Origin of the sequence: Microbulbifer mangrovi, assembly GCF_002009015.1 — a bacterium.
In the GTDB taxonomy this organism is placed as follows: Bacteria; Pseudomonadota; Gammaproteobacteria; order Pseudomonadales; family Cellvibrionaceae; genus Microbulbifer; species Microbulbifer mangrovi.
Window position 1 is genome coordinate 57672 of record NZ_LZDE01000345.1, and the last position, 45982, is coordinate 103653.

Annotated in this window: 40 protein-coding genes; 18 read left to right on the forward strand and 22 right to left on the reverse strand. The window is 57.7% G+C overall.

The genetic code is table 11. From position 1 onward, the window contains the following. Window positions 1-120: 120 nt before the first annotated feature. Window positions 121-288, reverse strand: coding sequence for a hypothetical protein (locus tag B4U49_RS19305; RefSeq protein WP_204903077.1), 168 nt, complete (start codon window positions 286-288; stop codon window positions 121-123). A 507-nt stretch (window positions 289-795) separates the two neighbouring features. On the opposite strand from B4U49_RS19305, the gene B4U49_RS17490 reads away from it, so the two are divergent. The 4 genes from B4U49_RS17490 (at window position 796) to B4U49_RS17505 (ending at window position 4623) form a co-directional block, all read left to right on the forward strand. Further along, a complete protein-coding gene (locus B4U49_RS17490; RefSeq protein WP_078085898.1) occupies window positions 796-2958 on the forward strand; it encodes an extracellular catalytic domain type 1 short-chain-length polyhydroxyalkanoate depolymerase in 2163 nt (720 codons plus the stop codon). Between the two features lie 157 nt (window positions 2959-3115). Further along, the gene (locus B4U49_RS17495) at window positions 3116-3316 is read left to right on the forward strand and encodes a hypothetical protein (RefSeq protein WP_078085899.1); all 201 of its coding nucleotides are present in this window, start codon (window positions 3116-3118) and stop codon (window positions 3314-3316) included. A 124-nt stretch (window positions 3317-3440) separates the two neighbouring features. Continuing rightward, window positions 3441-3992 (forward strand): hypothetical protein, encoded by a 552-nt coding sequence (locus tag B4U49_RS17500; RefSeq protein ID WP_078085900.1) that lies wholly within the window; start codon window positions 3441-3443, stop codon window positions 3990-3992. Between the two features lie 28 nt (window positions 3993-4020). Next, window positions 4021-4623 (forward strand): hypothetical protein, encoded by a 603-nt coding sequence (locus tag B4U49_RS17505; RefSeq protein ID WP_078085901.1) that lies wholly within the window; start codon window positions 4021-4023, stop codon window positions 4621-4623. A gap of 115 nt (window positions 4624-4738) precedes the next feature. Here the strand turns inward: B4U49_RS17505 and B4U49_RS17510 are convergent, their stop codons facing one another. Next, window positions 4739-5254 (reverse strand): nuclear transport factor 2 family protein, encoded by a 516-nt coding sequence (locus tag B4U49_RS17510; protein ID WP_078085902.1) that lies wholly within the window; start codon window positions 5252-5254, stop codon window positions 4739-4741. 123 nt (window positions 5255-5377) lie between these two features. Here B4U49_RS17510 and B4U49_RS17515 point away from each other — a divergent pair, with 123 nt between their 5' ends. Then, the gene (locus B4U49_RS17515) at window positions 5378-5764 is read left to right on the forward strand and encodes a DUF6632 domain-containing protein (RefSeq protein ID WP_078085936.1); all 387 of its coding nucleotides are present in this window, start codon (window positions 5378-5380) and stop codon (window positions 5762-5764) included. 32 nt (window positions 5765-5796) lie between these two features. On the opposite strand, the gene B4U49_RS17520 is transcribed toward B4U49_RS17515, so the two are convergent. Both B4U49_RS17520 and pelA read right to left on the reverse strand, forming a co-directional pair. Continuing rightward, window positions 5797-7434 (reverse strand): sodium:solute symporter family protein, encoded by a 1638-nt coding sequence (locus B4U49_RS17520; protein WP_078085903.1) that lies wholly within the window; start codon window positions 7432-7434, stop codon window positions 5797-5799. Window positions 7435-7500: 66 nt separating this feature from the next. Continuing rightward, window positions 7501-8667, reverse strand: a complete 1167-nt coding sequence (gene pelA / locus B4U49_RS17525; RefSeq protein WP_078085904.1) for a pectate lyase — start codon at window positions 8665-8667, stop codon at window positions 7501-7503. A 133-nt stretch (window positions 8668-8800) separates the two neighbouring features. Here pelA and trxC point away from each other — a divergent pair, with 133 nt between their 5' ends. Beyond that, on the forward strand, window positions 8801-9244 hold the full coding sequence (trxC, locus tag B4U49_RS17530; protein WP_078085905.1) for a thioredoxin TrxC: 444 nt from the start codon (window positions 8801-8803) through the stop codon (window positions 9242-9244). Window positions 9245-9303: 59 nt separating this feature from the next. Here trxC and tmpT read toward each other — a convergent pair whose 3' ends face one another. From tmpT to B4U49_RS17550, 4 genes are all read right to left on the reverse strand, one after another. Next, window positions 9304-9942 carry a thiopurine S-methyltransferase gene (gene tmpT / locus B4U49_RS17535; RefSeq protein WP_078085906.1) on the reverse strand — a complete coding sequence of 213 codons (639 nt, stop codon included), beginning with the start codon at window positions 9940-9942 and terminating at the stop codon, window positions 9304-9306. Window positions 9943-9954: 12 nt separating this feature from the next. Beyond that, entirely contained in the window at window positions 9955-10914 is a 960-nt protein-coding gene (locus B4U49_RS17540) for a hypothetical protein (protein ID WP_078085907.1), read from the reverse strand. A gap of 62 nt (window positions 10915-10976) precedes the next feature. Further along, entirely contained in the window at window positions 10977-11759 is a 783-nt protein-coding gene (locus B4U49_RS17545) for a siderophore-interacting protein (protein ID WP_078085908.1), read from the reverse strand. 1 nt (window position 11760) lies between these two features. Further along, window positions 11761-12219, reverse strand: a complete 459-nt coding sequence (locus B4U49_RS17550; protein ID WP_078085909.1) for a MarR family winged helix-turn-helix transcriptional regulator — start codon at window positions 12217-12219, stop codon at window positions 11761-11763. 121 nt (window positions 12220-12340) lie between these two features. Between B4U49_RS17550 and hrpB the strand changes: the two genes are divergently transcribed. Beyond that, window positions 12341-14893, forward strand: a complete 2553-nt coding sequence (gene hrpB, locus B4U49_RS17555) for an ATP-dependent helicase HrpB (RefSeq protein WP_078085910.1) — start codon at window positions 12341-12343, stop codon at window positions 14891-14893. Between the two features lie 306 nt (window positions 14894-15199). Then, window positions 15200-16720 carry a family 16 glycosylhydrolase gene (locus B4U49_RS17560; protein WP_078085911.1) on the forward strand — a complete coding sequence of 507 codons (1521 nt, stop codon included), beginning with the start codon at window positions 15200-15202 and terminating at the stop codon, window positions 16718-16720. 90 nt (window positions 16721-16810) lie between these two features. Here B4U49_RS17560 and nfuA read toward each other — a convergent pair whose 3' ends face one another. Both nfuA and B4U49_RS17570 read right to left on the reverse strand, forming a co-directional pair. Beyond that, window positions 16811-17413 carry a Fe-S biogenesis protein NfuA gene (gene nfuA / locus B4U49_RS17565; RefSeq protein WP_078085912.1) on the reverse strand — a complete coding sequence of 201 codons (603 nt, stop codon included), beginning with the start codon at window positions 17411-17413 and terminating at the stop codon, window positions 16811-16813. A gap of 99 nt (window positions 17414-17512) precedes the next feature. Next, a complete protein-coding gene (locus B4U49_RS17570; protein WP_078085913.1) occupies window positions 17513-18190 on the reverse strand; it encodes a type 1 glutamine amidotransferase domain-containing protein in 678 nt (225 codons plus the stop codon). A gap of 269 nt (window positions 18191-18459) precedes the next feature. On the opposite strand from B4U49_RS17570, the gene metH reads away from it, so the two are divergent. Together metH and B4U49_RS17580 are read left to right on the forward strand one after the other, a co-directional pair. Then, entirely contained in the window at window positions 18460-22167 is a 3708-nt protein-coding gene (metH, locus tag B4U49_RS17575) for a methionine synthase (RefSeq protein ID WP_239692694.1), read from the forward strand. Between the two features lie 112 nt (window positions 22168-22279). Beyond that, window positions 22280-22492: a DUF2970 domain-containing protein gene (locus tag B4U49_RS17580; RefSeq protein ID WP_078085915.1), complete on the forward strand. Its 213-nt coding sequence runs from the start codon at window positions 22280-22282 to the stop codon at window positions 22490-22492. 116 nt (window positions 22493-22608) lie between these two features. Here the strand turns inward: B4U49_RS17580 and B4U49_RS19500 are convergent, their stop codons facing one another. Continuing rightward, window positions 22609-22743, reverse strand: a complete 135-nt coding sequence (locus B4U49_RS19500) for a hypothetical protein (protein ID WP_275078293.1) — start codon at window positions 22741-22743, stop codon at window positions 22609-22611. Between the two features lie 294 nt (window positions 22744-23037). On the opposite strand from B4U49_RS19500, the gene B4U49_RS17585 reads away from it, so the two are divergent. Both B4U49_RS17585 and B4U49_RS17590 read left to right on the forward strand, forming a co-directional pair. Next, the gene (locus B4U49_RS17585) at window positions 23038-24702 is read left to right on the forward strand and encodes a nitrite/sulfite reductase (RefSeq protein WP_078085916.1); all 1665 of its coding nucleotides are present in this window, start codon (window positions 23038-23040) and stop codon (window positions 24700-24702) included. After that, entirely contained in the window at window positions 24686-25255 is a 570-nt protein-coding gene (locus B4U49_RS17590; RefSeq protein WP_078085917.1) for a DUF934 domain-containing protein, read from the forward strand. The genes B4U49_RS17585 and B4U49_RS17590 overlap by 17 nt, the downstream gene beginning before the upstream one ends. A gap of 22 nt (window positions 25256-25277) precedes the next feature. Here B4U49_RS17590 and B4U49_RS17595 read toward each other — a convergent pair whose 3' ends face one another. The 5 genes from B4U49_RS17595 to B4U49_RS17615 form a co-directional block, all read right to left on the reverse strand. After that, a complete protein-coding gene (locus B4U49_RS17595; protein ID WP_078085918.1) occupies window positions 25278-26342 on the reverse strand; it encodes an ArsA family ATPase in 1065 nt (354 codons plus the stop codon). After that, window positions 26342-26635 carry a cory-CC-star protein gene (locus tag B4U49_RS17600; protein ID WP_193432861.1) on the reverse strand — a complete coding sequence of 98 codons (294 nt, stop codon included), beginning with the start codon at window positions 26633-26635 and terminating at the stop codon, window positions 26342-26344. Before B4U49_RS17600 ends, B4U49_RS17595 begins: the two co-directional genes overlap by 1 nt. Before the next feature lie 71 nt (window positions 26636-26706). Next, window positions 26707-28383: a carbon starvation CstA family protein gene (locus B4U49_RS17605; protein WP_078085919.1), complete on the reverse strand. Its 1677-nt coding sequence runs from the start codon at window positions 28381-28383 to the stop codon at window positions 26707-26709. 161 nt (window positions 28384-28544) lie between these two features. Then, window positions 28545-29249, reverse strand: a complete 705-nt coding sequence (locus B4U49_RS17610) for an MliC family protein (RefSeq protein WP_078085920.1) — start codon at window positions 29247-29249, stop codon at window positions 28545-28547. A 24-nt stretch (window positions 29250-29273) separates the two neighbouring features. Further along, entirely contained in the window at window positions 29274-30497 is a 1224-nt protein-coding gene (locus B4U49_RS17615) for a CaiB/BaiF CoA transferase family protein (RefSeq protein ID WP_078085921.1), read from the reverse strand. Window positions 30498-30717: 220 nt separating this feature from the next. Between B4U49_RS17615 and B4U49_RS17620 the strand changes: the two genes are divergently transcribed. Then, window positions 30718-31068 carry an Mpo1-like protein gene (locus tag B4U49_RS17620; RefSeq protein WP_078085922.1) on the forward strand — a complete coding sequence of 117 codons (351 nt, stop codon included), beginning with the start codon at window positions 30718-30720 and terminating at the stop codon, window positions 31066-31068. On the opposite strand, the gene B4U49_RS17625 is transcribed toward B4U49_RS17620, so the two are convergent. Continuing rightward, the gene (locus B4U49_RS17625; protein WP_158078650.1) at window positions 31065-32450 is read right to left on the reverse strand and encodes a TyrR/PhhR family helix-turn-helix DNA-binding protein; all 1386 of its coding nucleotides are present in this window, start codon (window positions 32448-32450) and stop codon (window positions 31065-31067) included. The genes B4U49_RS17620 and B4U49_RS17625 overlap by 4 nt on opposite strands. A 219-nt stretch (window positions 32451-32669) precedes the next feature. Between B4U49_RS17625 and phhA the strand changes: the two genes are divergently transcribed. The 4 genes from phhA (at window position 32670) to B4U49_RS17645 (ending at window position 37328) form a co-directional block, all read left to right on the forward strand. Next, complete coding sequence (gene phhA / locus B4U49_RS17630) at window positions 32670-33470, forward strand: phenylalanine 4-monooxygenase (RefSeq protein ID WP_078085924.1); 801 nt, start codon at window positions 32670-32672, stop codon at window positions 33468-33470. A 295-nt stretch (window positions 33471-33765) separates the two neighbouring features. Beyond that, on the forward strand, window positions 33766-34236 hold the full coding sequence (locus B4U49_RS17635) for an Lrp/AsnC family transcriptional regulator (RefSeq protein ID WP_078085925.1): 471 nt from the start codon (window positions 33766-33768) through the stop codon (window positions 34234-34236). Between the two features lie 71 nt (window positions 34237-34307). Then, the gene (locus tag B4U49_RS17640; RefSeq protein WP_078085926.1) at window positions 34308-35975 is read left to right on the forward strand and encodes an aminotransferase class V-fold PLP-dependent enzyme; all 1668 of its coding nucleotides are present in this window, start codon (window positions 34308-34310) and stop codon (window positions 35973-35975) included. A 183-nt stretch (window positions 35976-36158) separates the two neighbouring features. Continuing rightward, window positions 36159-37328 carry a cation:proton antiporter domain-containing protein gene (locus B4U49_RS17645; RefSeq protein WP_078085927.1) on the forward strand — a complete coding sequence of 390 codons (1170 nt, stop codon included), beginning with the start codon at window positions 36159-36161 and terminating at the stop codon, window positions 37326-37328. Window positions 37329-37397: 69 nt separating this feature from the next. Here B4U49_RS17645 and B4U49_RS17650 read toward each other — a convergent pair whose 3' ends face one another. The 5 genes from B4U49_RS17650 to B4U49_RS17670 form a co-directional block, all read right to left on the reverse strand. Continuing rightward, window positions 37398-37721 (reverse strand): hypothetical protein, encoded by a 324-nt coding sequence (locus B4U49_RS17650; protein WP_078085928.1) that lies wholly within the window; start codon window positions 37719-37721, stop codon window positions 37398-37400. Between the two features lie 79 nt (window positions 37722-37800). After that, window positions 37801-38133, reverse strand: coding sequence for a DMT family transporter (locus B4U49_RS17655; protein WP_078085929.1), 333 nt, complete (start codon window positions 38131-38133; stop codon window positions 37801-37803). A 159-nt stretch (window positions 38134-38292) separates the two neighbouring features. Continuing rightward, entirely contained in the window at window positions 38293-41442 is a 3150-nt protein-coding gene (locus tag B4U49_RS17660) for an efflux RND transporter permease subunit (RefSeq protein ID WP_078085930.1), read from the reverse strand. Further along, entirely contained in the window at window positions 41439-42743 is a 1305-nt protein-coding gene (locus B4U49_RS17665; protein ID WP_239692695.1) for an efflux RND transporter periplasmic adaptor subunit, read from the reverse strand. Before B4U49_RS17665 ends, B4U49_RS17660 begins: the two co-directional genes overlap by 4 nt. Next, window positions 42743-44155: an efflux transporter outer membrane subunit gene (locus tag B4U49_RS17670; RefSeq protein ID WP_239692696.1), complete on the reverse strand. Its 1413-nt coding sequence runs from the start codon at window positions 44153-44155 to the stop codon at window positions 42743-42745. The genes B4U49_RS17665 and B4U49_RS17670 overlap by 1 nt, the downstream gene beginning before the upstream one ends. A 508-nt stretch (window positions 44156-44663) precedes the next feature. Between B4U49_RS17670 and B4U49_RS17675 the strand changes: the two genes are divergently transcribed. Then, complete coding sequence (locus tag B4U49_RS17675; protein ID WP_078085932.1) at window positions 44664-45851, forward strand: acyl-CoA dehydrogenase; 1188 nt, start codon at window positions 44664-44666, stop codon at window positions 45849-45851. Window positions 45852-45982: the final 131 nt, after the last annotated feature.

The window sequence follows — 45982 nt, forward strand, 5'->3', positions numbered from 1 at the left end:
TGTTTTTGAAAACCTTACCACCAGCTAAACTAACCAATATGAATAGCGCCTTCCCTGAAACGAAAAATGAATGCGTGACGTCCCCATCTAAACTCCATCATTACAAAAAGGACCATTGACTCACATATCCTGCATCTGATTCATCCCCTGCACCTTCTGCTTGATTTCCTGCTCCTCCAGCGACTTCAGCTCTTCCATCAGCTCACGGGCATCCTCAATATCCGCTCTACCGTATAGATAGAGGTAAAGCTCGATCACCTGATCGTGCCGGTCGGTGACAATGCCCATAATCTCTTCCGGCTCAAGATCCTGAAAAGGCGCGTCACAGTGCACGTTGTGCAAAATGGGGTGCTTGTCCGTGTAGTCGTAGCACCAGGTATGCCAGTAGCATCTGGGAGCGGGTGTTTTGGTTCTTGCCAGTACAGTGCTGCAGGCAGTCAGATAGATTCTTGTGAGACTCCCGGGTCCACACCAGTACATCTCTCAGGGTTTCGACTTGCACCTTCACCTCCACCATGAATGAAATCGGCGCGACAAAGGTCGCGTAGGTTGTTCTCCCGCCAGCGGGTTGCAGGTAAAGATCGCAGGGCCGCGGCTGGGCTTTTTGGTACAGCTAGCCCGATTTTGCGAATCAGTAGATATTTTCAGCGCCTCTCTACAACCTTGGTCTAGTGGCCCTCTCCCAACGCGCGCATATGCTGGGGTGGCAAACGTCTTCCGCGCGATTTGCCTGCTGCCTAGCGTGTAATTCGTTTGTGCAGTCAGAACATAATTCAAATAATGAAGGTACTAGCGATGAATCATCAACGAACGTCCAATACGGGCGTCCCTGCCCTATTTCTGTTTTTTCTTTCGACGCTCTTTGCCATGGCCACCAGCGCCGGTAGCTGGCAGCAGGGCCAGTCCCTTGGCGGTTTTAATTCCGTGCATGTGTATACACCCGATTCTGTATCGTCGATCGGCAATGGCAAGGCGCTGCTGATCGTGTTGCACGGCTGTGTGCAGCCCACAAACAATTTCCTCACTGCAAACCTGGAAGTGGCAGCGGAACAGTACGGCATGGTAATCGCGGTTCCAGATGCCATGAACAAGGCCGGATATAGCTGCTGGTCTTATTGGCAGGGAACCAAGTCGCGCTCTTCTGGCGACTATAAGAACCTGATTTCCCTAGCCAATGCCATGAGTGGCGACGCGAGCCGCAATATCGACCCGGACCAGGTGTATATCGCCGGCCTGTCTTCCGGTGCGGCCTTCGCAAATACCACAGCCTGCCTGGCCCCGGACGTTTTTGCTGGTATGGGCATCAGTGCGGGCCCGAGTATCGGCACCTCGTCCAACGGTGCCCTTGGCCCCTGTGAGCAGGCAGACGTGACCGCGCGCTGTAATACCTACGCCGGCAGCTACCAGGGCGATTTCGCCACGCAGATCGCGTCCATCGCCCACGGCGATGCAGATACCACGGTGAACCAGTGCTATAACGAACAGAATTCCGACGGTATGGCAGGCGTTTACGGAGTTGCCAAACTGTCCGGCACCAACACTATCAGCGAGGGCAGTAGCCGCACCGCAGAGGAAACCCTGTGGGAAGATGGGCGGGTTTCCATGCTGTGGCTGAATGATGTCGATCACGCCTGGTCTGGCGGCGAAGGCGCCTCTGGCGGTTACATCTCACCGAACAGCATCAACTATGCCTCCTACCTCGGCCAGTATTTCGCCGCCAACAACAAGCGCGTCGACCGCAATACCGGGCCCGAGATCACGAATCTTGCGGCTAGTGAAAGCAACAGCCTACTCTCAATCAGCGGCAATGCGCTGGATGCGGAAGGCAGCGTCACCGGTGTGGCGATCACCATCAGTAATATGGACAGCGGTACGCCGGTATTGGTGGAGACCCTGAACGTGGCTTCGGTGGATGCTGCTGGCTTCTTTAGCGTTACCAGCGCCACGCTGGTAGACGGCCTGTACCAAGTAAGTGCAGTCGCCACCGATAACGAAGGCGCCGACGGCGATGCGGCTAGCGTCACTACCCGTGTAGGCCCAGAGCCGGCGGCGACGGCACCAGTATTGAGCGATACTGCAGCTAGCGTCAGCGGCCAGTGCGCCACCGTAACCGGCACCGTGGTGGATGCGAACCAGAATCTCCAGAGCGTGGTGGTCGGGTTTGCCAGCGGCAATGTCACCGCGAGCATGTCCGGCAACAGCTACTCCGCCCAGGGTTGCAACCTGCCCGGTGGTGAAAACACCGCAACGGTTACCGCCACCGACAGCACCTCGCTCTCCAGCCAGACCAGTGTCACTTTCAATATCGACGCGGGCCAGACCGGTGATTACAACTTCCATATCAGCGCGGGACATATCACCTGGGGAGTCGGTTACTCGGCCTGCTACCTGGCGTTCGGCACCAGTGAATTCACCATGCGCGAATATCCCTCGGGCAGTGATTGCCAGTGGGTCGCCGATGGTGACAGCAGCTGTGCCGGACCGGTTCAGGCCTGCTCAACAGGTGGCGGCGAGCCGACTACCGATACCGACGGGGATGGCGTGGAAGATGCGCTGGATAACTGCCCGAATACGGCCAATGCCAACCAGGCGGATAACGACAACGACGGTATCGGTAATGCCTGCGACAGTACCCCGGATGGTGAGCCCGTAGATACCGATGGCGACGGCGTGACCGACAGCGTGGACAACTGCCCCAACACCGCCAATGCGGACCAGCTGGACAATGATGGTGATGGCATTGGCAACGCCTGCGACAGCACCCCCGACGGCGATGTGGCCTGCACCGAGTACTCCGCCAGCAACTACAACCATGTGCAGGCAGGCCGAGCCACCACCAATGGCAGCTACGCCTATGCGGTCGGTTCCGGTGATAACCTGGGACTGTACAACGTGTTCGTAACCTCGACGCTGGCCGAGGCTGCTGCTGGTTACTACGTGAAAGGTAACTGCCCCTGATTCCATCCTTGATTGGCGTGCAGTAAAACCCAATCGGCCGTAAAATGTTGGCCCGCCCTGCCCTCGCCCCCTGCGGGTGCTGGGCGGGTACAACACAAGCAGCGAAACATAAGAACAGCCAGTTTCGCACCGCTGCTACTGCCGATAAGGATATCCAATGCTTAAATTTCTGCTCTGGCTCCTGCTCTTCGTACTCTGCTGGCCCCTCGCGTTACTTGCACTTCTGCTGTGGCCATTCGTCTGGCTCCTGTCGCTCCCCTTCCGGCTTGTCGGTATTACCTTCGAAGCCCTGTTTGCCTTCTTGCGTGCAGTGTTGATGCTGCCGGCACGTGTGCTCGGCCACAAACCTCCGGCGTAAAAGAAAAGGTAATCCCTGCAGTACTAGACACTCCTTCCCACCACTCCCGATCGAATCAACACTGCAAAGAAGATTCTCGACTAGGATTCGAAGTGTTTTCCTTAGCACAAATCGAAACCTGAACATGTATGTATCCACCCGACGCGCTTTGAGCGCACTTATATTCGCCCTGGCTAGTGGGCCGGCTTCGCCGATGGCTGCCTTTGGCGCCGGCAACAACAGCCTGTTTGTAGTGGACGCCGCGGACCTTATCGCGAGGGCAGCCGACGCGATTTACAGAGAACGCGATGACATTGAGGATAATGAACTCGTCGCCACCACATCCATGGTATCCATTCACTGCCGGCCCGGACGGGAAGTGCGCATTCCGAGGATCAGTGAAACGCAGTGTCCGGCGCCGAGAGTGATCAGTAGTCCGTGTATCGCAGAGATACAATTCCCCCTGCGCTCCACGATCAAAAGCGATGTCACTGCGTTAAATGACGGACAGTGTGAGGTGCACTTCAGTTACAACTTTGTCAGTGCAGAACAGCTTGAGACTGGCGACTTGATTGTCGGCATAAACCACGGCGGAAGTAGTGGTAGCAGGCAGGGTGACTGCGCGACGCTGAAGCCTTACTTCGAAATTGAAGAGGCAATACGCGTGTATCAATACGCATTAGAGCGCGAACTCTAAATGATCCAGCCATAAAGGCGGCAACGGTATGCCCAATATCCCCACACTAATAAGCGCAGCGATCATGGCGGCCGTTTCAGGCTTTACATATGCAGGCGCCCTCGATACATCGCAAGCCAAGACAGAATCAGCGCGGCAAGCGGTCACAAACGCTGGATCAACAGGAACTAGTTTTGCGGTAGATATTCCGGGATTGATTGAAGCCTCGGTATCAAAAGCCCTTGAGGTGCATGATGAGTTTGAGTACCAAGACTTTGTTATAGAGCAAGAGGACATCCATTTTCATTGTGATAGCGAAGCTCGCTGGCGCTACGTCGATGCCTTTACTCTGGAGTTGCCTGATCAAGCGGGACCGGCATCTCTCTGCGAGGTCCGGTTGAAGCTAATCGTCAAGGATACGCTGGAGCAAAATCGTACGCCTGCAGATGGAACCTCAGAATACTGCTACGACGCTATCGACTTTGAATCCATCAGCGTGACCGTCTACGGGAGCGGCGTGATCGAAACTCACCGGGGACAAGGACAGAGCGGGAGAACCATCTCCTGTGATGAACGGCGTGCGTTTTTGTCGATCGATGAGGCTATCGCCCAATATGTAAGCGCAGAAGCCCCGGATCAGGATTCACCATAGGACTACTGCGGTAAATCGGTCTGACTATTCCGAACTTACCGACAACCTGCCCGAGCCATGAATTGCCAACGCCATCAAACGGCGCACACTACTATTGTCCTGCCACAGGAGACTTTTACTCGCCCTTTGATTGATGCGCCTTGATCATTTTGGTGATCGACTTGGCGAGATCGTTCGGTACCGGAAAATGTAAATTGTACTGGGCTATTTTCCACTGCCCATCTTCTTTCACCAGAACACCACTGCCGCGGCACTCGCCATAGGCTTCACTATCGATTAGCTCGTCAAACCAGGCAACGTCGTTGTGCAGTACGATGGTTCTGTCCCTGGGCACATAGGTCCAGCCCTTGCCCTGGCTGAAATAAGGCCTGACAAATTCCTTGAATTCGGCTGCGGACCAGCGTTCAGTCGCATCTGTGCCAATAAAGACCCCATCATTACTCAATATATTGAAGTAGGCATCAAAATCCGCCTCAGCGGCGGCCCGATGAAACGCATCCAGTTGCGCGCCGACCGCCTTTTCGATCTCGTCCGCAGTCGGATCTGTATTGGCCCATACCGTCCCGGCTTGTACCACAACGGCGAAAAACAATATCCATCCCTTCAGCCACAATGCCGCTCCACTGGCCATAAACAACCCCTCCCCTAAGTATCAGTAGCATTCAACGCACATTCGTCGCCATATTTAATACTCATATGGGCCACCAATGCTATACCGATGGCACACCTAAAGGTGTCTTTAGAGGAGCCGACCGTGCAAGAAGAGCAGAAACTCAAGTATTTGAAAGTTGCCCTAATCGTCTTTGGCCTGATCTTCATTTTCGGGATCTACGCGATGATGATGTGGGTGTGGCCGTCTGGATGGGGCTGGACACCGCGCCAGCCTGAGTACGAACAGATGATTATGGGAGTTTATGCGACCCTTGGCGTATTTTTGATCAGAGCAGCCAAAGATCCTCTGGCCAATGCCAGCCTTATCTGGTTCACCGTGTGGTCCAGCATTGTTCATGGCGCAATTATGCTGGTACAGGCGATTGTCGATGAAACAGAGCGAGCAAACCTGCTCGGCGATGTGCCCGCCCTATTCCTGGTGGCAGCAGTGCTTTGGTACCTGATGCCCAGGGCAACCAGACACAAGTGACCCGGGTACGGCTAAAAGCTGTATATGGGCAACTAGTTACCCATATACAGCAGTAGCGCGAGAAGACCTAAAAACCAAAATAGGAGCCAAACACTGCGCTTGTACCAATTTTTGCGGGCTTCCACGCGCAAATGATGGCGAATTGCGTGTTCATACAGGTCAGTATTTGAAGCCGGAGTAACCGATGTGGCTGTGCCTATACCTGACACTTGGGCCAGTATCCAAGCCACAGCCACCGTCACTGCGAAGCCAATGACATTCCACCACAGCCAGGAAATCTCCGGCAGAAACAACCAGAACAGGCCATTGCTCGCAATCCCGGTCAGCAACCCCGCAATCGCATGTGGGCCACGTACCCGGTGGGCGAGAAAACCGAGGGTAAATACGGCGAGAATGGGGCCGTTGGCAAGGGAACCAATCTTGTTGATCGCCTCCAGCACCGTGGGAGCGATGTCATCCACGAAGAACGCCATCACCAGGGTGATAACACCCCACAGGGTTGTCAGCAGCCGTGACAGGATGAGTTCCTTGTGTGCGCTCCAGCTGCCACGATGAAAGCGTCTCACGAAGTCTTCCATAGTGGTGGCACTCAGTGAATTCAGTACGGAATCCAGGGAAGACATGGCGGCGGCGAACAAGGCCACCAGACTCAAACCCACCAGCCCCACCGGCAAGACATTGATCATGTACAGCGGCACCGAGAGATTGTATTCCGGTCCATTGCCGGAATCCGGTAGTGCAGCGATGAATTCCGGGTGTTGCGCGGCATAGACACCGATACCAACCCCGACCATGCAATACAGTAATACCAGCGGAAACCTCAGAAGCCCGTTGATTAGCAGCGCATTGTTAGTGGCGTCGATGTCACGGGTACTCAATTGACGCTGCACCTGGCTCTGATCGCAGCCGTAATAGGATACATACAGGAAGAGCCCGCCGAATAGCATGGGCCAGAAGGCAAAGGTCTCACCATCACCAAACCCATGGTGCGTAAAGTCCAGCGTGGTTTTGCGCTCCTGGGCAAACGACTGCCACATCTGGCCGAAACCGCCACTGGCGTCCACCAGAAACACGAGCACCAACACCAGCATGGCGGCGAGAATCAGTAGCTGGATGACATCGGAATAGATAACCCCGCGTATCCCCCCCATCACATCGTACACAACGGTGAATACACCCAGTAGAAGTACCGATGCGGTAAACCCCAGCCCGGTGATCAGGTCTATCACCAGCGCAATGCTGTAGACGGTAACGGCGGTGGCAAACGCGCGTACAAACAGAAACAGTCCACTGAGTGTCAGTCGCGTTTCCAGGTCAAAGCGCTGTTCGAGATAAGCATAGACAGACACAAGGTTCAGGTGCCGGAATAGCGGCATCACGAACAGAATCAGCACGACCATGGCGAGAGGCACCGCCAGTTCGTACTGCAACCACAAGAGCCCACCACCCGCAGCGAAAGCGACAAACGCCGGCGCGCCGAGGATACTGTTGGTGGAGCACTGGGTAGCCATGATCGAGAGCCCCACCGGCCAGGGGCCGACGTTGCGTCCCGCTACATAGTAGTCTTCCCGACTCTCCTGTCGGCGCGCCAGCCAGTAGGCCATGACCAGCAGCCCTACGCAGTATGCGGCAATGATCAGCCAGTCAATCCATGTGGAACTCTGATTCATTCGACTCCCTGAATTCGGCTAGCCCCCTCAAGTTCGACTAGCAAGGTATTTTCTGTGGAATCGCGGCTACAGCTCGACGCGCTGCTTCCACGCGGGGTAATCCTCCTGCAACAATCGCTCCGGCCAGTAGCCATACCAGCTGTAACCGGTGCGTCGTTCGATATCCACGTCCGAAAGCTGATAGACCCTTTTACCGTTCCTGTTTGCCAGAAACGGTTCGCTGGTTTTCAGATCGTAGAATCTCGCCCAGATCGGCTTTGCCTGCGCATCGTCGACCACCACTAGATCGTAATCCGCCGCGTGAAAATCAAAACGCTGCCCCGCCTTGTCTACCCGCTCGACCCGGAACCCGCTCAGCTTTACCGATCGCAGCCAGGCAATACCGCCCTGTATAGCGGCAACGGTGTCCGGAGATGGGTTGTCGATAGACATCAGATACTGAAGTACCGGTACTGTTTCCCAGGCCAGGATTCCCGGCAATTCATACGCCCTGCCCTTGACCGGCTTCAGGGCATTTTCGTGATATTGCCCGGCCCAGCCCGTGGGCTTTCCGTCGATACGAATCTGCATTGCCAATAGCAGTTCATCGCCTTTGATTACCGCGCGCGCTGCCTGTTCACGCAGGTCAGCATCGATATATTCGAATGGAGGCGCAGCGGCTGCGACCTCCCTCAGGAAGCCCAACACACCGGGCATCACCTCATCGGCAATTGTGATATGGCGGTAATAGGCCCGCTCGGTGCGATCTGGAGAATGGGCCCAGCCGCCATTGGCATACTGTCGATCCAGCGTATAGCGGAGTCCCTTCAATGCGCCGTCGCGGTATTTGGTTGCGCCGGTTTGCAGGTAGGCGTGTGAGAGGTATTTGATCTGCGGATAAATATTGCGATTATCGAAACTCGCATCAGTAAGACGCTTGTTTTCTATCGCCTGCGCCCTTTCCTCGGCCGTTACAATGCGTAGCGGGTGCTTGTTGGTGGGCCAGCCACCACTCTCGCGCTGATACAGCAGCAGGTTGTCAGCGATCTTGTCGACCTGATGCAATGCATAGTAATGAACACTGCTTTCGCCAGTGCGATCATTCCAGTGTTTGATGGCATCCTGAAAGCCGTCGATGGGAATCGGTTGATAAGCCGTCTCCGCGTGAGACTCCGCCATACCCGCAACTGATAGCATTCCGCAAAATGCCGCGGGAAGGAACGCTGAAAAGCTGCGCATACTGTTCCTGAACATTATTTTTATACTCCAGGTGCTACTTTTAAGCCGATATATCTAGAATACCGGATCAACCAGACCCAAAACCACACCCCAACAAGGGCTAAAATTACCGGCGGCTTAATTAGAGCGTCGTTTCAGGAGACCAATCATGAGCAATAGCGAGCCGATGCAGGTGCTGTGTCCGTCCTGCGCCGCCGTCAACCGGGTCCCTAGCAACCGGCTCGGGGACCGCCCGAAGTGTGGAAAATGCCGCGAACCGCTGATTAGCGGTCAGCCACTGAACGGGTCCGACCGCAACTTCCAGCGAATTATCGAGAAAAGTGATTTACCGGTAGTGGTCGATTTCTGGGCAACCTGGTGCGGCCCATGCCAACAGTTCGCGCCGGTTTTCAGCCAGACGGCCTCGGAAATGGCGACTCGGGCGATATTCGTAAAGCTGGATACCGAGGCCAACCAACAGACTGCCGGGGCCTTTCAGATTCGCTCCATCCCTACCCTGATGATTTTTCATCACGGCCGTGAGCTCACCCGGATATCGGGTGCCCTGCCCAAGGCCCAATTTGTACAGTGGGTGAATCAGCATCTGCCGTAGCGCGCAGAGATTTAAACTCACCCCAACCGGCTACCAGCGCTTCAGGATTGACTCGCAGGTTATTTGGACTCCAGCAGCCAAACCTTTTCCTCTGCGGGACATTTCCCTTTCAGGCCACCCTCTACAGCGACGGTCTGCAGCAAGTTCAAGGTATAAGCCTTAGCGTAGTGCTGTGCGACTTCGCCGTCGCTTACGCAAAATGGTGGACCGGGCATTTCTTCCTGATCGTATTCGAAGGTAATCAGCAACTGGGGGGCGCTGCCCGTCACCTGCACCAGGTGCTGGGCATATCGAGAGCGCATTTCCAGGGGTAACGCCACCAGTGCGGCACGATCATAGACCGCGGCCACAGGTCCCAGGACTTCGTCGGTGAGATGGAATATATCGCCCACAAAGATGTCGATGTCCGGCGCTCGATAGCGCTTCAGGTCTCCAATAATGTCAACCTGAGGTTCCATCTCCAACTGTTCGAACAGCTGGATCACGGCCATTTCACTCAGCTCCGCACCGGCGACGGAATAACCGCGCTCTAGTAGCCACCCGATATCCAGTGTTTTTCCGCACAGGGGTAGAAACAACCGATCGCCCCGCTCCAAATCCAGCCGAGCGAAATGTTCGACCAGTAGCGGGTGGGCCTCACGATTGTGAAAGCCAATTTCGTTCTTTTGCCACTTCTCAAGCCAGAATGATTTTTCCACAACGCTTACCCGTTATCCTGCCAATGATTCACTTACTTCTTCCGGCTCTGTCGCACCACTACGCTGCGGCATACCAACAACGCCATCGGGCAACCCCACCCGCCATACCCGGGGTGGAATTCGATCGCGCCCAGCCGCAGCCGGCCTGCTCGGGTCCCCGGTTACCACGAGCGCACCATCTTGCCACGCCACGTCCACAATCGTGCCGGCCCTGAACGAGAAACGAGCCAGGTCAATACCCAACGGATACGTACTGGTATAGGCACGAAGTATTGAATATCGCGGCCTGCTGCAGTCGCCACCGAAACCATAGCTGACGACGCCGCGGTACACTGCCACCAGCACGCCATCGAAGCCCTCAGGAGTAAAGGTCTTGGGAGGCCTGGAGAAAGTGAAATAGGGATTCTTCTCTAGCAGGACTACGTCAAAATTTTTCTTCGAAACCTGCCACAATCTGCTGTTCCTGTTTTTATCGCCGCGGACATCGCCGGCGACCAGAAACCATTCGTCGTTCAAGCCGGCGACGTAACCAAAGCCGGTAAATGGCGCCTCGCTCAGGTCAGCGATTTCCTGCCCTAAAGTATCGCCGTTGCGCTGATAGATCCTGCTTTCAAACAAAATCCACGGCGCCAGACTATCCGCACCACTCAGTTCATCCACGTAGCGGCGAGGGTCACCATCAAATCGGGTCTCTTCCGATTGCAGCTGCCCGTCCGGGGTAAGCAGCAAGCTGGTCGCCTTCGGAACAGCACCCGGGCCAGATTCATGCTCCCACTCTAGCGGCGACAGCTGATGGGAAACTTCTTTTATCTCCACACCCGGCAATAAAACTCGCAGAACCCTGTCTCGCAGCAGCCCCAACTCGGTAAACTGCGCCACAAATGCCATACGAATAAACACGTATACAAACAGGCAGAAGACTGCTGCTACAACGATAGCAAAACCTTGCCCAATCCATTTTAAAACTTCCATCGACTTCCTTTTCCAGAAACTGACTCAAAAAATTAGCGCGGTAACTTCCTTTTACAAACCGTTCAGCTAACGGCGGTCTCGCCTGCAAACGCTGAGGATATGACTTCATCCTCTCTCTTTACCACCTTGTGCTGGTCCTCACTGAGGCCCGCTTTCCAGTAGCTGGAAATGTACCGCAGGTTAGGTGCTACCGGGCGTTCGCTACGAAAATGATTCCGCAGATGCCGCATGGTTGAGAACTCGGAAGCACACCAGATCGCGGGATCGCCTTCAAGCCATGGCAGATCACGGAGCGTATTCAGCAGCATCTCGCCCGGTGCATTTTGATCGCTATTCACAACCCAGTGAAGCTGAACATTCGGCGGGCAGTGTAACTCCTGGCGATCAGACTCGGACGGGATCTCGATGACCGCATGGCCCCTGGCGTCCTCGGGCAGCAATCCCAGGTTGACGCTGATTGCAGGCAGTGACGTCATATCGCCGAGGAACAGAAACCAGTCCCCGTGCGGATTGATCAGCTTGCGGGCGCCGGGGCCACCGATACGAATACGCTCGCCGGGCTCGGCCTGCAGTGCCCAACTACCCGCGGGGCCAGGATGGCGGTGCACCACAAAATCAATATCAATTTCATTATCGCGCTGATGGCGGATGGTATAGGTACGCATCAGGGGCCGCTGGTTTTCCCCCTGATCAAACAGCAGCTTCACATAGGCGCTCTCCTGCCCGTCCGGAAAGCCCTCCAGCCCCGCCCCGCCGAGGGTAACCCGCAACATGTGCAGGGTAACGTAGCGGCTGGCAATGACTTCAAGCTCTCTGGATTTTGCTTTCGATACGGCGTTCGGCATTTCAGTTACCTCCGTCAGATTCACGGCTCAGGTTTTCCACCATGCGTGCGCTCAGCTCAGCAAACAGTGTCAGTTCCTGAGCACTCAGACTTCTGGTCATGGCGGCTGCGGTTTCGCGCTCCGCCTGCAGCAGATGGCTCATCACCGCACTGCCTTTTTCGGTGGGAAAAAGCAGCTGGCTGCGGCCATCGTCCGGGTTCGGACGCTTCTCAATCAAGCCGTCACTCAACAGTTCTTTGAGCACCCGGGTGATCTGGGCCTTGTCCCGGTCCATGCGCTGGGCGATGGACTGGGCAGTGGAATGCGGATTTCTGCAGATACCTTTGAGGGCGCGCATATGGGTGATCGGCAAACCGAGCTCCCGCTGCGCCACTTCGGCGCGCAGTCGGGACTTATACACGTGCACCAGCCGGTGCAGCGTGTCACTGAGATTGCTATCGCTTTGGCTGCTATTCGGCATAAATTGAACATATCCGCACTTGGTTGACAGCATCAACCATATGGGAAGTAGGTGACATAGTCAACCAACTGGACATCCACGGACGCAGGCAGCGGCAGTTACCACAGGTATAATCGCCGCCATGAAAAGACTCCCGATTCATGAGGTGCTGCCGGAACTGACGGCGGCGCTCGATCACAGCAGTAACGCCGTTCTCCAGGCCCCCCCAGGCGCGGGCAAGACCACCGCGGTTCCCCTGGCGCTGCTTAACAGCCAGTGGCTGGCCGATAAAAAGATCATCATGCTCGAGCCCCGCCGGCTCGCTGCGCGCTCTTCCGCCGCACGTATGGCGGAACTATTGGGCGAACCAGTTGGCGCCACCGTGGGTTACCAGATTCGCGGTGAGCGCAGGATCGGTAAACAGACCCGCATTGTGGTGCTCACCGAGGGCATCCTGACCCGACTGCTGCAGTCGGACCCGGAGCTGAGCGGTACCGCACTCGTGATTTTTGACGAATTCCACGAGCGCAGCCTGCAGGGCGATCTTTCCCTGGCACTCTGCCTGCAATCCCAGGAGTTCTTCCGCGAGGACCTGAAACTACTGGTCATGTCCGCCACACTGGACGCTGACGCGGTAGCCGGCCTGCTTGGTGATGCGCCGATAATTACCAGCGAGGGCCGCGCCTACCCGGTAGCCATCGAACACCTTCCCCACCAGCAGGTTCCTGACAAACCCCGGGAAATACCGGGGCTGATGAGCCGTAAAATCTGCGAGCTGATGGAACGGGAAGACGGCAGCCTGCTGGCGTTCCTCCCCGGCGTGGGTGAAATCCGCCAGGTGGAGAGCAATCTGCGCGAGGCATTGCACGATCGTCCGGATGTGCTAATTGCGCCCCTTTACGGCGACCTGAGTAAAAACCAACAGGATGCTGCCATTGCGCCAGCACCGAGCGGACAGCGCAAGATCGTGCTCGCCACCAATGTGGCAGAAACCAGTCTGACCATCGAAGGAATTCGCATGGTGGTGGACTCGGGCCTGATGCGGGAATCCCGCTTTGACCCCAATACCGGAATGAACCGGCTGGTGACCACGTCTATCTCACAGGCATCCGCCACACAGCGCACAGGCCGTGCCGGACGCCTTAGTAAGGGGGTGTGCCTGCGCCTGTGGAGCGAATCCCGCCAGCGGCAGTTACCGGCAAAAAACAGTCCGGAAATACTTCTCAGTGATCTGGCCCCGGTCATGCTGGAACTGGCCCAGTGGGGCGTGAGTGATGTCAGCGAACTGCGCTGGCTCGACCTGCCACCGCCGGGCCCCACCGCTCAGGCGCGGGTATTGCTGCAAGAGCTGGGCGCAATGGATGGGGCGCTGCGCATCACCGAGCACGGCAAAGCCATGTTGGCACTCGGCACCCACCCGCGCCTCGCCCATATGATGCTGCGCAGTGTCGATCTGCAACTCCAGAACCACGCCTGCCTGCTGGCCGCCCTGCTCTCCGAGCGGGATATCTTTCGCGGCGAGCAGCGCTGGGACCGGGACATCCATAAACGTATGGAGGTGCTGAACGGTTCGGCCAAAAATAGCAGCGCCGATCGCGGGGCGGTGCAACGTATACGTCAGCAGGCAAAAATCTGGCAAGCGCAGTTACCCGGCAGCCCCCGGTCCGATCACCCAATCGATACACCCGACCAACTGGAGGCAACCGGTATTCTGCTCGGCTTCGCCTACCCGGACCGCATCGCCATCAACCGCCGCGATCGCGAGCGACGCTTCCTGCTATCCAACGGTCGCGGTGCACACTTCTCTCACGACGACGAACTGGCCCTGCAGGATTTTCTCGTCATCGCCGATCTCGATGGCCAGGGGCGCGATGCGCGCGTTCAACTGGGGGCGCGCATCAGCAAACAAGCCCTGTATGAATATTTCGATGACCTGATGACAACCCGGGAATCCGTGCGCTGGGACGACAGTAGTGGCCGCGCCATCGCGAGTGTGCAAACCTTTCTCGGCAAGCTAGTGCTGGAAGAAAAGCCGGCAAATGATATTTCCCCGGAACTGATAAGCCGCGCCCTGCTCGATGCCATTCGCCAACGGGGACTCCGCACACTGCCCTGGAATAAAGAAACAGAGAACCTGCTGGAAAGGGTCCGCTTCCTGCACGCGCAGCGCGCTGCCTTTACCGACCTGCTGGAAAACACGGAACTCCCGGACTGGAGTGAAGAGCAGCTCCTCGATTCCCTCGAACACTGGCTGCTGCCGCATCTGAACGGCTTGAACAAAATGGATCAACTGAGGCAACTGGACCTGAAGAATATTCTCCTCGCACAGCTCGACTGGCCAACCCAGCAGCGTCTGGAGCAAATTGTACCCACTCATATTCAGGTACCCAGTGGCTCCCGTATCGCCATCCAGTACGGGGAGACACCACCGGTGCTTGCCGTGCGGTTACAGGAAATGTTTGGCCTTGGGGAAACGCCCGCGATCCTGAACGGCCGCTATCCACTGATGATTCACCTGCTGTCTCCGGCACAGAGGCCGGTGCAGGTCACCCGCGATCTTTCCAGCTTCTGGAAAAACACGTATCAGGAAGTAAAAAAGGAACTGCGGATCAAATATCAGAAACATTTCTGGCCCGATGAACCGTTAACCGCCCAGGCCACCAGTAAAACCAAAAAGCGCATGGATAATCGCTAACCCGCAATAACTGGTACGAAGGAGCCAGGTCGTTCGCGCGGCGATCAACCTGTCACCATCGTGCCACGTCCCGTTTCCCCAACAGTCAACACGCATTTTTACGCCCGTGGATTCGCTCCAAGACAGCGATGTCATCCAACAGGAAAAGCAGGCGCCAATTTTCCATTTTTTCCCGTGCCACTTTGAAATCCGCGCCGTTCTGGGACGCCACCCCGCCATTTTCCCCCGATATTTCCGGGTCCCGCATTCGTTTAGCAATGAAGAATACGGGTTCACCCACCTCACAATAAAAATGAGAAGGCGAAAATGAACATACCGAATTACTCAGACCGTCGCGCAAGACTTCGTTCAGCGTTGGCGGGACTTTGTGCAACCTTTTTGGTTGCCGGAGTCAATGCGGCCACATTCCAGGCGGAAGACTACAGCGCCTTTTACGACACCACGCCGGGCAATACCGGTGGCGCGTATCGCGCCGATGACGTCGATATCGAAGTCACTACGGATACCGGTGGCGGCCACAATGTCGGCTGGGTCGCCGCCGGTGAATGGCTCGCGTACAACAACCTGAATATTCCAACCAGCGGTGAATACACCATCCGCTTTCGCGTCGCCAGTGCCACCGGTGGCACCCTGTCCAATGATCTGAATGGCGGTGCCATCGTACTCGGCAACCTCAATGTGCCGAACACCGGCGGCTGGCAAAACTGGCAAACCATTTCCCATCGCGTACACATCGATGCCGGCACCTACAACCTCGGTGTTTACGCGGTGACTGGCGACTGGAATCTCAACTGGGTCGAGGTGGTCGCGGACAACCCGACCAGCGGGGTCGCCACCATTTATCAGCACTGTAATTTTGACGGTTGGTCAACGGGGCTCGGCGTGGGCAGCTACAACCTGGCAAGCCTCCAGGCCTTGGGCTTCGTGAACGACGATGCGTCGTCCATCCGGGTTTCATCCGGTTACCAAGCGACGCTTTACGAGAACGACAACTTCTCCGGTGCTTCCGTTACGGTTACCGCTGATGATGGTTGCCTGAATAACGAAGGATTCAATGACAACATTACCTCTATCGTGGTGAGCCCCGCGGCCAACAATGGACTGGTCTGGGGAGACGAATTCAACTCCATCAATAGCGCCAACTGGACCTTCGAGACCGGCGGTGGAGGCTGGGGCAACAGTGAGCTGCAGTACTACACCGCCGGCCAAAACGCTTCTATCCAGTACGATGCGCAAGCGGGCAGCAATGTCCTCGTGATCGAGGCGCGTCAGGAAGGCGGACACAACTGCTGGTATGGAGCCTGCCAGTACACATCAACCCGCATGATCACCGCCGGGAAAAAAGAGTTTCAGTACGGACGTATAGAGGCTCGGATCAAGCTGCCACAGACCCAGGGAATCTGGCCCGCATTCTGGATGCTCGGAGGGAACATTCTGACCGGGACCCCGTGGCCCAATTCCGGTGAAATCGACATTATGGAACACGTAGGATATGAACCGACCCTGACCCACGGCGCGCTGCACGGGCCGGGCTATTCAGGCAACACTCCCATCATGGGTACTTATAACGTCGGCCAGAATGTGGATGCGGGCTATCACGTCTATGCCGTCGAATGGAACAACAACGGTATCAGCTGGTACGTGGACGGGAACAACTTCTACAGCGTTTCCCGCGCACAGGTCGAGCAATATGGCCCCTGGGCGTACGACCACCCCTTCTTCATTTTGCTGAACGTCGCTGTGGGTGGAAGCTGGCCGGGCAGCCCGGATGGCAGCAGTGTATTTCCGCAACGCATGTATGTGGACTACGTGCGGGTCTATCAGTAACTGGATAACGGCGGACCTGACAAATTCAGAGCAAAAAAAACCGCGGCCATGCCGCGGTTTTTTTATTCATTAAGCCCGAACGGACGGAACTCAATAATAAGCCTGGGACTTGTCCGTATGGTCGGTGATGTCTTTCACCCCGGCCAGTTCCGGAATTTTTTCCAGCAGGGTTTTCTCGACGCCCTCTTTCAGGGTCATATCCACCATACCGCAACCCTGGCAACCACCGCCGAATTTCAGCACGGCGTACATGTCGTCGGTAACACTCTCCAGGGTCACCTGACCACCGTGGGATGCCAGGCCGGGGTTAACGTCGCTGTAGAGAACGTAGTTGATACGATCCTCAATTGGACTGTCGTCGGTAACCTTGGGCATACGGGAGTTGGGGGCACGGATGGTCAGCTGGCCACCCATCTTGTCCGATGCGTAGTCCACCCGCGCTTCATCCAGATAGGGCACGCTGCGGCCTTCAAAGTAGGCTTTGAAGCCATTCAGCTGCATTTCCAGATCACCCTCTTTCTCTTCACCGGGGCGACTGTAGGCGATGCAGGTCTCCGCGTTCGGGGTGCCGGGATTGGACACGAACATACGGATGGCAATGCCTTCGCAGTCCTGCTTGGCCAGCAGGTCTCGCAGGTACTCCTGAGCGGAATCGGTGATGGTGACGTTCAATTCTGACGGTTGTTCTGACATAAACCTTCTCAATTAACCGGTTTGGCGCAACCGGGCTTCAAATAACCGAGCGCACGGGTCGGGTATTTTACGCCCAACCGCGCTCAAGTTAAACCGGCGTCACGCCAGTGCCCCCAGCAGCGCCCTGGCGGTGGCCTCAGACGAGGCCGGATTCTGGCCGGTAATCAGCAATCCATCGGCGCAGACATGGCTCTGCCAGTCATCCCCTTTCGAGTAGTCCGCGCCGCGCTCTTTCAGCATATCCTCGACCAGGAACGGCACGATATCCGTAAGGCCCACGCCGTCCTCTTCGCTATTGGTGAACCCCGTAACGCGGCGGCCTTTAACCAGGGGCTCACCGCTTTCATCCACCGTATGGCGGAAAACCGCCGGCGCATGACACACCGCGCCCACCGGCTTTTCGGCCCGATAAAAGCCCTGAATGATGGCAATTGAACGCTGGTCTTCGGCCAGATCCCACAGCGGGCCGTGGCCACCCGGGTAAAACACCGCATCAAACCAGTCGGTGTCTACATCATCCAGGGTCTTGGTATTGGCCAGCGCCTCTTGTGCCAGGGGGTCACTCCGGAAACGTCGGGTAGCGGCCGTCTGCGCGTCATCCGCATCACTCTTGGGATCCAGCGGCGGCTGACCGCCCTTGGGAGACGCCAAAGTCACTTCTGCCCCCGCATCCACGAAGACGTAGTAAGGGGCGGCGAACTCCTCAAGCCAGAAGCCGGTCTTCTCACCGGTACCCCCCAGTTCATCATGTGATGTCAGTATCATCAGTATTTTCATTGGACCTCCCGCCCACTCGTTTTCGGGTTTCAATAACTCTAGGCTCACAGGTGGTGATCCGTAAGCGTAAATTCCACCCCCCTCCCCCCTGTGTGTGTAGATCATTTGGTTACATGTATATGCGCAGACGATCTTCCCGGCGCGCCCGACTAGTATGCCCATGCCCTGCTGTAACGCCGCTTTGTGCTAAGATTGCCGCCCTTTTTTGAACACCCGATACTATTCAGTCGGAATTCAGTCGGAATTCAGTCGGTAACAAGGAAATGACCATGTCGGAGAATCGGTCTCAGCAGTCCCGTGACCAGCGTCTGCAACAGCTTCACAGTGCCCTCGCGGAGCGCATCCTGATACTGGACGGTGCCATGGGCACCATGATCCAGCGGGAGAAACTGGAGGAGGCAGATTACCGGGGTGAACGTTTTGCCGATTACCCTTCCGACATCAAGGGCAACAATGACCTGCTGGTCCTGACCCAGCCGGACCTGATCGAGCGCCTGCACAAGGAATACCTCGAGGCCGGTGCCGATATCATCGAAACCAATACCTTCAACGCCACGCGCCTCTCCCAGTCCGATTACGACATGGAAGACCTGGTACCGGAACTGAACCTGGTTGCAGCACAAGTTGCCCGGCGCGCCGCGGACGCCCTGTCCACCCCGGAGAAGCCGCGTTTTGTTGCCGGTGTGATCGGCCCGACGTCCCGCACCGCTAGCATCTCCCCGGATGTAAATGACCCGGGCGCGCGCAACGTCACTTTTGACGCGCTGGTAGAGAACTATGTCGAGGCCGCGGAACATCTCATCGACGGCGGTTCCGACCTGATCCTGATCGAAACCATCTTCGATACCCTGAACGCCAAGGCCGCCATTTACGCGCTGAAGAAAGTCTTCCAGCAGCGCGGCTACGAGCTGCCGATCATGATCTCGGGCACCATCACCGACGCTTCGGGCCGCACCCTCTCCGGGCAGACCACCGAAGCCTTTTACTATTCGGTGGCCCACGCCAACCCCCTGTCCGTTGGCCTCAACTGCGCCCTCGGCGCCACCGAGCTGCGCCCCTATGTAGAGGCACTTTCGGGCGTCTGCGCGGAACACGTCTCCGCCCACCCCAATGCGGGCCTGCCGAACGAATTTGGTGAATACGACGAGACCCCGGAAGAAACCGCAGCGATCGTGGCGGAATTTGCCCAGAGCGGATTCCTCAATATTCTCGGCGGCTGCTGTGGCACCACCCCGGAACACATCCGCGCGATTGCCGACGCGGTCGCCGACATCGCACCGCGCAAACTGCCGCAACTGAAACCGGCGCTGCGCCTGTCTGGCCTCGAACCCTATGTGGTGGATGAAAACGCTCTGTTTGTGAATGTGGGCGAGCGCTGTAACGTCACCGGTTCCGCGCGCTTCAAGCGCCTGATCATGGAAGAGGATTACGATACCGCGCTGCAGGTAGCGGCCGCCCAGGTAGAAGACGGGGCGCAGGTAATCGACTTCAATATGGATGAAGCGATGCTGGATTCCGTCGCCGCCATGCGCCGCTTCCTGAACCTGTGCGCCACAGAGCCCGACATTTCCAAAGTGCCGTTCATGGTGGATTCTTCCAAGTGGGAAGTGATCGAGGCGGGTCTGCAGTGCATCCAGGGCAAGCCCATCGTCAACTCCATCAGCCTCAAGGAAGGCGAGGAAGACTTCGTCGACAAAGCGCGCTCGTGCCTGATGTATGGTGCGGCGGTAGTGGTCATGGCCTTTGACGAGAAAGGCCAGGCGGACACCTTCGAGCGCAAAACAGAAATCTGTAAGCGCAGTTACGACATCCTCGTGGACAAGGTCGGATTCAATCCATGCGATATCATTTTCGACCCGAATATTTTCGCGGTTGCCACCGGCATTGAGGAACACAACAACTACGCCGTGGACTTTATCGAAGCCACCGCCTGGATTCGCCAGAACCTGCCCGGTGCCAATGTCTCCGGCGGTGTTTCCAATGTGTCCTTCTCATTCCGCGGCAACAACCCGGTGCGCGAGGCCATCCACTCGGTATTCCTGTATCACGCGATCAAGGCCGGTCTCAACATGGGTATCGTCAACGCCGGCCAGCTGGCGGTCTACGACGACCTGCCGGAAGAGCTACGTGAAAAGGTAGAGGACGTGATCCTCAACCGCAGTGACGAGGCCACCGAGGCACTGCTGGATATCGCAGAGAAATACCGCGGCGACGGTACGGCGACAGAGCGCAAGGAAGACCTCGCCTGGCGCCAGCTGCCAGTGAATGAACGCCTTGCTCACTCCCTGGTAAAAGGCATCAACAATTTTATCGAGGAAGATACCGAAGCCGCTCGTCAGCAGGCCACCCGCCCGCTGGACGTGATCGAAGGCCCACTGATGGACGGTATGAATATCGTCGGTGACCTGTTCGGTGAGGGCAAAATGTTCCTGCCCCAGGTAGTAAAATCCGCGCGGGTGATGAAGCAGGCAGTGGCCTATCTGCAGCCCTATATCGAGGAAGAAAAAACCGTCGATAGCAAGCCCAACGGCCGCATCCTTATGGCGACGGTCAAGGGCGATGTACACGATATCGGCAAGAATATTGTCGGCGTGGTGCTGGCCTGTAATAACTTTGAGGTGATTGATCTGGGTGTGATGGTTCCCGCGGAAACCATCCTGCAGACTGCCAGGGAACAGAACTGTGACATCATCGGCCTGTCCGGCCTGATCACCCCTTCCCTGGATGAAATGGTACACGTCGCTGCGGAAATGGAGCGGCAGGGTTTCGATATCCCACTGATGATCGGCGGTGCCACCACTTCCAAGGCGCACACTGCGGTGAAAATTGATCCGCAATTCAATCGCAACCAGACCGTTTACGTGGCGGATGCGTCCCGCGCCGTGGGCGTGGCCAGCAACCTGCTGTCTGACGAGCTGCGCCCGGCCTTTGTGAAAGGCATCCAGGAAGAGTACGACAAAGTGCGCGAGCGCACCGCCAACCGCAAGCGCAACGACCCGCGCCTTACCTACACGGATGCACTGAAGGCGGGACCGCAACTCGACTGGGCCAACTTTGAGCCCAAGGTGCCGAACAATCCGGGCCTGACCGTGCTGAACGACTTCCCGCTGGCAAAGCTGGTCGACACCATCGACTGGACCCCGTTCTTCATTTCCTGGGATCTGGCGGGCAAGTATCCGGCCATCCTGAACGACAAAGTGGTCGGCGAAGCCGCCACGGACCTGTTCAAAAATGCCCAGACCATGCTTGCCGACATTATCGACAACAAGCGTCTCACCGCCCGCGCGGTGTTTGGCCTGTGGCCGGCAAATGCCGATGGTGACGACATTATTGTCTACACCGATGAGAGCCGCAGTGAGGAACTTGCGCGCCTGCACCAGATGCGCCAGCAGGTACAGAAGCGCGGCGGCGACGGCCTGTGTCGTTCACTTGCCGACTTTATCGCCCCGGTAGGTTCAGGCGTGGCCGACTATATCGGTGGCTTTGCCGTTACCACCGGGATCGGCGCCGACGAGCTGGCGGCGGAGTATGAAGCCAAACACGACGACTACAGTGCCATCATGGTCAAGGCGCTGGCCGACCGCCTCGCCGAGTCCTTCGCGGAATATCTGCACCGCGAAGTGCGCAAGAGCTACTGGGGCTACCAGGCCGAGGAGACCCTCAGCAACGAAGAACTGATCAAGGAAGCCTACTCCGGCATCCGCCCGGCCCCGGGTTACCCGGCCTGCCCGGACCACACCGAGAAGGCCACCCTGTTCAACCTGCTGAACGCTGAAGAGAATGCCGGCATCGAACTGACCTCCAGTTTTGCGATGATGCCCGCTGCCGCGGTAAGCGGTTGGTACTTTGCCCACCCGGAGTCCAAGTACTTCAATGTGGGCAAGATCAGCCGCGACCAGCTCGCGAGCCTCGCAGAGCGCAAGGGCATGACAGAACAGGAGCTGGAACGCTGGTTGCGTCCGAACCTCGAGGACTGACACAGAATCATCTCAAGCGTTAGGAGCCCGCCTTGCAGGCCAACCGTTATTCAGGTTCACTTCAAGGGTGAAGCTCGCCTGCAAGACAGGCTCCTACAGTGGGGATTCAGTCATGGACGAAGAAAAAAAACAGAAACCGTCTTTCGGCCAGGTAGTGCTCAGCACCCTGGCTGCCGCGATCGGCGTACAGTCGAATAAGAATCGGGAGAGAGATTTTAAAGGCGGCAGCATCAAGACGTACGTGGCCGCAGGGCTGATTTTCACTGCCCTTTTTGTGATTACGCTAGTCCTGGTGGTCAAGACCGTATTGAGCAATATGGGCTAGCGCCCAGATACCATAAGGATCCGGGAGCGAGCTTGTGATCCGCTTTTACTGAAAAGCGGATCATCAGGACCTACCTACGCACCCCAGTCTATTCCAGACAGAGCCCGCGGGCTTATTTAGCCCTGTGAGGCGACCCAGAAAATACAGGTGGCGACGAAAATTGCCACCAGGGCAACCGCCGCAATGGCGTCCACTGCATTATCGCTATCGTCTGATACAACTACTACTTCTCGTGCTACTTGATCGTTCATCGGAATACTCCGTCACTCAAGAAATCATTATTGTTTTAAAGGTAGCAGTACCGCTTAAAAACGCGGTCTCTCAAGTAGATCAAATCCCCGCAGGGGGCGCAATAGCGCAGCAAACGGCCTTTGGTCAGCCTGCCCCGCTCTTATAACCGTCGGTTACTAAGGTAGCGAAAAAAATTGTTATTTTTTGTATAAGGCGGCTGGTATGTTATGCGCCACTCAGGGTATCAGGTAGGGTCCAAAGTACCCTTCGGAAGCCCCGTAGCGGCGTAAAAAAAGCAATGGAATCAAGCTCTTATGTATCGATACGACGAACAGGACCGCAAACTGGTTCGGGAACGGGTGGCCCAGTTTCGGGGTCAGACCGAACGCTATCTCGCCGGTGAGCTGAAAGAAGAAGAATTTTTGCCCCTGCGCCTACAGAACGGCCTGTATGTGCAGCGGTTGGCACCGATGCTGCGTATCGCAGTGCCCTACGGCCTGATGAACAGCGCGCAAGTGCGCCGCCTGGCCCATATCACCCGCAAGTACGATAAGGGCTATGCCCACTTCACCACCCGTCAGAACGTGCAGCTGAACTGGCCAAACCTGGAAGATGTCCCGGACATTCTGGCCGAGCTTGCTGAAGTGGAGATGCACGCCGTACAGACCAGCGGTAACTGTATCCGTAACACCACCACCGATCAGTTTGCCGGTGTCGCCCGCGATGAACTGATCGACCCGCGCCCTTACTGCGAGTTGATCCGTCAGTGGTCCACATTCCACCCGGAGTTCGCCTTCCTGCCGCGCAAATTCAAGATCGCCGTGTGCGGTGCAGAGCAAGACCGCGCAGCCATCCGCGCCCACGATATTGGCGTGCAGATCGTAAAGAACGACCAGGGCGAGACCGGCTTCCAGATTCTGGTGGGCGGCGGCCTGGGCCGCACCCCGATTCTCGGCGTCGCGATCCGTGACTTCCTGCCGGAGACGCACCTGCTCTCCTACCTGGAAGCCATCGTGCGCGTCTACAACCAGCTGGGCCGCCGCGACAACAAGTTCAAGGCGCGCATCAAGATTCTGGTGAAAGCACTGGGTCCGGAAGAATTTGCCCGCCGCGTGGAAGCGGAATGGGAACAGATCAAAGATGGCGCCGACCAGCTAACACCGGAAGCAATCAGCTGGGCCCAGCGTTTCTTCCCGGAGCCCGCCTACAAAACTATCGACAGCGGGCACAGCGAAGCCGTGCTGCGCGACCAGGCCGGCGAAGATAAGGCTTTTGCCCGCTGGCTCGAGCGCAACACCTTCCCGCACCGGGTGCCCGGCTATCAGGCGGTCACCCTCAGCACCAAACCCACCGGCATTCCACCCGGCGACGTGACTGACCGCCAACTCGAGGCAATTGCCGACCTGGCAGACCAGTACAGCTTCGGTGAAGTGCGGGTTACCCACGAGCAGAACGTGGTACTGGCGGATGTCGAGCAGGAAAAGCTGTTCGAACTCTGGCAGGCCGCGCGCAAGCAGGGCTTTGCCACCCCGAATATCGGCACCCTGACCGATATGATCTGCTGCCCCGGTGGCGATTACTGCTCGCTGGCCAATGCGAAATCCATCCCGGTTGCGGAGGCAATCCAGCGCAAGTTTGACGATCTCGATTACCTGTACGACCTGGGCGACCTCGACCTGAACATCTCCGGATGCATGAACGCCTGTGGCCACCACCACATCGGTCATATCGGCATTCTTGGCGTGGACAAAAAAGGCGAGGAGTTCTATCAGGTACAGCTAGGCGGCAGCTCGAACGAAAAAGCCAGCCTCGGCAAGGTACTGGGCCCGAGCTTCTCCCGCGAGGAAATGCCGGAGACCATCGGCAAAATCCTCGATGTATTCGCGGAAAACCGCCAGCCGGAAGAACTGTTTATCGACACCTACAACCGCATCGGGCTTCAGCCTTTCAAGGAGCGAGTATATGCCAAAGCCAGCTAAGCCCTCTGTAAAGAAGCCGGTGGGCGCACAACCGGAGAACCCGGCGCAACTGATTCTGGATGGCGCCGTGGCAGACAACCAGTGGAACCTGTTGCCCCTGGGCGACGAAGCGGAAATTACTGCCGACAACCTCGCACCGGGCAAGGTTATTCTGCCGCTAAGTGTATGGCTGGAATTGCGCGAAGATCTGCAAGAACGCAAGGAAGAGATCGGTGTATGGCTGGACAGCGATGAAACCGCAGACCTGATCGGCGAATATGCCGCGGAGCTACCGTTGATCGCCGCACACTTTCCGGCATTTACCGACGGCCGCGGGTTTACCGTCGGTCGCCTGCTGCGCGAGCGCTATGGCTTTACCGGCGAGGTCCGCGCGGTGGGCAACTTTATCCGCGACCAGCTGACCTACCTGACCCGCTGCGGCTTTAACGCCTTTGCCTATCAGGGGGATCAACCGCTGGAAGGCCTGCTGGAATCCCTGGGAGACTTTACCGACAGCTACCAGGCTGCAGTGGACCAGCCACTGCCGATCTTCCGTCGTCGCGCGCTGGCCTGAGCCACACCGCCAACGGATACGATCAATGCCCGGCAGGCGCCCTGCCGGGCATTTTTTGTTTGTGGGCCGCAGGTTTCGCCGCAGCTGCCATCACATCCGCCATCTGCTGCAACCCTTCCCTCCCCTGAATCACGTCCCCGCTCATGGGAATTTGAATTTGCGGCAATGCGGACAGCTGCTCCGCGACCTGCGAAAGCACCGCACCCTGCTGTCGATAGACACCTCGCAAGAACGGCACCTGCTCGGCCTCTGCGGGCAGAATACGATTGAGCACCAGCCCGGCGACCGGCACTTGATGGCTATCCAGCGCCGCTACCGCCCTGCGGGTTTCCTGCAGGGGCAAGAGCTCTGGGGTCATGACAAATAGAAAGCCGGTAAGCTCCGAATCCTTCAACACGGTCGCGGCGTCGCGAAAGCGGGCCTGTCGCTCAAGCAGCGGCGCCAGGACAGCGGGTGCCGCATCACTATTTCCTGGCTGTGCGTCATCTGTAGCGGGCTCAAGGCGAGACAAAATATCCCGGAATCGTCCCACGTGCTGCTTCTGTTGCAGCAGGCCCGTGGCCCAGGTATTCATCACCCCCGGCAGGGACATCAAGCGCAAGGTATGTCCGGTGGGCGCGGTATCGAAGACAATCAGGTCGTAGTCTTCGCGCTGTTTTATCAAACGGGTAAGTGCGTCGAGTAGCGCGGCCTCCTCCGCGCCGGGCGAGTGACGGGTCAGGTGTAATTGTTTTTCCAGCGGACCGCGCATATTGAGGGATATGTGCGGCAACATTTGCTTGCGTACGGATTCCAGATAATCATCCAGTACGCTATCCGGATGTATTTCCTGGACCCGGAGCCCAACGCCTTGCCACGGCACTCGACCTTTATCACCGTCGCATTGACAGCCAAAGATGTCGGCAAGGTTATGCGCGGGATCGGTAGAAACCAGCAGGGTTTTCAGGCCGCGCTGTGCAGCCATCAACGCCAGGGTTGCCGCAATCGTACTCTTGCCGACACCGCCCTTGCCACCGACCATTAACAGTCGCCGCTTGAAAAGCGCGTCGAGATCCAGTTTCTGGGCCACTGCCACTCTCTCGGCCATTAGCAACACCGCATCTCATCGAGCGGAGAGCGCTCCATCCCCATCCGCTGGTGCCACTCGTGGAAGCGCTCGAGCATAAGCGGCTGCAATTCCAGGGTATACAAGCTTACCGGGTTCGGAATCCCGAGGGACTCGGCATACACCAAAAGCATAAACAGGTCTTCTTCATCCCGCTCCGCACGAGCCAGCACACTGCGATAGGGGCCGCTGTAATAGGCTTCCAGTTGTTCGCCAATCCTGCGAAAAACCAGTTTCAGGTTTCTCGGCAATACCGTCTTGTTTGATGGCTCCATCCACTCACCCTCAACTCCCTTTATCAGACTTCAGGTCGGTCCAGACACTTTGACAGAAACAACGGGGGAAACTACAACTCATCCCCAACTGGCTGCTTTTCAGTTTTACGAAAAGCGGCAACGCACTCCAGCGTTACCAGAATCGCTGCTATCAACACCACCAGATCCAGGCTTAACAGGAACCAGTCTTCCTTGCGGTAAAACTCGTTCAACTGGATTAGCAGTGCCGCCAGGGTCATCATCAACAGAAATACCAGTGGCACCAGCGTGATCCACACCGGTCTTTTCAACCGCACCAGCATCACGGTGATCACCAGCAAAGTGAGCCCCGCCAGTAGCTGATTGGTGGTGCCGAACAGCGGCCAGATCAGCAAGCCGCCACTGCCATCGGCGCCGCCGGCACCGAAGGCGAGCAACACGCAGCAACCTACCGCCATCAGCGTGGCGGGCAGCGGTCTGCCGAGCCAGCGAATACCGTAGATTTCACCAAACTCCTGAAAGATGTAGCGCTGCAGGCGCAAGCCGGTATCCATGGTGGTGCCGGCAAACAGGGCAGCCATTACCGTCAGCATGGTGCCAGATATCGCCGTATCGATGCCGACACCGCGATTCAGGATAACCGCACCACCGTCGACAAATGCCTGTACGCCGCCCTGCCCGAATGCGCTATACACCGACTGCCAGTCTTCAAGAGAAGCAAAACCTGCACAGGCGGCGATGATCGCCGCCAGCGCCAGGGCGCCCTCACCCACCGAGCCAAAGTAACCCACAAAGCGCGCATCAGTTTCGCGGTTGAGCTGTTTGGAAGTCGTCCCCGAGGCAACCAGCCCGTGAAAACCCGATATTGCTCCGCATGCAATGGTGACAAACAGCAACGGAATCAGCGGCGGCGCGCCTTCCGGTACATTGTGATTGAACATAGGTGCCACTACTTCCGGACTCCCGATCAATACCGCGGCGTACAACAGGATCAGGCCCACAAACAGTTGCAGCCCGTTAATGTAATCCCGTGGCTGAAGCAGCACCCATACCGGCAGCAGGGATGCAATGGCGGCGTAGGCAAACAGAATCAGGATCCAGGCGGCGCTGGCAGAAAGCCCGACCACTGTTTCCGGCAGGGAGACCGGCACGGACGGGCCGATAAAGATCAATCCGTAGAGTGCCGCTACACCGAACAGGGAAACCAGCCCAAGATTGAATTTGAAGCGGTAAATAAGTTGGCCGATCAGCAGGGCGACCGCAATCGCCCCCCAAATGGGGACCACGGAGCCCGGATTTTTAATCAGCAATCCTGCGATCACCACACCGAAAACGGCATTGACCATCAGCAGGACCAGGAAGATGACGATCATGAAAATACTGCGGGCGCGCTTGCCCACAACATGACCGGTCAGCGAGCCGATCGACAGGCCGCGGTTGCGCACGCTGGCCCAGATGGCCCCGCTATCGTGTACGCCGGCGAAAAATACGGTACCGAAAACCACCCACAGGAACGCGGGCAGCCAACCCCAGATAACAGCGATGGCGGGCCCCACAATAGGTGCCGCACCGGCAACGGAAGTGAAGTGATGCCCCCAGAGCACAAACTTGCTGGTGGGCACATAGTCCACCCCATCATCAAACTCATGCGCAGGAGTAACGAACTCGGGATCAAAACGATAGATACGGTCGGCAATAAACCGAGAATAGAAAAAATACCCGGCCGCCATACCCCCAAGACCGAGTACCATCAGAAGGATCGCATTCATGCCAACATTCCCTGTTATGCATTATTTCGCGGGCGCTGCGCCTTAAAGACTACAGGAAGACCACGGGACAAGCCGCGCATTCAGCACTGATACTAGCCCAGACGCGTTATACATCGTGGCAAACTGGCGCGATTACCTCCCTTTTGGCGCAAAAAATCCGGCTACCAGCTGCGGACTTTGCATTGCATCTCTATGCCGTCCACGCCCCAGGTGATTTTTGCCTCCCCCTGATGCTCCCAGATGATCTCGTTGCGGCCGCGATAACGAGTGCCGCTGGCGGTGGGTTCGATAAACATCAGGGATTCCTCACCCTTGTGCTCGGCCACTGCGGAGGGCGGCTCCGTCGGGTAATAGGTCGCCGTCACTTCGCTGCCGTCGCAGATATATGTGACAGGCCCCCGGCCGGGAACCAGCGCGTACCGCGCCTGTAGGGATGCAATCTGTCGCTTGTAGCTGTTTTCAGTACAGGCACGCCTGTCCTGCGCCTTCCAGCAGTCGTTGCGTCCTTTGATCCAGCCGCGTTGGCGCGCCTTGAAGTACCGGTCCTGCTGAGCTTTGTCCGTTTTTGCCGCCGCCGCAAAAACCTCCGCCATCTGCTGATCCAGTTGCGCAAGCCCGCTGTCCGCGCAGATCAACTCTTCGATAGAACTGCTGAGTTGTTGATTGCAGTCGTAGGTGGGTTTGACCTCCCCTGGCGAGGATTCATTTTCAGATCCGGCGGTAACTGGCCGTGGCTGCTCTGAGGCCCCGCTTCCAGAAGACTGGGGTTCGGAAGCCTGCGGCGGTGTCGAATCACTCTTGCTGCACCCCGTCGCGGAAACTGCGAAAACCAGTGAAAACAGGATTGAGCGTCGTAGATTCAACATGCCGGACCTCCCGAAAAATAAAAATCAGATCACACCGTCCCGTCGCAGTTGCGCAATTTCGTCGGCGCTGAGTGACAACATTGTCTCCAGCGTTTCGTCGGTATGCGCCCCGAGCGTGGGCGGCGCGTTTTCATATTCCAGCGCGGATTCGGAAAAGCCGACGGGATTGCGCACGGTTTTCACCCTACCCGCAGTGGGGTGCTGCTGCTCCACCACCATGCCTCTCGCCTGCACCTGGGGATCGGCGAAAACCTGCTCCAGGTTATTGATTGGTCCACAGGGTACGTGGGCATCACTCAACTTCTCCAGCCACCAGGCCGCGGGTTTCTCCTGCGTAGCCCGCTCTATCAGCGGAACCAATGTCTCCCGCGCCCCTACCCTCGCAGAATTGGTCGCGTAAGCCGGATCCTCGGCAATGCTATCGAGTCCGGCAATACTGCAAAATTTCTTGAACTGGGCATCGTTACCCACCGCGAGCATGAAGTAGCCATCATTGGCAGGCACCGCCTGATAGGGAACAATATTCGGGTGGGCGGTGCCCTGGCGTTGCGGACTGACTCCGGATGTGAGGAAATTCTGGGCCTGGTTGGCAAGCCAGGCGACCTGGGTATCCAGCAGGGCCAGGTCGATCTGCTGCCCCTCCCCGGTTCTGTCCCGATGAATGACCGCTGCCAGCACACCGGAAACCGCATACATACCGGTCATCAGGTCGGCCACGGCCACGCCCACTTTCTGCGGGCCGGCCCCTGGCTGCCCCTCGGGCACACCGGTCAGGCTCATCAGCCCTCCCATACCCTGAATCATCGCATCGTAACCTGCGCGCGCCGCGTACGGGCCGGTCTGTCCAAAGCCGGTAATGGAGCAGTAGATGATTTTAGGATTGATCGCCCTGATTGACGGGTAGTCCAGGCCGTATTTTTTGAGACCGCCCACCTTGTAGTTTTCCAGCACTATGTCGCACTGCGCGGCGAGCTGCTTGATCAGCGCCTGCCCACGTGGCTGAGTGATATCCACGGTAATCGATTTTTTACCGCGGTTGGCACTCAGGTAATAGGCGGCCTCGCCTGTTTCATTGCCATCGCCATCTTTGAGGAAGGGAGGCCCCCAGTGTCGCGTATCGTCCCCTTTTCCGGGGCGCTCGACCTTAATCACTTCCGCTCCAAAATCCGCCAGCACCTGGCTCGCCCAGGGGCCTGCGAGTATGCGGCTGAGATCCAGGACTTTTAAATGTGCGAGAGGGCCGGCCATAGTTTTACCCTGTGTATGCCTGCGTGTAAGAATTAAAACGTGATCACAAATCACAGGGCGCAAACATTAACAGATTTGGAACTGATTGGTCTAAATTCGCTGGTCACTTACATTTCCAGACCACTGCCAGACAAGTGTCCTGTGTAAACCAGTGTAGGCCGCGGATGCCGCATACAATGAACCGACTCCACAATACGAAGAACAACCAACGGAGACAGCCATGAACACCCCTAAAGCCGAAACCGGGTCCGACAGCAAAACCGCGGACACCCCGCAGTTCGACTCCTTCAAGGCGTTTTACCCGTTCTACCTGAACGAGCACAGCAACCTCATCTGTCGACGCCTCCACTTTGTCGGCACCGCGCTGGTGATTGGCCTTCTAATTACGGCACTCGTCACACAACGCTGGGGACTGTTGGCGGTGTTGCCCGTTGCCGGCTACGGATTCGCCTGGGCGGGCCATTTCTTCTTCGAGCACAACCGCCCCGCCACCTTCAAAAACCCCTTTTATTCCCTGTGGGGCGATTTCGTCATGTTCAAGGATATGTTGCTGGGCCGAATTGAACGCTAGCGCTTGGTCTGGCCCAGGCTGAGCCCAAATTTACGCAATTTATTGGCAACAGCGGTGTGGGAAATTCCCAGCCGCTGTGCAAGCTCCCGGGTAGAGTGGCGTCCAGGGCCAAGTGCTTCCAGCAACTCTACAAGAATCGCCCGCTCCACCTTTTCCATCTGTTCCGGCAGGGACAGCCCCCGCCCCCAATCCCGCCAGGGCAACTGCGCACTTGCAGGCGCCAGGGGCAGATCCTCGGGAGTCACAGTAGCGCCACCACGACCCTGCATATGCGCCAGCGCCGCGCTAAGGCAGTCGGACAACCCCGCGAAATTCGTCGGCCAATCCTGTAACGCCAGGGCGTGGGCCGCGGTGGAATCCAGGGCGACAGCCGAGTCCTCCAGTATCAATTCGATAAACCCTGCGAGTGCCGGACGCATGGCCCGGAGTGGCGGCAAGGTAATCTGCTGGGGCTCCAGCAACTGGCGCAATGGCAACGCCAGAGCGGCAAGCGAAGTGGCGGAAAAAACCAGGCGCGGGCGAACTTTCCCGCGCAGAATACAGTCCGCGAGAGACTGCTGTCGGGGAGCGGGTACGAGGTCCACATCATCCAGTAACACCATGGTGTCAACGGGCAACGCCAGTAAATCTTCCAGCTGGCGTGGGCCGAAATCCTTACCGGCATATTCGTGAAGCCGTCCCCGGGCCGCGATCGGACTCAGGTAGTAGGCCGCTCTTGCAAAGGTGCTCTTGCCGGCGCCGTTCTCACCGCAGATCAGCAGCGGTTCACCTAGCGGCGCCATCTGCTGCAGTCGCAGGCAGCTGTCCCGGCGCCTGTCGAGGTCCCACAAAATCTGTTGCGGTGGCGCCTCCTGGGCGGTGGAATCCTCCCTCGCCTGCAGAGTAAGTACCGCCCCGGCAAGAGAGGCCACCGCCCCCGGGGCCTCTGCCAACGTGATGGGCGACCAGTCCACCACAAACTCCTGCCCCCGCACCGTGACCGGAAACCCGTATCGCGGCGCAGTAATCCCGCGCAGCAGTTCCGCCAGCTGAAGGCGCGGCATAAATCGCTGCAGTGCCATTCCAGCCACCTGGCTGTGGCTCACCCCAAAGACCCTTGCCGCCGCCTGATTGGCGGCCACGATAAGACCATCTCTGTCCACAGAGAGTACCGGATAGGACACATGCCGCAGCAGCGTATCCAGTTCAAAATGGCGTCGCTCCGAGGGAATCAGTTCGATTCGGCGCACCTGTCGCACACCGCGCACCCGGTAAAGTGACTTTTCGATGGACTGGTACTGGGCCACCAGCAGACCGGGCGCGGACAGGTAGACCTTATCTCCGCTGTCGCCGCCGATCTCACCGGATCTCACATTAACGCGATAGTCTGAGAATATTGACATGATTTCTTGCAATATTCCCACACGATCACTGCAGGTTATCTCTACTCTCATACCGCAAATGTAAACTTTTATTTACAAAAAGTGTAGCTCCAACCCCAACGCCACATCGCATTCTGCGCCCCACCCACTGCCATACGACGCTCGGAGTGTCTAAGAATAGAGAGAAGATAAAAACAGACGAGGCGGCATCTGAACCGCCCGCGCACTCAGGAGATCCTCATGAGCAGTGATAAAAAGCCCAGCAAGTACGTCGCCCGAGAACCGGACGCCGACGGCTTTATCGAGTACACCGCGCTGGAACACGACACCTGGCGACGCCTGATTGAGCGCCAGTTGGAGGTGGTGCCCGGACGCGCTTGCGACGAGTATCTGCACGGTCTGGAACTGCTCGACCTCCCCCGCGACCGTATCCCGCAGCTGGCCGAGGTCAGTGATGTACTGCGCAGAGAAACAGGCTGGGAATGCGCCCGGGTGCCTGCCCTGATCGGATTCGAAACCTTCTTCCGCTTGCTGTCCGAGCGCAAATTCCCGGTCGCCACGTTCATCCGCACGCCCGAGGAGTTCGACTACCTCCAAGAGCCGGATATCTTCCACGAGATCTTTGGCCACTGCGCCATGCTCACCAATCCCGCATTCGCCAATTTCACCCAGAAATACGGCGAACTGGGCCTCAAGGCCTCTCCCAAGGAGCGCGCCTACCTTGCCCGGCTCTACTGGTTCACGGTCGAATTTGGCCTGATGAACACCGAAGACGGCCTGCGCATCTACGGCGGCGGCATCCTATCCTCCCCCAAGGAGACGCTGTACGCACTCAGCGACGCACCCATTCGCGCACCCTTCGAGGTGGTCGACGCCCTGCGCACCCCATACCGGATCGATATCGTGCAGCCGATCTACTACGTGCTCGACCAGCTTGAAACACTGCAGCAACTCACCGAGATTGACCTGATGGCGCGTGTGCGCGAGGCCATGGCCGCGGGCCTCTACGAACCCCTGTTCCCGCCGAAGGAAGCCGCATAAGGCTTCAGGACAATTTTCCAACATACCCCTGTTGTTTGGCCGGGCATTGCCCGGCTTTTTTGATCCCCCTGTTCGCGCGTCCAGGCACCAGAGAATAATTCCACTACTGATGCCGCTGAACTGAGATTATCGTTACGGGCAAGACAAGGGGCACGGTAAAGGATTCTTTTGCAGCCAGTGAAAGTCGGATCCCGCCGCGCCCGCCAAAATCACTGGGGTATTTTGTTGCTAAGGAGAGCCGCCTGAACGACTCCAATGGAACACATCCCCGCGTTTTCGGGAGATTAGTAGCACTATGTCCTCACTCGATGCGATTGATCGACAACTTCTTGCCATACTTCAATCTGATGTTAGTCTCTCCATCGAAGAGCTGGCCGAGCGCGTGGGCCTCACCAAGACCCCGTGCTGGCGCCGGATTCAGAAATTGGAGAAGAGCGGCATCATCCGCCGGAAAGTTGCCCTGCTGGATGCAGAAGTACTCGGCCTGCCGGTATCTGTGTTCGCCCAGGTAAAAACCAATCAGCACAGCGCGGAATGGGCGGAGTCCTTTTCCAACGCGATGGCAGATTTACCGGAAGTGGTGGACTGTTACCGTATGGCGGGAGACTACGACTACATTCTCAGGGTCGTGGTCAGCGATGTAGCCTCCTATGATCGCTTTTATAAAAAGCTGATCGCCCACTCGGGGATTTCCGACGTGGCTTCCAATTTCGCTATGGAGCAGATCAAAAGCACTACGCAACTGCCCATACCGCCGGGAGATTAAACCCGCAGCTCAATTACTGTTTTAGCCATGCCCGCGGGCGATCCCCGCGGGCACAGTAGATTGAGGTAGCCATGCACAGCCATGCACAACCGGTATCGACCGCCCCTTCCGCCGATGCAAAAACCGAAACCCTGCTCCGGCAGATCCGCGACAATGTCATCGGCGAACGCATGCCAATGGACACCCCCTTCGGCCAGCGCCCACTGATTTACGCGGACTACACCGCATCCGGTCGCGCACTTGCCTTTATCGAAGACAGCATCCGCCACCATGTATTGCCGTGGTACGCCAACACGCACACCGAAACCTCTGCCACCGGCCGCCAGACCACCGCCTTCCGCGAACAGGCGCGGGCTGCGGTACGCAAATCCGTGAATGCGGGCGACGAGCACGCAATCATCTTTTGCGGCTCTGGCGCGACTGCCGCGGTAAACCGGCTGGTGGACTGCCTGGGCCTGCGCGTCGATGGGTATGCACGCCTTGGCGGCACCTCCGGAAGTATCCCGGAAGCGCAGAGACCGGTAGTGTTTATCGGTCCTTACGAGCATCATTCCAACGACCTGCCCTGGCGCGAGTCCGTCGCAGAGGTCGTCACCATTCCGCAAGACGCTTCCGGTGGTGTAGACCTTGAAGCACTCCAAGACGCGCTCGATCAATACGCCGCGCGCCCGTTGAAGATTGGCAGTTTCTCCGCCGCCTCCAACGTCACCGGTATCCGCACTGATGTGGAAGCGGTAACCCGTCTGCTGCACAAGAACGACGCCCTGTCGTTCTGGGACTACGCCGCAGCGGCGCCCTACGTGGGTATTGACGTGCAGGGCAAAGACAGCCTTTCCAGCAAAGATGCCCTGTTTATTTCACCGCACAAGTTTGTGGGTGGCCCCGGCACTCCCGGAATACTGGTCGTGCGCCGCAGTTTGTTACCGGAAAGCCAGCCTGCCGTCACCGGTGGCGGCACCGTGTCCTGGGTGAGCGCCGCGCGGCACACCTACCTTCCCGCCGGGGAACGCCGGGAAGAAGCCGGTACGCCCGCGATTGTCGAATCCGTGCGCGCCGGCATGGCATTTGCGCTGAAGGACCAGGTAGGAGCCAATGTCATTGAAGATCGCGAGGCCGCCTGGATAAACCGTGCCTTCGCCCGCTGGAGTGATAACCAGAATATCCAGATACTCGGCGGCACCGAAGCGGAGCGCGTCAGTATCGTCTCCCTTCATCTGCTGCACGAAGAAAAGCCCCTGCATCACGGCTTTGTTGTTGCCCTGCTCAATGACCTCTTCGGCATCCAGGTGCGCGGAGGCTGTTCCTGCGCAGGCCCGTACGGCCACCACCTGCTCCACCTCACCGACGAGCAGAGCACGGCCATCGAAAAGCTGGTGAGTGAAGGCGAAAATATCCTCAAGCCCGGCTGGGTTCGGCTGAACTTCAATTACTTTCTGGATGAGGAAACCGTCGACTACCTGATCGACGCTATTGAACTCATTGCGGAATACGGCCACCGCATGCTGCCCTACTATCAATACGACGCCGGCCACGGTGTTTGGCGCTATCAAGGCATCGAAGCCGATGCACCGATGCCACTACAATTCTCGCTGGATACAACGGCACCGGAGAAGTTGGCCACGCCTTTGCAAGAGTATATCCATCTGGCACGCGCTATCCTGGCCAACCCGCCGGGAGAACATTGTGAACAGCCGATCCTGTCTCAGGAAGGCGAGAATCTGCGCTGGTTCAAACTTTAAGACGGGTGCCACCCCTCACTGAAGGAAGGCAGGACACGAACCTAGGGGCGGGCGGCGGAAACGCTGCTCGACTCTCGCGGCGCCCGATTGGCATCACTACCTCGAACCGCCATTGAAAAACCGGGGGTTCAGGACCGATAATGAAAGCCATCGTAATCGCCCAGTCTGCTACAAGGATGCGCAGTGCCTGAGACCTCCCTGTTCCAGTCGTTTTTCCTGATCTTCAGTGGCGCTGCTGTCGTCGCCTCCCTCGCGCTATGGGGCCGCCAACCCTTGCTGGTCGCCTACATCGCCCTCGGCTGTCTGCTCGGTCCTTCAGGGCTCGCCGTCATCGACAACGTCAACCTGATGGCTGAGATGTCGAATATTGGCATCATCTTCCTGCTGTTCCTGCTTGGCCTGGATATGCAGCCCAAGGCACTGATTTCGGTCCTGCGCAAAGCGACCTTTGTGGGCCTGATCAGCTGCGGTATTTTCCTCGGCCTCGGCTACGGCATCGGCCACCTGTTCGGCTTTACCGACACAGAATCCTGGGTGATCGGTATGGCGATGATGTTTTCCAGCACCATCATCGGCATCAAACTCCTGCCAACGACCGTACTGCACCACAAACACCTGGGCGAAATGATGGTCGGCCTGTTGCTGTTCCAGGACTTCGTCGCCATCACCTGCCTGATGATCCTGCTGAGCGGCAGTACCGGCTCCGTGGATTTTGCCCAGCTCGGCCTTTCATTCGCTGCCCTGCCGTTGCTGATCCTGTTTGCGTGGGCGGCGGTGCGCTACGTGCTGCAACCTTTGCTGAGCAAGTTCGACCGCTTTCACGAGTACGTGTTCCTGCTCGCACTCGGCTGGTGCATGGGACTGGCAGAGCTGGCGGAGATTGTCGGCCTCTCCCATGAAATCGGCGCCTTTATCGCCGGTATTACCCTCGCCACCAGCCCCATAGCCCAGTACATCGCCATCAGCCTGAAGCCGTTGCGCGACTTCTTCCTGATCCTGTTTTTCTTTAGCCTGGGGGCGCAGTTCCACCTGGATATGGTGCCGGAAATCGCGGTACCGGCACTGGTGGCCGCCGTCGCTGTACTGGTCATCAAACCGGTGGTATTTCGATACCTGCTGGGACAGCAGAGCGAGCGGGAGATCCTGGCCTGGGATATCGGCTTCCGCCTCGGCCAGATCAGTGAGTTTTCGTTATTGATTGCATTCCTTGCGGCGAGCCAGGAGCTGATTGGCAGCAAGGCCTCGCACCTGATTCAGGCGACCGCAATTCTGACGTTCCTGGTTTCTTCGTATATCGTGGTGCTGAATTTCCCCAACCCGATTGCCATCAAGGATCATTTGCGGCGGGATTGAGTTTCCGGAGCTGCCGATAGATGGGCATCAAAAGCGGGAATAGAAATATCTACCGGGCTTGAGCAGGCATTAAAGTCTGCCCTCTTGCCTGGAATCCACGGAAACAACTTTATTGTTCTCAATGGTTACCACGACCAGATACATACCGCCGATATCTCCCGGCAAACGGTAGGTTAAGACTTCCCGCTTTACCGGATCTCCCCCCAAGCCCTCATCGATGGCAATGGTCTCCACCTCTTGGTACAGCGGCGCACCTGCTATATAGATTATTTCCTGCTTACTTTTCCCTTCCTGGATAAGCTTTCCGTTCTGAAGCCGAAAGGATCCACTGGCATGAGCAGTAAATGTCATCGCGATCAAAGCACCAAACAATACGATTTTCAGTTGTTTCATCTCCGTACTCCTTTACCTCGTTGTAATAAGCATAAACAGCAAAATTTCCAAAGGGCAGGAACAAACCGGCCTTTGAATTTCAGCTCTCGGCGCTAGCAGAAAAAACATTAATCACCACAACCCCGGAAATGATCAGCACCATTCCAAGGATTGCAGCCATATCGAGCTTTTGACCAAAAAACACAAAACCAGCCAGAGCGATCAGGGCAACACCTGCCCCGGCCCACACCGCATACGCAATACCGACCGAAATAGACTTCAGGGAAATTGACAGCAAGTAAAAGGCAAGTGCATACGATACGACGACGATCACGCTCGGAATCACTTTAGAGAACCCGTCTGAGCTTTTCAGAAACAAGGTACCCACGACTTCCGCAACAATTGCAATGGAAAGATAAACCCAATGTGACACGCTTTTTCCTTGATTAGATGACCATCACCCGGGCAGGACCCGCCTGATTGCTGGGGCAGTACGTCCCACAAAGCCCAGTTTATTGATTCTTGCCTATGCGTACCACACCCCAAGGTATTCACCAAGGTACCGCTCGGTTATCTAGTTCGTCGAGGAAGACTATGTACCAGCCCGCCCAATCGCCCGGGTTTTCAGCATTCCGAACAATCCCGGAATATCACGAGAAAACATCAGAAACAGACAGGGCACCAACAGCAGTGAAATGGTGGTGGCGGCGAGGATGCCGTAACCGAGCGAGATTGCCATGGGAATCATGAATTTGGCCTGAACCGAGGTTTCAAAAATCATCGGCATCAACCCGCAAAAGGTGGTGACCGTGGTCAGGATGATCGGACGAAAACGACGGGCGGCGGCGGCCTTGATGGCATCGGTGATGGGCATGCCCTCGGCACGCAGGCGGTTGCCGTACTCGATCATCACCAGGGTGTCATTGATCACCACCCCTGCCAGCGCCACCATACCCAACAGGCTCACCATGCTCAGACCGTAGCCCATCACCAGATGCCCGAGAATTGCGCCGATCACGCCGAATGGAATCGCCACCATCACGGTCAACTGCTGAATGTAACTCTTCAGGGGAATTGCGAGTAGAAAGTACAGGACCGCAAGGGTCAGAGTAAATGTCAGCCCGAGGGACGACAGTCCTTCCCGCTCATCCGCCTGACGCCCCTCGTAGGACAGCGACAGCCCCGGATACTGAGCGCGCAGCTGGGGCATTACCGTCTGGTCCAACTCGTTAATCACCAGCGCAGCCTGATCCGCCGGCTCGACATTCGCAGTGACCGTCATTACGCGCCGCCCCTCGCGACGATTGATTGTCGCGTAGGCGCGCCCCTGATCGATCTCCACCAGGTCCGGCAGCGGCAGCCACAGGCCATTGCCGGCGCGAATCATGATCTTGTGCACATCATCCAGGGTGACACGCTCCTCTTCGGGCAGACGCACCATTACCTTCACCTGGTCCCTTCCCCGCTGCTGACGGAAAGCCTCCGCGCCGTAAAGGGAGGCGCGCAGTTGGCGGCCGATATCTTCCGCGTTCAAACCCAGGCTTTTGGCAGTGTCGGTCAATGTCAGGTCGAGCTGCCGTTTGCCTTCGGAAACCCCGGCATCCACATCCCCTACCGCGGGAAACTCTTTCAGTGCATTCGCGAGTTGCAGTGCCGCCCGCTCCAGCAGATCCGTATCCGTGTGCCGCAACTCCACCGTCAATGCGGGTCCGGCACCCGGGCCGCCGCGGTCACTGGCAAAACTGGAACTCAACGCACCCGGTACCGGGCCAACAGCCCGCCGCCAGCGACGCACAAATTCTCCGGTGGAGACTTCGCGCTGATCTCCCGGCGTCAGGTAAACATCCACCTGTACGGAGTCGTCGCGAATCAGGCCGCGCATGCCAATAAAGAATCCTTCGCGTCCAGTCTCTTCCAGAATCTGGTCCGCGGCACCCATGATCTGCTTGCGCGCGCGATCCAGTTGTGACTCTGCCGTACCCGGTGGGAAGGTGACTTGCACGCGCCCCGAATCCCGTTCGACCTTGGGCATGAGGGTGAAGCCCATACGGCCGCTGGCGGCGTAGCCGCTCATCACAATCAGGATCGCCACGGATACCGCAATGGTGATGTAGCGATGGTGCACACACAGATCCAGCAATGGTTTAAAGCGATACTCTACAAACCGGTCCAGTCCCCGTGCGAGCATTTTCTGACGGGCAGCAAAACGACGCGCTGAGCGGCTTTTATAGCCGCGCTTGGAATACGCCAGGTGCGCCGGCAGGATAAACAGGGCCTCGACCCAGGAAATAATGAATACCGCCCCCACCACAAAGGGAATGACACCGAAAATTTTCCCCATAAACCCGGGAAGTTCGGTGAGGGGCAGAAAGGCCACAATATTGGTAAGAATCGCAAACGTGAGCGGCACCGCCACCTGTTTGGCACCAGCCACCGCCGCGTCAAAGTTGCTATAGCCGCGCTGGCGCCACTCGTGGATATTCTCACCGGCGATGATCGCATCATCGACCACGATCCCGAGCGCAATGATGAAGGCAAACATGCTCACCATATTGATGGAGATATCCATCGCCGGCAGGAACAGCAGCGCCCCGAGGAAACTGATGGGAATTCCGAGGGTTACCCAGAACGCAAGCCGCAACTCGAGGAAGGCACCGAGCACGACAAACACCAGCAACAGACCGATAAACCCATTTTTCAGCAGCAGCGACAGGCGCTCTTTAAAGATTTCCGAATCATCGTCGCGCACACTGATATGAATGCCCGGCGGTAGCGTCTGTCGCAGCTCGGCCAGTACCTCGTGGGTGGCATCGCTGACGCTCATCGGCGTCTGGTCGCCGATACGATACACATCGATACCCGCAGCGGCTTCACCGTTGAACACCATGTTGCGTGGTTCGTCCACGAGCGCATCGCGAATACTGGCAATATCCCGCAACCGTACCGTGCCACCCCCCTCGCTGCGCGCGATGGCGATATCGCCAAATTGACGTGCCCAGTCCTTGCGCTCGGTGACGCGCACCAGAATCTCTCCTGCCTGTGACTTCACACCACCGGCTGGCACGTCCACAGCATCGTTGCGCACCAGCTGGGCAATATCTGGCAGCGAGAGGTTGTAGCGGCGCAAATCGTCCCTGTCGACCTCGATCGCCACTTCATAATCCTTGACCCCGTAGGCTTCCAGCTGGGTGATATCCGGGTGGGCTTCCAGCTTGTCGCGCACCTGCATGACAAACTCACGCAGGGTACGCTCGTCGACGTCGCCGTGTACCACCAGGTCCAGTACGTCCCTTTTGCGCTCAGCGAGACTGACCTGCGGGCGCTCGATATCCGACGGAAAAGTGCTGACCCGGTCGATGGCCGCCTGCACATCCTGAAACACCTTGTTGCCATCCGCATCTTCGTCCAGCTCAAGAGTCAGGCTGGCACTACCCTCGCCTGCACTACCGCGCAGCTCCTTGACGCCTACGAGGCCGGTCACGGCCTGTTCGGCGGGCACCAGAACACCACGCTCTACCTCCTCCGGGCTTGCGCCCGGATAGGAGATATTGACCGTGACCATATCCAGGCTGAACTCCGGGAACACTTCTTTCTTGATGGTGAGGGAAAAAATCAGCCCGCCGATCAGAAACACCAGCATTAACAGGTTTGCGGTCACATGGTTGTGGGTCATCCAGGCAATGGCACCGCGACTGGTATCCACGGGTGTTTTTTTGGGGCTGTGGCCGTAATTACTGCTCATCCGCGCTCACCATCGGTGCCCTGCTTACGAGTTTTTTCCGTCGATGCCGGCAATTCCGGGGGGGCAGAATCTTTTACTGCACCCCCTTCGCGACCGGGCCGCCGCTTCAACTCCGGGTTCAATGCGCGACTACCGCCAGTGTCGCGCCCCCCGCCCGCAATACGCACCGGCATATCCTCCGTCACGCTGGTGAGACGCGTGGTGATCAGAAGTTCACCGCCGCGCAGGCCCGAGTCCAGCACCGCGAATTCTTCGTCGAAATGGGAAACCGTAACGGTGCGGATTTTTATTTTTTCATCCGCCACCACCCAGACCTGATTACCGTCCTGCAGTGCCGTCAACGGAATCCGCACTTGCTGGCCATCCGCGCGACCGGTGATCTCTACGCGCGCGAGATCATTCAGTAAAAGCTGTGGATGTGACGGCCCCTCGATACCCAGCGGATCGTCCAGCTCCACCAGCACCCGGGCGAGCCTGCCCTGCTCCTCGAGCACCGGAATCACCCGCACAAAACGCGCCTCGCGATATTCCCCCCTGGGCCACTGGCTGCCGCGAATACGCACCCGCGCGTTCGGGGTATTCAACTGAGGTAACTGGCTTGCCGGAACTTCAACTTCAATCTGAAATCGGTCGGCACCGGCCAGGGTGTACATTACCGTCCCCGGCGCCACGCGGTCGCCGACATCGATGCTGCGGGATACCAGCAGAGCATTAAAGGGTGCAGAAATACGTGTGAGACGGAGATCCCGCTCCGCCAGCTTCACCTGGGCCTCAGCGGAATCCACCCGGGCGCGCGCCGCCGCCAATTGCGGCTCCCGCAATACCAGTGAGCGGTCCGCTTCAGGAAGGGAAGCGCCGAGCAATTCGTACTCTTCTTTTGCCACCAGCCGCTGCCCCTGCTCCTGCTGCAATTCGGCGCGGCGCTCTGCGAGAGTGCTACGGGCAGTCTGCAGGGCCAGCTGGTACGGCTCGCGTTCAATACGCAGCAACTCCTGGTCCTGGGCCAGGGTGGAGCCCGGACCCAAATCGTAATCCAGCCATTCGACACGGCCGTCGACTTGCGGCTGGAGCTCTACCAGCTCCCGCGCGCTGACCTTGCCCAGCGCTTTTACGGTCAACGGAAACTGTCCGTACTCCGCTTTCGCCACTTCCACGGTCAGTGGCGGTGCCTTTCGCTCACCGCGCTGCATTGTGGGCTTTTCGCGCAACAGCCAGCTGGAGGCTGCAACAGCCAGCAGGATCAGCAGCACCGGAATGGCAATACCCCAGTTGAATTTGTTCAGCACCGAATGCTTCGCCATTAATTATTCTCCACCCGGTAAACTTCCAGCTCTTCCGCGGGCGGATGCGGCAGGTCCTGCTCCGGCAGGCCACCAGACAAAGCGCGATAGAGTGTTACCCGGTTTTCCAGTAATTCGCGGCGCGCGGTGAGCAACTGCCGCTCGAGAGACTGTTGATTGTCCGTGGCGGACAACACGTTCAGAAAGTCCACAGTACCCTGCCCGTATGCGCGTCGCTGGCGCACCACTATCTGATCCGCCAGATGCGCGCGAGCTTCCAGAAACTGCAGTCGGTCGCGGATGGCCTGCTCATTGACCAGAGCCTGCTCTACTTCCGACAGGGCCTGCATGACGGTGTTGCGAAAGGTTGCCCAGCGCTCCTGCTCTGCTGCGCCCTGTTGACGCTGCGTCGCGGCCAGGCTGCCGCCATCAAAAATGACGCCTTCGATGGCAGCGCTCAAATTGAGCAGCCAGTCCTCGGTAATATCGGAAATAGAACGGCCACCTCCGCTGAAAAAGAGGCTCAGGGTCAACGCCGGCAAGCGCTCCGCCCACGCCTGGCTGGCCAGATAATGCCCCTGAAGGAGTTCGCGCTGTGCTCGCCGAACATCTGGCCGGCGCAGTAGCAGGTCGGAGGGAACACCGGTATTTAGCAGCACCGGCAATTGTGGTAATCCACCGAGACTTACTGCGTACGCCGGCAAGCGCTCGCGACTCATACCGAGTAGTGCAGCCAACTGCAACTGCAACACTTGAATATCCGCACCGCTCTGCACCAGTTCCTGGCGGGACTGCTCCACCAGCTGGCGCTGTTGCAATACATCCGCCGCGCTGCTGACACCACCACCGAAGCGCAATTCCAGTACACGCAGGGTTTTACGGTTGGTTTCCAGTTGCTGCTCCAGCAATTGCTGTTGCCCCCAGGATTCCTGCAGTTGCAGCCACACATTGGTGACCTCTGCAGCCAGGGTCAATGCCGCCACTTGCAGGTTATCCCGCTCGGCGAGACGCCCCGCCTCTGCCGCACGGGCGCCACTGCGCACTCGCCCCCACAGATCCACCTCGTAGCCGGCCGCAAGACTGCCGCTCCAACTGTTCCCCTCGTTCTCCGCGCCGGAAAAATCAAAGTCATCACCGGTACCGCGGCGCTGCTCGGTGTTTTCGAGAGCGCCAGTCAGGCGCGGCCAGAAACCGCTGCGCGCCTGCGCCGCGGCGGCATCCGCCTGCTGCAACCGCCAGTAGGTAGCCTGTAAATCGGGATTGGATGCGAGTGCGAGTGCGACGAGCTGATCAAGTTCCGGATCACCAAAGCTTCGCCACCAGCGCTGAGCAGGCATGTCGGCACCGGACACCTGGAACTGCTGTGGCAGCCCGAGCGCCTGCTCCGGCAGCTCCGGGGGCAATAGCTGGCTGCTACACGCAGTCAGCAGCACAGCACAACCAAGGATACTGAGCCTTGAAAACGGCACGCAGCAGCTTTTTAGAGAAAGCTCCATAAAGCTAATTCGATATAACAACATTTGTTTTCATTATCGAAACAACTATTACAGCGGCCAAGTTGATTTACGTTTGTTTACTTGTAGAAGGGCTGTCACCTGACAGGCGGGGGATGGCGCTGGAGTATGCAACCCCAATTGGCGCGAAATCACACCCACATTCATAGCTCTACGGCACGTCCAGAGTGGGAACCGCGATTTTCCACTGCTTTTGCCCCACAAAAAAGTGATCACATTAGTGAAGTGACGGACCTTGTTCGCTATGATGACCCGGTAAACGAACATCTGCGGGCCGCTCACCGGCCTGACAACGGCATCTGGTCTTCGGCGGCACTTAGGAGTCCCAGGCCATTTGCCTAAGATTGAATAAAGATAGACCGGCTGCTGCCGCTGCACGGCACCTGACCGGCCAATTGAGACTCAACCTTTTCGCACGGACCAAACCATGAGCAAAAACCAGCCTTTGGCACACTGGGACGACATCCTGCTGCTGGACCGCCAGCTGAGCGACGAAGAGCGCATGATCCGCGATACCGCGCGCGAGTATTGCCAATCAAAACTGATGCCGCGGGTGCTGGAAGCCAACCGCCACGAAATTTTCGACCGCGATATCATGCGTGAAATGGGAGAGCTGGGACTGCTTGGCTCTACGATCGAAGGCTACGACTGCGCAGGCCTCAACTATGTTTCCTACGGTCTGGTTGCGCGGGAAGTTGAACGCGTGGACTCAGGCTACCGCTCTGCCATGAGTGTTCAGTCCAGCCTGGTCATGCACCCGATCTATGCCTACGGTAGCGAGGAGCAAAAACAAAAGTACCTGCCCAAACTCGCCAGCGGTGAATGGGTTGGCTGCTTCGGTCTCACCGAGCCGGATGCAGGTTCAGACCCCGGCGGCATGAAGACCCGCGCAAAGAAAGTCGATGGTGGCTACCGCATCAGCGGCTCCAAGATGTGGATCACCAACAGCCCGATCGCCGATGTTTTTGTGGTCTGGGCGAAAGACGATGAAGGGGATATCCGAGGCTTCGTGCTCGAAAAAGGCATGGAGGGTCTCAGCGCCCCGAAAATCGAAGGCAAGTTCTCCCTGCGCGCATCCATCACCGGTGAGATCGTGATGGACAACGTGTTTGTACCGGAAGAAAACCGCTTCCCGAACATCAAGGGTCTCAGCGGTCCCTTTGGCTGCCTGAACCGCGCCCGCTACGGTATCTCCTGGGGCGCCATGGGGGCTGCAGAATACTGCTGGCACGCGGCACGCCAGTACGGTCTCGATCGCAAGCAGTTCAACAAGCCACTGGCCCAGACCCAACTGTTCCAGAAAAAACTCGCCGATATGCAGACCGAGATCACCCTTGGCTTGCAGGGCTCCCTGCGCGTCGGCCGCCTGATGGACGAACAGAAAGACAGCTTCGATCCCACGATGATTTCCCTGGTCAAGCGCAACAACTGCGGCAAGGCCCTGGATATTGCCCGCGTTGCCCGCGACATGCACGGCGGTAACGGCATCGCCGACGAGTTCCATGTGATTCGCCATGTGATGAACCTCGAAGCGGTCAATACTTACGAAGGTACCCACGATGTGCACGCGCTGATCCTGGGGCGCGCGCAGACTGGCCTGCAGGCGTTTTTTTAACCCTCTGTACCGCGTTGCAAGCAACCCGCATAATGCTCCGAACCGCCGAGTAGCGCTCCAAGCCGACTCCGGTGGCGGAGCCGCTACCGGCTATAGCCTTGTGAGACTCGCCGTAAACCCATCCCTGGGGG

Bases quoted from the DNA above. Each gene is read 5' to 3' on its own strand.
- nfuA (WP_078085912.1), bottom strand. From the start codon at position 17,413: ATGTCAGAACAACCGTCAGAATTGAACGTCACCATCACCGATTCCGCT.
- B4U49_RS17650 (WP_078085928.1), bottom strand. From the start codon at position 37,721: ATGAAACAACTGAAAATCGTATTGTTTGGTGCTTTGATCGCGATGACA.
- B4U49_RS17660 (WP_078085930.1), bottom strand. From the start codon at position 41,442: ATGAGCAGTAATTACGGCCACAGCCCCAAAAAAACACCCGTGGATACC.
- B4U49_RS17505 (WP_078085901.1), top strand. From the start codon at position 4,021: ATGCCCAATATCCCCACACTAATAAGCGCAGCGATCATGGCGGCCGTT.
- B4U49_RS17635 (WP_078085925.1), top strand. From the start codon at position 33,766: ATGTCCTCACTCGATGCGATTGATCGACAACTTCTTGCCATACTTCAA.
- B4U49_RS17580 (WP_078085915.1), top strand. From the start codon at position 22,280: ATGGACGAAGAAAAAAAACAGAAACCGTCTTTCGGCCAGGTAGTGCTC.
- B4U49_RS17640 (WP_078085926.1), top strand. From the start codon at position 34,308: ATGCACAGCCATGCACAACCGGTATCGACCGCCCCTTCCGCCGATGCA.
- B4U49_RS17570 (WP_078085913.1), bottom strand. From the start codon at position 18,190: ATGAAAATACTGATGATACTGACATCACATGATGAACTGGGGGGTACC.
- B4U49_RS17595 (WP_078085918.1), bottom strand. From the start codon at position 26,342: ATGGCCGAGAGAGTGGCAGTGGCCCAGAAACTGGATCTCGACGCGCTT.
- B4U49_RS17495 (WP_078085899.1), top strand. From the start codon at position 3,116: ATGCTTAAATTTCTGCTCTGGCTCCTGCTCTTCGTACTCTGCTGGCCC.
- B4U49_RS19305 (WP_204903077.1), bottom strand. From the start codon at position 288: ATGGGCATTGTCACCGACCGGCACGATCAGGTGATCGAGCTTTACCTC.
- B4U49_RS17620 (WP_078085922.1), top strand. From the start codon at position 30,718: ATGAACACCCCTAAAGCCGAAACCGGGTCCGACAGCAAAACCGCGGAC.
- B4U49_RS17675 (WP_078085932.1), top strand. From the start codon at position 44,664: ATGAGCAAAAACCAGCCTTTGGCACACTGGGACGACATCCTGCTGCTG.
- B4U49_RS17590 (WP_078085917.1), top strand. From the start codon at position 24,686: ATGCCAAAGCCAGCTAAGCCCTCTGTAAAGAAGCCGGTGGGCGCACAA.
- phhA (WP_078085924.1), top strand. From the start codon at position 32,670: ATGAGCAGTGATAAAAAGCCCAGCAAGTACGTCGCCCGAGAACCGGAC.
- B4U49_RS17520 (WP_078085903.1), bottom strand. From the start codon at position 7,434: ATGAATCAGAGTTCCACATGGATTGACTGGCTGATCATTGCCGCATAC.
- B4U49_RS17605 (WP_078085919.1), bottom strand. From the start codon at position 28,383: ATGAATGCGATCCTTCTGATGGTACTCGGTCTTGGGGGTATGGCGGCC.
- pelA (WP_078085904.1), bottom strand. From the start codon at position 8,667: ATGTTCAGGAACAGTATGCGCAGCTTTTCAGCGTTCCTTCCCGCGGCA.
- B4U49_RS17585 (WP_078085916.1), top strand. From the start codon at position 23,038: ATGTATCGATACGACGAACAGGACCGCAAACTGGTTCGGGAACGGGTG.
- B4U49_RS17665 (WP_239692695.1), bottom strand. From the start codon at position 42,743: ATGGCGAAGCATTCGGTGCTGAACAAATTCAACTGGGGTATTGCCATT.
- B4U49_RS17550 (WP_078085909.1), bottom strand. From the start codon at position 12,219: ATGCCGAATAGCAGCCAAAGCGATAGCAATCTCAGTGACACGCTGCAC.
- B4U49_RS17625 (WP_158078650.1), bottom strand. From the start codon at position 32,450: ATGTCAATATTCTCAGACTATCGCGTTAATGTGAGATCCGGTGAGATC.
- trxC (WP_078085905.1), top strand. From the start codon at position 8,801: ATGAGCAATAGCGAGCCGATGCAGGTGCTGTGTCCGTCCTGCGCCGCC.
- B4U49_RS17560 (WP_078085911.1), top strand. From the start codon at position 15,200: ATGAACATACCGAATTACTCAGACCGTCGCGCAAGACTTCGTTCAGCG.
- hrpB (WP_078085910.1), top strand. From the start codon at position 12,341: ATGAAAAGACTCCCGATTCATGAGGTGCTGCCGGAACTGACGGCGGCG.
- B4U49_RS17545 (WP_078085908.1), bottom strand. From the start codon at position 11,759: ATGCCGAACGCCGTATCGAAAGCAAAATCCAGAGAGCTTGAAGTCATT.
- B4U49_RS17600 (WP_193432861.1), bottom strand. From the start codon at position 26,635: ATGGAGCCATCAAACAAGACGGTATTGCCGAGAAACCTGAAACTGGTT.
- B4U49_RS17540 (WP_078085907.1), bottom strand. From the start codon at position 10,914: ATGGAAGTTTTAAAATGGATTGGGCAAGGTTTTGCTATCGTTGTAGCA.
- metH (WP_239692694.1), top strand. From the start codon at position 18,460: ATGTCGGAGAATCGGTCTCAGCAGTCCCGTGACCAGCGTCTGCAACAG.
- B4U49_RS19500 (WP_275078293.1), bottom strand. From the start codon at position 22,743: ATGAACGATCAAGTAGCACGAGAAGTAGTAGTTGTATCAGACGATAGC.
- B4U49_RS17500 (WP_078085900.1), top strand. From the start codon at position 3,441: ATGTATGTATCCACCCGACGCGCTTTGAGCGCACTTATATTCGCCCTG.
- B4U49_RS17510 (WP_078085902.1), bottom strand. From the start codon at position 5,254: ATGGCCAGTGGAGCGGCATTGTGGCTGAAGGGATGGATATTGTTTTTC.
- B4U49_RS17490 (WP_078085898.1), top strand. From the start codon at position 796: ATGAATCATCAACGAACGTCCAATACGGGCGTCCCTGCCCTATTTCTG.
- B4U49_RS17610 (WP_078085920.1), bottom strand. From the start codon at position 29,249: ATGTTGAATCTACGACGCTCAATCCTGTTTTCACTGGTTTTCGCAGTT.
- B4U49_RS17615 (WP_078085921.1), bottom strand. From the start codon at position 30,497: ATGGCCGGCCCTCTCGCACATTTAAAAGTCCTGGATCTCAGCCGCATA.